The organism is Macromonas bipunctata (genome assembly GCF_002837135.1).
GTDB classification, from domain to species: Bacteria; Pseudomonadota; Gammaproteobacteria; order Burkholderiales; family Burkholderiaceae_C; genus Macromonas_A; species Macromonas_A bipunctata.
On the sequence record NZ_NWBQ01000014.1, the window covers coordinates 1 to 54063 of the forward strand.

Consider the following 54063-nt stretch of genomic DNA (forward strand, 5'->3'; position numbering starts at 1 on the left):
AGCCCAGCCTGCGGTCCACTTCGGCCAGCAGCATCACCCCGGCATCGCTGGTCATGCTGCCGCCATCGAAGCGGCCCTCGATCTTGCGGCGGCCCAGTCGGCCAAAATCAATCACGCCAACCTCATCGGCAGTTGTTTGCGGTGTACAGTTTGGTTTCGGCATTGCCCGTCCTCTCATCCAGATTCGATACCTCGATGTTCGGGCATTTCAAGGGCAATGTCGTCCTCATTTCTACGGGATACGGTGAAATATCCGGGCTAGAGCATGAACTACCCCGCCCGGTTTGAACCCGACGTGAACGGCGGTTACAGCGTCACATTCCGCGACATCCCCGAAGCCATCACGCAAGGCGATACCTTGGAAGAAGCCCGCCGCGAAGCCGTGGCCGCCCTCGTCACGGCAATGGACTTCTACTTTGAGGACAACCGCAGCGTGCCCACCCCCAGCGCCGCGCAACCCGGCGAAGAACTGGTGGCCATGCCCGTGTCGGTGGCCACCAAAGTCACGCTGCTCAACCTGATGTTGGAACAGCACAAACGCCCGGTGGACTTGGCCCGTGCCATGCACGTCAAACCGCAGGAAGTCACCCGCATCATGAACCTGCACCACGCCACCAAGATCGACACCTTGGCCAGCGCCTTTGCCGCGCTGGGCAGGCGCTTGCAAGTGCAAGTGGTTGCCACCTGACCCAGAGGCGGTTTTTTGCCAGTTCACCAGAAAGAAAATTGCGTTACAACTGGCGGCTGCGGGCCAGCGGCGGGTTGTTGGCAAAGTAGCGTTTGATGCCACGCAGCAGCGCGTCGGCCAGTTCTTCCTGGTAGGCGGGGTCGTTCAGGCGTTTTTCCTCCTCGGGGTTGCTGATGAAAGCGGTCTCGACCAGCACGCTGGGGATGTCGGGCGCCTTGAGCACCGCAAACCCGGCCTGCTCCACGCGCGGCTTGTGCAGCTTGCCCACGCGCCCCATCTCGCCCAGCATGGCGTGGCCCAGTTTCAGGCTGTCGTTGATTTGCGCCGTGGTGCTCATGTCGAACAGGATGTGCTGCAGCGCGGCGTCGGTCTCGCGCTGGCGTGCCCGGTTCACGCCGCCCACCAGGTCGGCCGCGTTCTCGCGCTTGGCCATCCATTGCGCGGTGACGCTGCTGGCGGCGCCGGGGCTGAGGGCGTACACGCTCATGCCTTGCGGTTCGGGCGAGTTGAAGGCGTCGGCGTGCAGGCTCACGAACAGGTCGGCCTGCACGCGCCGCGCTTTTTCCACCCGCGTGGGCAGCGGCACAAAGAAGTCGGCATCGCGCGTCATGTACACCTGTACCGGGTTGCCGTTGATCCTGAGCTTGCTCAGGCGCTGGCGCAGGCGCTGGGCAATCTGCAGCACCACGTGCTTTTCCTGTGTGCCACCGGGGCCGATGGCGCCGGGATCCTCGCCGCCGTGGCCGGGGTCGAGCGCCACCACGATCAGCCGGTCGGTCTGGCGCGCCGTGGGCCGGGTTTTGCTGGGCGTCGCCGCGCGGCTGGGGGGCGGTGGCGCGGGCCGCTGGGATGGCACGGGTGGCAGGCTGGCCGGTGTGATGCCGCTGGCCGCTGGCGTGCCGCCAGGGGGGTGGCGCGGCAGTTCTGGTACCGGGGGCAGTTGCCCCACCGCCGTGACCGCCTGCATGGGCGACAGCACCGCCACACTGGTGGTGGCCGCACGCGCGCTGGCCACGGCCCGGGCCGGGGCACTGCGGTCTGAGGCCTGCTGGCGTATCAGGTCGCCCAGCGGGTCGGAGGCGGGCAGCATGGGGCTGTTGGGCCCGGCGGCCAGCACGTTCTCGACGTTCTGCAGCCGCTGCACGATCAGCTCCTGCAGCGGGTCGGGCGTGGGCGCGGCGTGCAGATCCAGCACCAGGCGGTGCTGGTAGCGTGCCACCGGCGGCAGCTGGAAGATCTGCGGGTCGGTGTGCTGCTTGAGCTCCACCAGCAGCCGCACGCTGCTGTCGGGGTTCTGGGCCACGCGCAGTCGGGCCACGTTGGGGTCGCTGGCCTGCAGCTGCGCCGTGAGCGTGCGCAGGCTGGGCATGGTGTCCAGGCCTTCGATGTCCAGGGCCAGCCGGGGCGGGTCGCTGGTGAAGAAGGCGCGCGAGCGCAATGCACGGTCGGACTCAATGGTGACCCGGGTGTAGTCTTTGGACGGCCAGATGCGCACCCCCGTGATACGGGCGGCGTAAGCCAGCCGTTGTGGCCCCAGCCACAACGAGAACGCACCCGCAGGTGCTACCGATGTCAACCACTGCCGCCGGCTCAAGCCGGCGGGCGTCATGGCAGTGCGGCCTGCAACAGTTGTTGGCCGGTGGCGGTCTGGGCGCTGAGGGTGATTTGGCGTTGTTCGTTGTTCATGACCGTGAGCGTGAGGTTGATATCAGGGGTGGGCAAAACCCCTTGCGCCTGCTCGGGCCATTCAACGAGTTTCAGGCCCGGGTCTGCAAAGAGTTCCCGCAAGCCTGCATCCTCCCACTCACGTGGATCGTTGAAGCGGTAAAAATCAAGGTGAAAAATGGCCAATCCTTGCGACCATTGCGCGCTGGGCGGCGCTTGGTGCGGCTCCACCACCGCGTAGCTGGGGCTTTTGATGCGTCCGGTGACCCCCAACGCCCGCAGCAGGTGGCGCACAAATGTGGTCTTGCCCGCGCCCACGTCGCCTTGCAGCGTGATGGTGGCGTGCCCCAATGCCGGGCTGCGCGCCAGCCGCTGCGCCAGGGCCTGGGTGTCGGCCTCGGTGTGGGCGGTTTCTACAATGTGGTGCAAATGTTCGATGCTGTTCACTTTGTTTCGCAACTTCAAGCGTGGGGCCGTGCCCTGGGGTTTGCCCAGATCGGCGTGGCGGGGGTGGATTTGTCCAGCGCCGAGCCGGGCCTGCTGGCCTGGCTGGCCGAGGGCCGCCACGGCGACATGCACTACATGGCCAGCCATGGGCTCAAGCGCGCGCGTCCGGCGGAGCTGGTGCCGGGCACGCTCAGCGTCATCACGGCGCGCATGGATTATCTGCCAGCCGCCACCCCGGCGGACTGGCAGGCCGTTGAATGGCAACGCCTGCAACGCCCGCACGAGGCGGCGGTGTCGCTCTACGCCCGGGGACGGGACTACCACAAGGTGCTGCGCCAGCGCCTGCAAAAACTGGCCGACCAGATGGCCAGCGCGCTGGGGCCGTTCGGGTACCGCGTCTTTACCGACTCGGCCCCGGTGCTGGAAGCCGAACTGGCCAGCCGCAGCGGCCAGGGCTGGCGTGGCAAGCACACGCTGGTGCTCAACCGCGAGGGCGGCTCCATGTTCTTTTTGGGCGAAATTCTGGTGGACGTGGCTTTGCCCGCCACGCCCGCCACCAGTGGGCATTGTGGCCAGTGCCAAGCTTGCATCAGCGCCTGCCCGACCGGGGCCATCACCGCGCCTTACCAACTGGACGCGCGGCGCTGCATCTCGTACCTGACGATCGAGCACGCCGGGCCCATCCCCGAGGCCATGCGCCCGCTGCTGGGCAACCGCATCTACGGTTGCGACGACTGCCAGCTCATCTGCCCATGGAACAAATTTGCCCAGCGCAGCACCTTGCCCGACTTTGAAGCCCGTCCCGTCTGGCAGCGTCCCACGCTGGTGCAACTGTTGGCGTGGAGCGAGGACGAATTTTTGCGCCACACCGAAGGCAGCCCGATCCGGCGCATTGGCCACGAACGCTGGCTGCGCAACCTGGCGGTGGCGTTGGGCAACGCCTTGCGCCAGCCGTCGGCCACGGCCACCGAGCGCCAGCACTGGCAAGCCGCGTTGCAGGCGCGCGCCGAGCACCCCAGCGCGCTGGTGCGCGAGCACGTGCGCTGGGCCTTGCAAAGCGCCGATGCCGTCCCCACGTGAGGCCGTTGCGTCCGCCTGAAAAAAACCGCGTCAAAGCTGCAATCCTGCGAGCGGACGGCCCAAAAACCGTGACAAAATAGCGTCTTTTCGCGTTTCCGGCCCCTTATTGGCCCCTTATTGATTGTTATGAAAACCAAATTTCACCTTACCAAGCGCACCAATTCCCGCTTTTCGTCCGCTTCCGCCGCTGTCGGGGGCCCTGCCTCGCAGGCCATGGCGCTGGTGGATGAACGCTTTCTGGGCTGGCTCGCCACCCAGCACAGCACCCAGAACCCGCTGGCGCTGCAGCGCACCGCACTGGCCCCGGTGATGGCCCACTTGCTGCGCGCGGCGGGCTTTGAGCTGCCGCTGCAGCGCACCTACCTCTTCAGCGACACCGCCCCGACCCAGCTGCTCGACGACATGGTGCTGCGCACCGTGCCCCAGCACAGCGCCGACGGCGGCCTGGGCCTGGTGCGTGCCATGGGCCTGGAGCTGACACAGCTGGCGCAGCGCGGCGCCTGTGGCGTGGTGCTGCTGGTGAGCGACGACGAGCGCCTGATCCCCTACATCGACGAAGCGCAGTGGCGTGGCCTGAAGGTGGTGCTGGTCAGCGACGAGAACTCGCTGGACGTGCCCAAGCTGATGGGCGAAGACCCGAGCTGGGCGCGCCTGCTGCTGCAGGCCGACCGCCGCGTCGCCATCAACGACGTGGCCTGGACGGCCCTGACCGTGCCCGGTGCGGCGCTGCCGGTGGTGCGTCAGACGCCGTCCTCGTCCTACACCTTGCGCGACCGCGACCGCGACCACGAGCCGCAGCACAACCACCACCATCACCAGCGCGACGAGGAGTCGGCGTTTGACGGCGCATCCCCGCGCTACGCCAGCGCCCCGGCCAACCCCGACGAGGTGCCCGGCGACGAATGGCGCGCCCAAGTGCAACGCGCCATCCACGACTGGTGGGCCGACGAGACCCCGCACGCGCGCCTGGACTTGTACGAGGAAATGCAGCGCAGCCAGGGCGTGCCGCCCGAAACCGACCGCCACCTGCTGCTGCGTGTGCGCCGCGAGCTGCTGCGCACCCTGACGTTCCAGGAAAAGAAAGTGATGCGCGAGATGATCCGTGCCGTGGTGCTGGCGCAGCCGCCGGTGCTGGACGACGCGCCGCCGCGCCACCCGGCCCCCGAGCTGGCCACCCACGCCGCCGATACCGGCCCAGCCCACGGCACCGACCCCGCCGCCGAGGCCGCGCTGTCGCTGCCCGCAGCCGCCTAAACGCCCACGCCACCGCATGGAGGCCACCGGAGCCCGTCCGTGACCGCTGCCCCGCCCGTGGCGCCCATGCTGCGGCGCGATCTGGCGGCCTGGTGGGCCTCGCCACCCGGGCGCTACCTGTTGCAATGGGAGCAACAGCGCTTTGACGCGGCGGTGGCCAACCTGTTTGGCTACCACGCGCTGCAGCTGGGCCTGCCAGAGCTGGATGCGCTGGCCACCAACCGCATGCCGCACCGCTGGCTGGCGCTGCCCGAGCCCCTGGCCGCCCAGCCCGCACCCGATACCGCCCCACTGCCCGCTGCACTTGCCGCCTCCGCTGGGTTCGAGCGCCCCGTTGCCCTCATCACCCACGCGGCGGCGCTGCCGTTTGCGGCCCAGAGCCTGGACCTGGTGCTGCTGCCGCACACGCTCGAACTCAGCGCCGACCCGCACGCCGTGCTGCGCGAAGTGGAGCGCGTGCTGGTGCCCGAAGGCCGCGTGGTGATTGCCGGGCTCAATCCGGCCAGCCTGTGGGGCCTGCGCCAGTGCGCGGGCCAGTGGGCCGAACGCTGGGGCCTGACGCCACCCGCATCCGACCACCTGTTTGTGCCCGAGACCGGCGACTGGATTGCGCCGTGGCGCCTGCGCGACTGGCTGCGGCTGCTGGGCCTGGAGATCGAATCGACCCAGACCGGCGCCTACCGCTGGCCCGCCCACACGGCCCACTGGCTGGAGCGTGGCGCCTGGCTCGACCAGTGCGGGCCGCGCCTGTGGCGCGTGCTGGGCGCGGCGTACTTTGTGGTGGCCGTCAAGCGCGTGCGCGGCATGCACCTGCTGGGGCCGGCCTGGAAGCCACGCCGCGCGCTGGGGCCGCTGCCGGTGGCGGTGGCGCGCCACACCTCGCCCCGCACGCCTGAAGCCTCCCAGAAAACACCTTCCGAATAAACCGTTTCCTCCATGAACCACGTCACCATCTACACCGACGGCGCCTGCAAGGGCAACCCTGGCCCTGGCGGCTGGGGCGTGTGGCTCAAGTCGGGCCCCGCCGAAAAAGAACTCTGTGGCGGCGAGCCCCACACCACCAACAACCGCATGGAGCTGCTGGCCGTGATCGAGGCCCTGACCGCGCTCAAGCGCCCCTGCCACGTCAACCTGCACCTGGACAGCCAGTACGTGCGCAAGGGCATCACCGAATGGTTGAAAGGCTGGAAAGCCAAGGGCTGGAAAACCGCCAGCAACCAGCCGGTCAAAAACGTGGACTTGTGGCAGCGCCTCGATGAGCTGGTGCAGCACGGCGGCCACGACATCCGCTGGCACTGGGTCAAGGGCCACGCGGGCGATCCGGGCAACGAACGCGCCGACGCACTCGCCAACCGGGGCGTGCCGCAACGCGCGGGCGTGCAAAGCACAACGGTATAGGACATTGATGCAACGATCCACCCTGTTCAAAGGCGCTGGCGTGGTGGCGGCGCTGGCACTGGCGACCGTCCTGGCGTGGTGGCTGCAACGCGGCCCCGCCACCGGCACACCCACGGCCCAGCCCGGCGCTGCCGCTTCATCCCCGGCGGCACCTGCCGCATCGGGCCGTCCCCCTTCTGGGCCGCCCAGCGTGGAAGTGGTGCGCGTGCAACCCACCCGCTTGGTGGAAGAAGCCACCGCTGTGGGCACGTTGCGCTCGCGCCAAAGCGTGATGCTGCGCCCCGAAGTGGGGGGGCGTGTGGTGCAAATCGCGTTTGCCGATGGTGCCACGGTGCGCTGGGGCCAGTTGCTGCTGCGCTTGGACGACACCCTGCAACAGGCCGAACTGAGCCAGACGCAGGCCCAGTTGTTGGTGGCGCGTGCCAACCACCAGCGCAACCAGGAGCTGGTGGCGCAAAACTTCATTGCCCGCCGCGTGCTGGACGAAAGCCAGGCCGCCTTGCAGGTAGCCCAAGCGCAAGTGCAATTGGCCCAAGCGCGGCTGGCGCGCATGCAAGTGGTGGCCCCGTTCGATGGTGTGGTTGGCATCCGCCGTGTGCATCCGGGCGATTACGTCAAGGACGGTGCCGACCTGGTGCAACTCGAAGACACCTCCGCGTTCTGGGTCGATTTTCGGCTGCCGGAACGCCACCAGGCCCGCGTGGCCATCGGGCAGCCCGTGCAACTGACGCTGGACGCCCTGCCGGGCGTGTCCCTCAGCGCCAAGGTGCAGGCGCTCGATCCGCTGCTGGAGGCCGATGGCCGCGCCCTGCGCGTGCAGGCGGTGTTGCCCGCTGCCAAAGGCGTGGCACTCAAACCCGGCTTGTTTGCCCGTGTGACGTTGGTGTTGTCCACCGACGACGCGGCGCTGATGGTGCCTGAAGCCGCCATCGTGCCACAAGGCAGCCGCCAAACGCTGTTCACCGTGGCGGATGGCGTGGCCCGCCGGGTGGAAGTCCAGTTGGGCCTGCGCCGCAACGGCCACGTGCAGGTGTTGAGCGGCTTGCCCGCCGCCGGGGCGGCGGTGGTGGTGGCTGGGCAGCAGCGCCTGCAAAGGGGTGGCCCAGACGGCATCCCGGTGCGGGTGGTGGATTTGGCAGCTCCTGAGGCCCGCTGATGCAGTTGCCCCAAACCGCCATCCGCCGCCCGGTGTTTGCCACCGTGCTCTCGCTGCTGATTCTGCTGGTGGGCTGGGTCTCGTTTCTGGGCCTGAGCGTGCGCGAATATCCCCGCATCGATGAGCCCAACGTCAGCGTCAGCACCCGGCTGGCGGGAGCGTCCAGCGAGGTGGTGGAGTCCCAGATCACCAAACCGCTGGAGGACTCGCTGGCGGGCATCGAGGGTGTGGACATCATCACCTCGGTCAGCCGCCAAGAGTCGAGCCAGATCACGGTGCGCTTCAAGCTGGAGCGCGACCCCGATGCCGCCGCCGCCGAGGTGCGCGACAAGGTCAGCCGTGTGCGCGGGCGCTTGCCGCAAAACATCGACGAGCCGGTGATTGCCAAGGTCGAAGCTGATGCTTTTCCGGTGGTGTGGCTGGCGCTGAGTTCCGATACCCACAGCCGCTTGCAGTTGTCCGATCTGGCCAACCGCATCGCCAAACCTGTGCTGCAAACCGCCACCGGCGTGGCCGATGTGCGTGTGTACGGCGAACGCAAGTTCTCGATGCGGCTGTGGCTGGACCCCGAGCGGCTGGCCGCCTACCGCCTGACGGTGCAGGACGTGGAAGACGCGCTGCGCCGCGCCAACCTGGAAGTGCCCGCCGGTCGTATTGAGAGCCAGCAGCGCGAGTTCAACGTCACCGCCGCCACCGACGTGCAACGTCCGGCAGAGTTTGAGGCCATCGCCATTCGCCACGTCAACGGCATCACCGTGCGCGTGGGCGACGTGGCGCGGGTCGAGGAAGCGGCGCAGGACGAGCGCAGCACGGTGCGCCTCAATGGGCGCGATACGGTGTCGCTGGGCGTGATCCGCCAAGCCACCGCCAACCCGTTGGAGTTGTCGGCCTCGGTGCGTGCGCTGCTGACCAAGGTGCAAGCCGATTTGCCACCGGGCATCCGCGTGGATATTGCCAACGACACCTCGGTGTTCATCGACCGCTCGATCCGCGCCGTGTACACCACCATTGCCGAGGCCGTGGTGCTGGTGGCGCTGGTGATTTTTGTGTTCCTGCGCACGCTGCGCGCGTCCATCATCCCGCTGGTGACGATTCCGGTCAGCCTGGTGGGTACCTTTGCGCTGATGGCGCTGTTTGGCTTCAGCATCAACACGCTGACACTGCTGGCGCTGGTGCTGGCCATCGGGCTGGTGGTGGACGATGCCATCGTCGTGCTCGAGAACATCTACCGCCACATCGAGGACGGTATGACCCCGTTCGAGGCCGCCTTGCGTGGGGCCAAGGAAATCGGCTTTGCCGTGGTGGCCATGACGTTGACGCTGGCCGCCGTGTACGCACCGCTGGCCTTCACGCCGGGGCGCACCGGGCGCTTGTTTGCCGAATTTGCGCTGGCGCTGGCCGGGGCGGTGCTGGTGTCGGGTTTTGTGGCACTGACCTTGTCGCCCATGATGTGCTCGCGCCTGCTCAAGCACCAGGCGCAGTCCAGCCGGTTTGACCAAGGCATGGAGCGCGTGCTCAACGCCATCACCGCCGCCTATGGCCGTGCCTTGGCGCTGGCGTTGCGCCACCGCTGGCTGGTGGCACTGGTGATGCTGGGCAGCGCGGCGGGCAGCGTGTGGCTGTTCCAGCACACCAAGCAGGAGTTGGCCCCCATCGAAGACCGGGGCACCATTCTGGCCGTCCTCAACGGCCCCGACGGCGCCACGCTGGACTACACCCAGCGTTACGCGCAGGCCATCGAGCGCATCGGCCAGCCTTACCCCGAATTCGACCGCATCTTCAGCAACATCGGCAACCCCAGTGTGGCGCAGGGCACCGTCATCTTCCGCACCGTGCCGTGGGAGGAGCGCACCCGCACCACCCAGCAGATGGCGCGCGAGATGGCGCCCAAGATGGCCGCCTTGCCGGGCCTGACCGCTTTTCCCGTCACGCCGCCGTCGCTGGGGCAAAGCTCGCGCGAGCGGCCCATCAACTACGTCATCGTCACGTCCGACAGTTACGCCAACCTGGCCCAAGTGGTGCGCCAGTTTCAGGACAAGTTGGCCCAGCACCCCGGTTTTGTGCAGGTGGACACCGACTTGCGCCTGAACAAGCCCGAAGTGCGGCTCGAAGTCAACCGCGAACGCGCCGCCGACATGGGCGTGAGCGTGGATGCCATTGCCCGCACCGTGGAAACCATGCTGGGCGGGCGCAGCGTCACCCGCTACAAGCGCGAGGGCGAACAGTACGACGTGGTGCTGCAAACCCAAGCCGACCAGCGCAGCACGCCCGATGCGATTGAGCGCCTGTTTGTGCGGGGGCGCAATGACACCATGATCCCGCTGACCGCGTTGGTAAATTTGCGCGAAGTGGTGGTGCCGCGCGACCTGAACCATTTTGGCCAGCGCCGCAGCGCTGCCATCAGCGCCAATTTGGCCCCGGACTTCGCCTTGGGCGATGCGCTGGCGTTCATGGACGCGACCGCACGCGAAGTGTTGCCCCCCGGCTACACCACCGACCTCAACGGCCAAAGCCGCGAGTTCCGCCAGTCGTCGGGTTCGCTGGCGCTGGTGTTCGGGCTGGCGCTGCTGTTCATCTACCTGGTGCTGGCCGCACAGTTCGAGAGCTTCATCGACCCGCTGGTGATTTTGCTCAGTGTGCCGCTGTCCTTGCTGGGCGCGCTGTGGGCGCTCAAACTCAGCGGGGGCACGCTCAACGTGTTCAGCCAGATTGGCCTCATCACGCTGGTGGGGCTGATCACCAAACACGGCATCTTGATTGTGGAATTTGCCAACCAGCTGCGTGAGCAAGGGGCCAACGTGCGCGATGCGGTGCAACAAGCCGCCGAACTGCGCCTGCGCCCCATCTTGATGACCACCGGCGCGATGGTGCTGGGCGCCATGCCGCTGGCGCTGGCCACCGGCGCGGGGGCCGAGAGCCGCCAGCAAATTGGCTGGGTGATTGTGGGCGGCATGAGCGTGGGCACGCTGCTGACCATTTTTGTGGTGCCAGCGGTTTACACCGTGCTGGCGCGCCGCCGCGCCCCGGTGGCGCCGCCAGCCCCGGCTGTGCCTGCAGGCTGAACCGGGCCCTGAACCATGGTGGCATGGTGTGGGGCTTCCTCAGCCCGAATCAGGCGCCAGCGTTGCCCGCTTGCAGCCAGCCGTCCACCGCCTGCAGCAGCTGTTGCGGCGCAAACGGCTTGGTGATATAGGCCTTGAAGTCGGCCCCGCGCCCGCGTTCCACCTCGTCGGGCATGGCGTGGGCGCTGATGGCAATCACGGGCGTGGACGCCAGCTCTGCGTGCTGGCGCAGCGCCTGCAGCAGCGCGTAGCCGTCCATGTCGGGCAGGTCGATGTCGAGGAACACCAGCCCGGGCCGCTCAGCGCACGCCTGCGCCAGCCCCTGCGTGGCGGTGCTGGCCAGCAGGCAGGCTATATCGCCGCGCGTGTGTAGCAGCCGCTCCAGCAGCTTGAGGCTGACCGGGTCGTCGTCGATGCACAGCACCTTGTGGCGTTGCTGCGCGGGGGCGCTGGCCAGCGGGTCGGGTGCGTGTGCCGTGGCCGTGGCGCTGGTGTCAGGATGGGGGCCATCACCGGGGTGGCTGGGGTGCTGGGCGGCGTCGCTGGCCAGGGGCGCGGCGGGCAGCAGGCACCAGAATTCGGTCTCACCGGGCTGGCTGGCAAAGCCTATGCTGCCGCCCATGCGCTCCACCAGCCCCTTGGTGATGGACAGGCCGATGCCGGTGCCCTCCACCTGCTTGTGCGCCACCTCGTCGCGCGTGAATGGCTGGAACAGCACCGGCTGCAGCGCGGGCGCAATGCCGGGGCCGTTGTCGCGCACGCTCAGGCGCACCCACTGCGCGTCCACCGCCTAGTACGACACCCACACCGCGCCGCCGGGGCGGTGGTACTTGATGGCGTTGGAGGTCAGGTTCATCAGCACCTGCTTCAGGCGCATCTCGTCGGCCTGGCAGGCCAGGGGCTGCGCGGTGTCGATGTGCAGCGTCACGTCCTTGCGGGCGGCCAGGCTGTGCAGCCAGTCGTGGCATTCCTCCACCAGCCCGGCCAGCTCCACGCGCTGCAGCACCAGCTCCAGCTTGCCCGATTCGATGCGGCTCAAGTCCAGCACCTCGTTGATCAGCGCCAGCAGGTGGCGCCCGGCGTTGATGATCTCCTGCACGCTGTCTTGCTGGCATTCGCCCAGCGTGTTGTCCACTTCCAGCATCTGCGCAAAGCCCAGCACCGCGTGCATGGGGGTGCGGATCTCGTGGCTCATGCTGGCCAGGAAGGCGCTCTTGGCCTGGTTGGCGGCCTCGGCCTCCTGCGTGGCCTGGCGCAGCTGGGCGGTGCGCTCGGCCACCACCTGTTCCAGCTCGGCCTGGTGCCGCTGCAGCGCCGCCGTGGCCGCGCGCAGGGCCGAGATGTCGAGCCCGATGCCCAGCAGCACCGGCTGCCGGTTCCACACAAAGCTGTAGCCGTTGAACAGGTGGGGCACGGGCTGGCCGTCGCGGTTGAGGATGTCGAGCTCGATGCTTTCTTGCCCGTGGGCAAACACCTCGGCCATGCCTTGTTCCAGCCGCGCCACGTCGGCGGGTGGCACCACGTCCTGCAACCGGGTCTGGGCCAGTTCGGTGCCGCTGCGGCCCAGCAGTTGCTCAAAGTGCCGGTTCCACATCACGCAGTGGCCCTGGCGGTCCAGCACGTGGAATGCGCCCGGTATGGCGTCGATCAGTTTGCTCTGGAACGTGAGCGACTGCTCCAGCTGCGCCTGCCAGTGCGCGGCGCTGTCCTGCTGGCGCCTGAAGGCGCTGGCCGTCGCGTACCCCATGGCCGCTGCCGCCAGTACCACCACCAGCAGCGCCGCCAACGTCAGCTCCAGGCTGGGCGGGGCCATGAAGGTGTGGCCCTGCCAGTGCAGCGCGTACATGCCCAGCACCCCCAGCACGCTGGTGGCGGCCAGCGCCAGCCCCACTTTCTTGCCCAGCAGCCAGCCCCCTGCCATGGTGGCAATGGGCAGCGCCATCCACAGCAGGTTGCGCAGCCCCGACGACACGTACGCCCCCAGCCACGCCACCCCAATCAGGCCCCAGCACAGCACGTGCGCGGCGGTGCAGGGCTGGTGCCGGTGCAGCAGCCATTGCATCCACAGCGCCTGGCCCACCAGCAGCACCGTGACCGACTGCAGCTGCGCCGGGGCGCCCGCCAGCGCGTGGATGGCAAACATGGCGCCGCCCAGCACCAGCAGCGTCAGCGCAAAGAAGCGCAGCAGCGCGGTGGCCTGGGGCTCGGTCAGCACCCCTTGGCGGCAGGCGCACAGTGCGTGGTGGTGGTTCATGCGGGGTCGGCCTCAAGTGGAGGGGTGGGGATTGGTACAAAACACAGCTCCACCGCAAAGCACTGGCGGATGGCATGGATCACGTCAATGCCGCTGATGTCGGGCAGGCCCAGATCGACCAGCGCCAGGTCGAGCCGGATGGTCGGGTCGGCCAGCACCGCCAGCGCGCGCTGGCCCGTGGCGCAGTTGAACACCTCGCCGCCGATGCCCAGGCGCGCAATCGCGTTGCCCACCTGCTGCTCGAACAGCGGGTTGTCCTCCACCACCAGAATGCGGCGCGGCAGCAGGGGGGGACGAAGCGTGGGGCGTGGTCGGGGTGGGCTGCAAGGCGTTCATGGCCTGCGCAATGTACTGCAAACCCGCGCAAAAAACACCCCATGAATATGCGGCCCGTCCCATGAACATGGGGTACAACCGGTGGCGGCGCCGGACAGTCTGGTGTCAGGCTGCTGTCTGTAAAATGACCAGCGGTTTTTTCCGTTTCCCTTTTTCATACTTAAGTCATCCATGTCCCTCAACAACGTCACCCCCGGCAGCAAGGCCCCTGAAGTGTTCAACGTCATCATCGAAATCTCGATGAACAGCGACCCGGTCAAATACGAGGTGGACAAAGAGTCCGGCGCCGTGTTCGTGGACCGCTTCATGGGCACCGCCATGCACTACCCCACCAACTACGGCTACGTGCCGCAGACCCTGTCGGGCGACGGCGACCCGGTGGACGTGCTGGTGCTGACGCCGTTCTCGCTGCCGCCGGGCGTGGTGGTGCCGTGCCGCGCGCTGGGCATCCTGAACATGGAAGACGAAGGCGGCGTGGACGGCAAGGTGCTGGCCGTGCCGACCGAAAAAATCCTGCCCACCTACTCGCACATCCAGTCGATGGACGACCTCAACCCGCTCGAACTCGAGCGCATTGCCCACTTCTTCGAGCGTTACAAAGACCTGGAAAAAGGCAAGTGGGTCAAGGTGCTGGGCTGGGGCGACAAGGCCGCCGCGCAAAAGGAAATCGTGGACGGCATCGCCAACGTCGCTGGCAAGGCCTGATGCGGTCTTGATGCCCGCCTGTGGCTCCGGGGCCGCTGCGGGCCCTGGCCTCAGCCTTCGCCCAGGCAGAGGTACTTGATGTCCAGGTACTCGGCGATGCCGTGCGACGAGCCCTCGCGCCCCAGCCCGGACTGCTTGACACCGCCAAACGGCGCCACCGCCGTCGAAATGATGCCGGTGTTGACGCCCACCATGCCCGCCTGCAACGCCCTGGCCACGCGCCAGACCCGGCCCAGGTTGCCCGCGTAGAAGTACGCCGCCAGCCCGAACTCGGTGGCGTTGGCCAGCGCAATCGCCTCGGCTTCCGTTTCAAAGTGGAACAGCGGTGCCACCGGGCCAAAGATCTCCTCCTGCGCCACCCGCATCGCAGGCGTGGCATCTGCCAGCACTGTAGGCTGGTAGAACGTGCCGCCCAGCGCGTGGCGCTGGCCGCCGGTCAGCACACGCGCCCCTTGCTGCACCGCATCCGCCACCAGGGCTTGCACCTTGTGCAGCGCGGGCGGGTCGATCAGCGGCCCCAGCTGCGCCCCGGCGTCGGTGCCGGGCCCCACTTGCAACTGCTGCACCGCCGCCGTCAGCTTGGCGGCAAAGGCGTCGTACACGCTGGATTGCACCAGCAGCCGGTTGGCGCAGACGCAGGTCTGCCCGCTGTTGCGGTACTTGGAGGCGATGGCGCCTTGCACCGCCGCGTCCAGGTCGGCGTCGTCAAACACGATGAACGGCGCGTTGCCGCCCAGCTCCAGCGACATTTTCTTCAGCGTCGGCGCGCATTGCGCGGCCAGCAGGCGGCCCACTTCGGTGGAGCCGGTAAAGCTCAACTTGCGCACCAGCGGGCTGGCCGTGAGCACGCCGCCCACCGTGGCCGCATCGCCCGTGACGACGCCCAGCACCCCGGCCGGCACGCCCGCGCGGTGCGCCAGCTCCGCCATCGCCAGCGCCGACAGCGGTGTCTGCTCGGCGGGCTTGACGACGATGGTGCAGCCCGCTGCCAGCGCCGGGGCCACCTTGCGCGTGATCATGGCTGCCGGAAAATTCCACGGCGTGATGGCCGCGCACACGCCCACCGGCTCGCGCGTCACCAGCAGGTGCTTGTCCGGCCACGGCGACGGAATCACCTCGCCGTACACGCGCCGCGCCTCCTCGGCAAACCACTCGATGTAGGACGCCGCGTAGGCGATCTCGCCCCGTGCCTCGGCCAGCGGCTTGCCCTGTTCGCTGGTCATGATGAGCGCCAGATCGTCCTGGTGCGCCAGCATCAGGTCGTGCCAACGGCGCAGGATGCGGGCGCGCTCGTCGGCGGTGCGGGCCTTCCAGGGTGCGAAGGCGCGTTGCGCGGCGTCAACCGCGTCTTGCGTCTGCGCGCGGCCCAGGCTGGGCACGGTGGCGATGAGTGCGCCGGTGGCGGGGTTGCGCACCTCCAGCGTGGCGCCGTCGCTGGCGTCCAGCCATTGGCCGTCGATGTAGCACTGCGATTTCAGCAGCGTCGGGTCTTGCAAGGGCAGGGTGGTCATGGCGGTTTTCAGGGTGTAGGTATGGTGTTGGCGGCGCCGGTCTTGAAATGGCTGGCCAGTTCGGTGGCTGCGCGCACCAGCAGGGCAGTATCGAGCCCGACCGCCACGAACAGCGCGCCCGCGTCCAGGTACTGCTGCGCCAGCGCCCGGTCGGTGGCCAGTATGCCCGCAGCCTTGCCCGCTGCGCGCACGGTGGCAATGCCGTCCAAAATAGCGCGCTGCACCTCGGGGTGGCTGGGCTGGCCCCGGTGGCCCATCGACGCCGACAAGTCCGACGGGCCAAAGAACACGCCGTCCACGCCGTCGGTAGCGGCAATGGTGGCCAGGTTGGCCAGCGCACGTGGCGTCTCGGCCTGCACCAGCAGGCACATTTCGCCGTCGGCGTGTTGCAGGTAATCGGTGATCTGGTTCCAGCGCGAGGCCCGCGCCAGCGCCGCGCCCACGCCCCTAATGCCGTGCGGCGGGTAGCGCATGGCGCGCACCATCTGCGTGGCCTGCTCTGGCGTGTCGATCATCGGTACCAGCAGCGTTTGCGCGCCCACGTCCAGGTACTGCTTGATGAGAGCCACCTCGCCCTGCACCGGGCGCACCACCGGCTGCACCGGGTAGGGCGCCACTGCGCGCAGTTGCTCCAGCACCGTGCGCACATCGTTGGGCGCATGTTCGCCGTCCAGCAGCAGCCAGTCGTAGCCACAACCGGCCAGGGCTTCGGCGGCGTTGGCATCGGCCAAGCCGACCCAGAGCCCGATCTGGCGCTGGCCCGCTTGCAGCGCGGCCTTGAAGGTGTTGCGGGGCATGGGCAGCATGGCGGGCGTTCTCCGGTGTGTGGGGTGGCGGGCAAGACCATAACCATACCGCAGCTGAGATAATCCGCCCCACACCCCGCCCCCAATTTAACAGTTGACCGCCCCATGAACTTCCAGCTTTGCGTTGCACAACTCAACTTTGTTGTTGGCGACTTGACCGGCAACGCCGACAAGATCGTCCAGGCGGCGCGGCAGGCGCACGCGCAAGGGGCGCAAGTGTTGCTCACGCCCGAGCTGGCGCTGTGCGGCTACGCGGCCGAAGACCTGCTGCTGCGCCCCGCGTTCCTGGACGCCTGCGACGCCGCCCTGCAAGCGGTAGCGCGCGAGACCGCCGACCTGCACGGTCTGCACATCGTGGTCGGCCACCCGCAACGCCTGGCCAGCGCCGTACCGCGCACGCGCAGCGTGGCCGCCAGTGGCTGCCACAACGCCGCCAGCGTCCTCAGCGGGGGCCAGATCACCCACACCTACGCCAAGCGCGAGCTGCCCAACTACCAGGTGTTCGACGAGCGCCGCTACTTCAGCCCTGGCGCCCAGCCCTGCGTGTTCAGCGTCACCAACGCCGCCGGCCAAAGCCTCAAAATCGGTTTGCTGATCTGTGAGGACGCCTGGTTCGACGCCCCCGCCGCCGAGGCCCGGGCCGCAGGCGCCGACGTGCTGGCCGTCATCAACGCCTCGCCGTTCCACGTGGGCAAGGGCGACGAGCGCGAGCAGGCCATGCGCCTGCGCGTGCTGGCCACCGGCTTGCCGCTGGTGTACGCGCACCTGGTGGGCGGGCAAGACGAGATCGTGTTCGAGGGCCGCAGCTTTGCGCTGGATCGCAACGGCGCCCTGGCCGCGCGCGCGCCCAGCTTTGCCGAGGACTTGCTCACCGTTACCCTCCAATCGCCGCAAGAGGCCGCCGCCAGCCCGTCGCATTTTGGCCTCACCGGCCCCATCGCCCCCGAGCACACCACCGAGGCCGACCTCTGGCACGCCTTGGTGCTGGGCGTGCGCGACTACGTGGGCAAGAACGGCTTTCCGGGCGCGCTGCTGGGCCTCTCGGGCGGCATCGACTCCGCCCTGGTGCTGGCCATCGCCGTCGATGCCCTGGGCGCCGACAGGGTGCGCGCCGTCATGATGCCCTCGCCCTACACCGCCGACATCTCCTGGCTCGACGCGCGCGACATGGCCGCCCGCCTGGGCGTGCGCTACGACGAAATCGCCATCGCGCCGCAGTTCGAGGCCTTCCTGGGCTCGCTCAATCCGCTGTTCGAGGGCCGCCCGCTCGACACCACCGAAGAAAACCTGCAGGCCCGCATCCGGGGCACCATGCTGATGGCGCTGTCCAACAAGTTCGGCAGCGTGGTGCTCACCACCGGCAACAAGAGCGAAATGGCCACCGGCTACTGCACCCTTTACGGCGACATGGCCGGTGGCTTTGCCGTCATCAAGGACGTGGTCAAAACGATGGTGTTCAAGCTGGCGTGGTGGCGCAACGCCAACGACCCCTACGGCACCGGCAGCAACCCCATCCCCGATCGCATCATCACCCGCCCGCCCAGCGCCGAGCTGCGCCCCGACCAGACCGACCAGGACAGCCTGCCACCCTACGAGGTGCTGGACGCCATCGTCGAGCGTTACATGGAACAAGACCAGTCGCCCGCCGAGATCGTGGCCGCGGGCTACCCGCAGGCCGCCGTGGCGCAGGTGGTGCGCCTGATCCGCATCAACGAATACAAGCGCCGCCAGGCCCCGCTGGGCGTGCGCGTGACGCACCGCAGCTTTGGCAAGGACTGGCGCTACCCCATCACCAGCCAATACCGCGCCTGAACCAGCACCAGGCGGCCACGGCGGGCACGTGTTACAGTTTTGCCTCAATTTGGATCCCCATTTTTACCCCGCTACTGGAGCCCCCCGCATGAAGCAAATCACCGCCGTCATCAAACCGTTCAAACTGGAAGAGGTGCGCGAAGCCTTGGCCGAACAGGGCGTGACCGGTTTGACGGTGACCGAAGTCAAGGGCTTTGGCCGCCAGAAGGGCCACACCGAGCTCTACCGCGGCGCCGAGTACGTGGTGGACTTCCTGCCCAAGGTGCGCCTGGAAGTGGTGGTCAAGACCGAGGACGTGGACCGCTGCATCGAGGCCATCATCCGCGCCGCGCGCACCGGCAAGATCGGTGACGGCAAGATCTTCGTCACGCCCGTGGAGCGCGTCATCCGCATCCGCACCGGCGAAGAGGACGACAACGCGGTCTGAGCCGCGCGCCCTTCAGCCCAGGCGCTGCCACAACGCCGTGCCCCATACCGCGCCGCACAGCAGCAAACTCAGCAGCACGGCGGCGCTGCCGGTGTCCTTGGCGCGCTTGGACAGCGCGTGCCACTCCGGCCCGATGCGGTCGATGGCGGCCTCGATGCCGGTGTTGAGCAACTCCACCACCAGCACCAGCACCACCGCGCCCGCCAGCAGCGCGGTCTCCACCCAGCTCTGGCCCAGCCACACCGCCAGCGGCAACAGCACCAGCGCCGCCAGCGTTTCCTGCCGGAACGCAGGCTCGTGCCAGCCCACGCGCAACCCCGCCAGCGAATAGCCCAGCGCGTGCCGCAGCCGTTGCAGCCCCCGGCGCTGCTTTTGGGCCTGCGGCGGTTCGTGCGCGGCGGTATCGGGGGAGGAAGGGGAGTGGCGTGTGGGCATGTTCGTGCAGCCAAGTGTTCAGGCGCGGGCCTTCTTGGCGTCTGCCGGGGGCGGTGTCTGCACCAGCTGCGTGCCGGCCCAGGCGTCGTGCCAGAACTGCCGCTGCGGGTGCAACCAGGCCAGCGCCGCCCACAGCGCCACCCAGCCACAGCACACCGCGCCCACCGCACCGGGCGTCAGCTGCCCCCAGGCGCTGATGGCCAGCGGCGGCAGAAACCAGACCCAGCTCAGCACATAGCGCCACACCGCGCGCGCCTGCGTCAGCGGCTGGCCCTGCACGTCCACCACCCGGATGTGCCAGGTCCGCATGGCCAGCGTCTGGCCCTTGGCCCAGCACCAGCCAAAGTAGATGCCCAGCACCAGGAACAGGAATGCCTGCTGCGCCCAGCGGTTGTCCAGCGCGTGCCGGGTCTGCGTCAGCGTGCTGAACAGGTAGCCCGCCACAAACACCACGCCAAACAGCAGCATGCCCTCGTACACCCAGCACGCCATGCGGCGGCGCAGGGTGGGCGTGGGCCAGTGGGCGGCGGCGGGTGGGGTGGGGGCGGCGGTGGAGGAGGAAGTGGTCACGTCGGGACGGCAGCGGTGGAAGGACGGAGGACGGCACGCAAGGCGCCACAGGAGCGCGGCGCGGCCCGCATTGTCGCACCGCCGGCCCGCCAGATATTTACACCCGCCTTTCAAGCCGACGGCGTGGCAATGTAATAATGGAGGATTACCAGCATCACAAACTCTCAGGCAAACGGGTCAATATCGCGCGAAACGGGTTTCGCCATGGCATTGGCCTCAAGTTCCAACACCGCCTCACGAGGGCGCGTCAAGGAGCACCCAAGGTTTTTCGTTAGAGAAATTCTCAAAAGGTTCATCATGGAAATCAACAAGACCGACGCTACCGGCGCCAGCACCGACGCCAACGCCCCCGAGCTCATGGGCTCCGAAATCCTGGTGCGCGCGCTGCAGGCCGAAGGCGTCAAGCACCTCTGGGGCTACCCCGGCGGCGCGGTGCTCTACATCTACGACGCGATCTACAAGCAAGACACCATCCAGCACGTGCTGGTGCGTCACGAGCAAGCCGCCGTCCACGCCGCCGACGGCTTTGCCCGCGCCACCGGCGAGGTGGGCGTGGCCCTGGTCACTTCTGGCCCCGGCCTGACCAACGCCGTCACCGGCATCGCCACCGCGTACAGCGACAGCATCCCGATGGTCATCATCTCGGGCCAGGTCGGCACCGCCGCCATTGGCTCCGACGCGTTCCAGGAATGCGACACCGTCGGCATCACGCGTCCCATCGTCAAGCACAACTTCCTGGTCAAGGACGTGCGCGACATGGCCGACATCATGAAGAAGGCCTTCCACATCGCGCGCACCGGCCGCCCCGGCCCGGTCGTGGTGGACGTGCCCAAGGACGTCTCGTTCAACCGCACCGCCTACCACGGCTACCCCGAGTCGGTGTCCATGCGCAGTTACAACCCGGTGCGCAAGGGCCACGGCGGCCAGATCCGCAAGGCGCTGCAACTGCTGCTCAATGCCAAGCGCCCCTACATCTACACCGGCGGCGGTGTGCTGCTGGGCAACGCGGTGCCCGAGCTGCGTACCCTGGTCGATCTGCTGGGCTACCCAGTCACCAACACCCTGATGGGTCTGGGCGCCTACCCCGCCACCGACAAGAAGTTCCTCGGCATGCTGGGCATGCACGGCACCGTGGAAGCCAACTACGCCATGCAGCACTGCGACGTGCTGCTGGCCGTGGGCGCCCGCTTTGACGACCGCGTGATTGGCAACCCCAAGCATTTCGCTTCCGTCGAACGCAAGATCATCCACATCGACATCGACCCGTCCAGCATCGCCAAGCGCGTCAAGGTGGACGTGCCGATCGTGGGCGACGTCAAGGACGTACTGACCGAGCTTATCAACATGATCAAGGAAGCGCAGCAGCAGCCCGACGCCGGTGCGCTGCAAGCCTGGTGGGACACCATCGAGGGCTGGCGTTCGCGCGACTGCCTGCGCTACGACCGTGGCAACACCGAGGTCATCAAGCCGCAGGCCGTGGTCGAGACCCTGTGGCGCATGACGCAGGACGACGACTGCTACATCACGTCCGACGTCGGCCAGCACCAGATGTTCGCGGCCCAGTTTTACAAGTTCAACGAGCCGCGCCGCTGGATCAACTCCGGTGGCCTGGGCACCATGGGTGTGGGCCTGCCCTACGCCATGGGCATCAAGCTGGCCAAGCCCGACGCCGACTGCTGGTGCATCACGGGCGAGGGCTCGATCCAGATGAACATCCAGGAGCTCTCGACCTGCCAGCAGTACGGCACGCACGTCAAGATCGTGTCCCTGAACAACCGTTACCTGGGCATGGTGCGCCAGTGGCAGGAACTCATCTACCAGGGCCGCTACAGCCACAGCTACATGGACGCGCTGCCCAATTTCGTCAAGCTGGCCGAGGCCTATGGCCACGTCGGCATGCTGATCGAGCGCCCCGAGGACGTGGAACCCGCGCTGCGCGAGGCCCGCGCCATCAAGGACCGCTCCGTGTTCCTGGACTTCCGCACCGACCCGACCGAAAACGTCTGGCCGATGGTGGAAGCGGGCAAGGGCATCACCGAAATGCTGCTGGGTTCGGAAGAGCTGTAATCCCTTTTTTCAGAAGAATTCCCATGAAACACATCATTGCCGTTCTGCTGGAAAACGAACCCGGCGCCCTGTCGCGCGTGGTAGGCCTGTTCTCGGCCCGGGGCTACAACATCGAGTCCCTGACCGTGGCCCCGACCGAGGATGCGTCGCTGTCGCGCATGACGATCCAGACCAACGGTTCGGAGGACGTGATCGAGCAGATCACCAAGCACCTCAACCGCCTGATCGAGGTGGTCAAGGTGGTCGACCTGACCGAAGGCGCCTACACCGAGCGCGAGCTCATGCTCGTCAAGGTGCGCGCCGTGGGCAAGGAGCGCGACGAGATGAAGCGCATGGCCGACATCTTCCGTGGTCGCATCATCGACGTGACCGAGAAGAGCTACACCATCGAACTCACCGGCGACCAGGCCAAGAACGATGCCTTCTTGGACGCTATCGACCGCACCGCGATCCTGGAAACCGTGCGCACCGGCCCCAGCGGCATCGGGCGTGGCGAGCGCATCCTGCGCGTCTGACCTTTCTGCATTCTTCAACCCCTGATTCCTTTTTTTACGGAGCAACCCATGAAAGTTTTCTACGACAAAGACTGTGACCTGAGCCTGATCAAGGGCAAGACCGTGGCCATCATCGGCTACGGCTCGCAAGGCCACGCCCACGCCCAGAACCTGAACGACAGCGGCGTCAAGGTCGTGGTCGGTCTGCGCAAGGGCGGCGCGTCCTGGGACAAGGTCGCCAAGGCTGGCCTGACCGTGATGGAAGTCAACGACGCTGTCAAGGCCGCCGATCTGGTCATGATCCTGCTGCCCGACGAAAACATCCCCGAGGTGTACAACAACAACGTCGCCCCGAACATGAAGCAGGGCGCCACCCTGGCCTTCGCCCACGGCTTCAACGTGCACTACAACCAGGTGGTGCCGCGCGCCGACCTGGACGTGATCATGGTTGCGCCCAAGGGCCCGGGCCACACCGTGCGTTCCGAGTACCTCAAGGGCGGCGGTGTGCCGTCGCTGATCGCCGTCTACCAGGACAAGTCCGGCAAGGCCCGTGACCTGGCCCTGTCCTACGCCATGGCCAACGGCGGCGGCAAGGGTGGCATCATCGAGACCAACTTCCGCGAAGAAACCGAAACCGACCTGTTCGGCGAACAAGCCGTGCTGTGCGGTGGTGCCGTGGAGCTGGTCAAGATGGGCTTCGAGACCCTGACCGAAGCCGGCTACGCGCCGGAAATGGCCTACTTCGAGTGCCTGCACGAGCTCAAGCTGATCGTGGACTTGATGTACGAAGGCGGCATCGCCAACATGAACTACTCCATCTCCAACAACGCCGAGTACGGCGAGTACGTGACCGGCACCGAGGTCATCAACGAGAAGTCGCGCGAAGCCATGCGCGCTGCCTTGAAGCGCATCCAGACCGGTGAATACGCCAAGATGTTCATCTTGGAAGGCAAGACCAACTACCCGAGCATGACCGCCCGCCGCCGCCTCAACGCCGAGCACCCGATCGAAGTGGTGGGCGACAAGCTGCGCGCCATGATGCCCTGGATCGCCAAGAACAAGCTGGTCGACCAGACCCGCAACTGATTCTGGCACCGCTGCGCCTGCAGCTGCCCTGTGTGGCAGCGCGCGGGCTGCGTACCGGCATCATCGAAAAGCCGCTCCTTGAGCGGCTTTTTTGCGCCCGGCCGTGGCGTGGCGGGTGGCTGGCGTACACTCAGCGCCCATGATGCAACGCTTTCTGGCCCGCTGAGGCCCACGTCCATGCACGACGGTACCGACCCCTTTGACGACGCAGACACCGATGCCGAAGTGACGCCGCGCAAGCGCCACAAGGGCATCTACGTGCTGCCCAACATGATCACCCTGGCCGCGCTGTTTGGCGGTTTCTATGCCATCGTGATGTCGATGAACGACCGCTACGACCTGGCCACCGCCGCCATCTTCATTGCGATGGTGCTCGACAGCCTGGACGGCCGCGTGGCGCGCATGACCGGCACCCAGAGCGCGTTTGGCGAGCAGATGGATTCGCTGTCGGACATGGTGTCGTTCGGCGCCGCCCCGGCGCTGATCGCCTACGAATGGGGCCTGCGCGACCTGGGCCGCTGGGGCTGGATTGCCGCCTTCGTCTATTGCGCCTGCGCGGCGCTGCGGCTGGCGCGCTTCAACGTCAACACCGGCGTGGTGGACAAACGCTACTTCCAGGGCCTGCCGTCGCCGGCGGCGGCGGCGCTGGTGGCCGGCTTCATCTGGCTGGCGGGCGAGACGGGCTGGAGCGGCAGCGAGCTGATGTGGCCCACCTTTGTGCTGACGCTGTACGCGGGCCTGACCATGGTCACCAATGTGCCGTTCTACAGCTTCAAGGACTTGAGCCTGAAAAAGAGCGTGCCCTTTGCCGCCATTGTGCTGATCGCGCTGGGCATTGCCGTCATCAACATCCACCCGCCCACGGTGCTGTTTGGCCTGTTCGTAGCCTATGGTCTGTCGGGCTACGTGGTGTACGCCATCCGCAAGTCCAAGGGTCGACCCACCAGCGTCATCAGCACCTCCACCGACGAGCCCGACGAGCGCGGCCTGCACGGCGACTGAACGGGGACCGAACGCCCGCGCAAGGCGCAGGCTATGCCGACGATGCAGATTCCCGATCGAAACGCCAAAAGCTTTGTGATACATTGAAGCCCATGCACACCGCCACCGCTTTTTCCCTGCTAGCACTGTTCCGATACGGGCAGTTGGGATAGCGCGCGCGTTTTCCGTACCCACGGCCCGTATGCATCCGCAGCGGGCCGTTTGTTTTGTGGGCGGACGTTGCGGCCCTCTCTTTTAACGTCTTGTACCGCTGGCTTTGTGCCAGCCTCATGGAGTATTCAAATGAGCGACCAATTGATCATTTTTGACACCACCTTGCGCGATGGCGAGCAATCGCCCGGCGCGTCCATGACCCGCGACGAAAAGTTGCGCATTGCGCGCCAGTTGGAGCGGTTGCGCGTGGATGTGATTGAAGCCGGTTTTGCCGCCAGTTCCAACGGCGACTTTGAATCGGTCAAGTCGATTGCCGATGCCATCAAGGATTCCACCGTGTGCTCGCTCTCGCGTGCCAACGAGCGCGACATTGCGCGTTCCGCCGAGGCGCTCAAGGGGGCCAACCGTGCGCGCATCCACACCTTCATTGCCACCAGCCCGTTGCACATGGAGAAAAAGTTGCGCATGAGCCCCGAAGAAGTGCTGGAGCAGGCCAAGCGTTCGGTGCGCTACGCCCGCAACCTGGTGGGCGATATCGAATTCAGCGCCGAGGACGGCTACCGCTCAGAGCTGGACTTTCTGGCCCGCGTGGTGGAAGCGGTGATCAACGAAGGCGCCACCACCATCAACATCCCCGACACGGTGGGGTACGCCATCCCGGAGTTGTACGGCAATTTCATCAAGACCTTGCGCGAGATGGTGCCCAACTCCGACAAGGCGATCTGGTCGGTGCATTGCCACAACGACCTGGGCATGGCGGTGGCCAACTCGTTGGCAGGGGTCAAAATTGGCGGTGCGCGCCAGGTGGAATGCACCATCAACGGCTTGGGCGAGCGCGCGGGCAACTGCTCGCTGGAAGAGGTGGTGATGGCGGTCAAGACGCGCCGCGACTACTTTGGCCTGGATGTCAACATCGACACCACGCAGATCGTGCCCGCCAGCCGCATGGTCAGCCAAACCACGGGTTTTGTGGTGCAGCCCAACAAGGCGGTGGTGGGGGCCAATGCGTTTGCCCACGCTTCTGGCATCCATCAGGATGGTGTGCTCAAGGCGCGCAATACCTACGAAATCATGCGGGCCGAGGACGTGGGCTGGAGCGCCAACAAGATTGTGCTGGGCAAGTTGTCGGGCCGCAACGCGTTCAAACAACGCTTGCAGGATTTGGGCATCGTCATGGAGTCGGAGTCCGACCTCAACACCGCCTTTGCCAAGTTCAAGGAGTTGGCCGACCGCAAGGCGGAAATTTTTGACGAAGACATTCTGGCCTTGGTCAGCGACGAAAGCGTCACACCCGAAAAAGAGCAATACGGTTTGGTGTCGTTGTCGCAGCACAGCGAAACCGGCGAGCGTCCGCACGCCAAGGTGGTGTTCACGGTTGATGGCAAAGAATTCACCGGCGAGGCCGATGGCAATGGCCCGGTGGATGCGTCGCTGAAAGCGATCGAGAGCCACGTTCACAGCGGTGCCGAGTTGCTGCTGTACTCGGTCAACGCCATCACCACCGGCTCCACCGAAAGCCAAGGCGAGGTGACGGTGCGTTTGCAGCACGGTGGTCGCGTGGTCAATGGCGTGGGTGCCGACCCCGACATCGTGGTGGCATCGGCCAAGGCGTACTTGAGTGCGCTCAACAAATTGCACAGCAAAGCCGAGCGCGTGGCCGCGCAAGGTTGATAACGGGCGTGTCAGGGCTGGCACATCGTGTATCAGTGTGCCAGCATTTGCTTTCTATCTTTACAATTCGGGGCTTAAGTGGTTCTTAAGTCGCCATAGAAAGCAAAAAACATGAGTCGTTGGAAACGTTGGACGCAGCCGCTGGCCACGCTGCTGCTGGGTGTGGCGCTGGGTGTGGGTGGTCTGCCGCTGGTGCAGACGGCCTCCGCTGCACCGGCCAAATCCCGGCAGGCAGCGGCCAAGAAGGCTGTGCCCAAGAAAGCCGTGGTTCGCAAGGCCGGTGCCAAGCGCAAGCGGGTGGCGCTGGCGCCGCGGCGCGTGGCCAGTGCCGCTGCCGTGGCCACGGTGGCCACCCAGCTGGGCCTGGGCGCCGAGAGCGATCCGCTCAACCTCAGCTCCAAGGTGGCGCTGGTGCTGGACCAGAAAACCCGCGAGGTGCTGTTCAGCAAGAACGAGCGCGTGCCGCTGCCCATCGCGTCCCTGACCAAGCTGATGACCGGCCTGGTGGTGGTGGACGCCAAGTTGCCGCTGCACGAGGAAATCACCATCACCAGCGACGACATCGACACGCTCAAGAACAGCGGCTCGCGCCTGGTGGTGGGCTCGCGCCTGACGCGAGGCGAGGCGCTGCGGCTGGCGCTGATGTCGAGCGAAAACCGTGCCGCGCACGCGCTGGGGCGCACCTTCCCGGGTGGCTTGCAGCGTTTTGTGCGCCTGATGAACGAGAAGGCCAACCAGTTGGGCATGCGTCACACGCACTACGTGGAGCCGACCGGCCTGTCCAGCGACAACCGCGCCAGCGCACGCGACCTGGCGCTGCTGGTGGCCTCGGCCTACCAGCGCCCGCTGCTGCGCGACTACTCCACCTCGGTGGACTACCAGGTGGACGTGGGCCAGCGCGTGCTGCAGTACCGCAATTCCAACCGCCTGATCGACCGCGCCGACTGGGACATCGGGCTGCAAAAGACCGGCTACATCTCGGAAGCTGGGCGCTGCCTGGTGATGCAGGCCAGCGTGGCCGGGCGCCAGCTGATCATGGTGTTCCTGGATGCTTCCAGCACCGCAGCCCGCTTGGGCGATGCCGAGCGCGTGCGGCGCTGGGTCGAGACCACCTCGCACGCTGCGCGGCGCAGCACCACCCGCAACGGTTGATGGGTACCGGCCCTGGTCACGTGCCGGGCCTGTACCTGTTGCGCCGTGGCGTCAGGCCGGGCCGCCTCCGGGGTAGCCCAGCGTCCGGCTGATGCCCAGGGCGGTGGCCTGCAGCTTGGGCAGCCAGTTGTCGTCCAGCCGGTCGCTGGGTGCGGAGATCGACAGCCCGGCCACCAGTTGGCCCTGATCGTCGTAGATGCCGGCGGCCATGCAGCGCACGCCCATTTCCAGCTCCTCGTCGTCGCGCGCCACGCCCAGCTGGCGGCAGGTCTGCAGTTCGCGCTCCAGCGCGGGCAGCTGGGTGATGCTGTTGCGCGTGCGCCCCATCAGGCCGGTGCGCGCGGCGTAGGCGCGCACGCGCTGCGGGTCGTCGGCGGCCAGAAACAGCTTGCCCACCGACGTCAGGTGCAGCGGGTTGTGGCTGCCAATGGCACGCACCACTTGCATGCCGGTCAATTCGCCTTGGGCACGTTCCACGTACACGATTTCATCGCCTTGTCGGATGCTGAGGTTGACTTGCTGGCGGATCTGGCGGCACAGCTCGCGCATGGGGCCCAGGGCGGCCTCACGCACACCCAGGCGGTCCTTGACCAGGTTGCCCAGCTCCAGCAGCCGCATGCCCAGGCGGTAGTAACCGGCCTCTGGGCGTTCTACAAACCGGCCCAAGGCCAAGTCGTTGAGGATGCGGTGTGCGGTGGACGGGTGTAACCCGGTGTGTTCGCTGATGTCCTTGAGCGATACCGGCTCCGGGTGCGCCGCCAGCACCTCCAGCACGTGAAAGAGGCGTTCGATCACTTGCACGCTGGGGCGGTTGGTTGGGCTGCTGTCGGGGCGTTGGGACATGGCGGGCGGTCTCCTCGTAAACCCTGATTTTACGTGGTGAAATTCACATCAGGCTGACGTGGCAGTCGTGTCCATCGCTCCTGTTGCAGCACTTCGCAGGGCTGGTATTGGGCTTTGTAGTGCATTTTGCGGCTGGCGGCAATCCAGTAACCCAGATACACATGGGGCAGTTGCAGGGTTCGCGCTTGTTCGATTTGCCACAGCACGTTGTAGGTGCCATAGCTGGTGCGCGGGGCGGGGTCGTAAAAGGTGTAGACCGCCGACAGGCCGTCGCGCAGCACGTCGATGAGCGAGACCATCTTCAGCTCGCCGGCGGGCAGGCGGAACTCCACCAGCCGCGAATCGACCCGGCTTTGCAGCAGGAACTCGACGTACTGCTCCAGCTTGTCGTCGTCCATGCCGCCGCCGGGGTGGCGCTGGCGCTGGTAACGCTGGTACAGCGCGTAGTGCTCGGGCGCCAGCCCCAGCGGCAACACGCGCGCCTGCAACGCGCTGTGCTGGGCCCAGGCGCGGCGCTGGCTGCGGTTGGGCTGGAACTGGGCCACGGGCACGCGCAGCGGCAGGCAGGCCTGGCAGTTGTCGCAGTAGGGCCGGTAGGTGAACAAGCCGCTGCGCCTAAAGCCTTGCTGCACCAGCGTGCTGTAGGCGTCGGTGTCGATCTGGTGCGCCGGGGTGGCCACCTGCGAGCGCGCCTGCCGCCCGTCCAGGTAGCTGCAGGGGTACGACGCCGTGGCGTAGAAATGCACGCCGGTGGTGGGGGATTCGGGCAGGGGTTTCATGCGAGGGGGGGAGGGGGTGCCGCAGGCGCGGCTGCGGCCATGGACGTTGCGGGATCCAGCCAGGCTTGCCAGTGTTCGGGTTGCCAGTGCCAGCGGGGGGTGGGTTGCTCGACCAGCGGTGCCACCTGCGCCAGAAACACCGCGCGTGGCACCTCGCGCGCGCCCAGCGAGGCCAGGTGCCGCGTGTTCTGCTGGCAGTCGATCAGCGGCACGCCCCAGGCGCGGCACGCTGCCACCAGCGCCGCCAGCGCGATCTTGGAGGCGTTGCTGCGGTGGCTGAACATGGATTCACCAAACACCATGCGCCCGAGGTTGACGCAGTACAGTCCGCCCACCAGCTCGCCGTTCCACCACGTTTCTACGCTGTGAGCGTGGCCAGCGCGGTGCAGAGCGGTGTAGGCCGCTACCATCTCGGGGACGATCCAGCTGCCGTTCTGGCCCGGGCGGGGCGTGTGCGCGCAGGCGTGGATGACGCGCTCGAACGCGCTGTCGATCCGAATGTGCAGTTGCCCCCGGCGCAGCGCAGTGCGGATTTCCTTGCGCAGCGACGGCTGGAGCTTGAAGTCGTCCACCCGCAGCACCATGCGCGGGTCGGGGCTCCACCACAGGATGGGGTCGTCGTGCCCGAACCACGGGAAGATGCCGTGTGCGTAGGCCTGTACCAGCGTGGGCACATCCAGCGCGCCGCCAGCGGCCAGCAGGCCGGGCACAGGGTCGTGCTCGCCCCAGGCATGGGCCACGGGCGGGAAGGGATCGCCGGGCTCCAGCCACGGCAGGCGGCGTTGCGGGGTGGGGGTGGTCATGCGGGTTTGGATTTGACTTTGGCCGGGGACTTCTTGGCTGGCTGGGCGGCGTAATCGCAACAGTCGGCCACGGCGCATTGGCCGCACTTGGGGCTGCGCGCCTGGCAGATGTAGCGCCCATGCAGGATCAGCCAGTGGTGCGCATCCACCATGTACGCTTTGGGAATGCGTTTGAGCAGCTTGAGTTCCACTTCCAGCGGGGTTTTGCCGGGGGCCAGCCCAGTGCGGTTGCCCAGGCGGAAGATGTGGGTATCGACCGCCATCGTCGGCTCGCCAAAGGCGACGTTGAGCACCACGTTGGCGGTCTTGCGGCCCACGCCTGGCAAGGCTTGCAGTTCGTCGCGTGTGCGCGGCACTTGGCCGCCGTGGCGCTCCAGCAGCAGTTGGCAGGTGTGCAACAAGTGCTTGGCTTTGCTGCGGTACAGGCCGATGGTTTTGATATAACCCTCCAGCCCTTCCTGCCCCAGCGCCAATATGTGCGCGGGCGTGTTGGCCACCGGAAACAGCCGCCGCGTGGCCTTGTTGACGCTGACATCGGTGGCTTGCGCGCTGAGCAGGACCGCCGTCAGCAGCTCGAACACGCTCGTATACTCCAATTCGGTGTTGGGCTGGGGGTTGGCCGCTTGCAGGGTGGCAAAAAACCGCTCAATCTGTTCTTTTTTCATGCCCCGATTTTCACCTATGCATGCATCCGCCGTCCGTTTTGCCGACCGCATTGGCAACGTTGAAACCTCCGCCATTCGCGAACTGTTCAAGCTGCTGGGCAAGCCCGGCATCATCAGCTTTGCGGGTGGTTTCCCGGACGCGGCGTTGTTCGATGTGGAGGGCATCGGGCAAGCCACTCAGCAGGCACTGGCCGAAGCGCCCGGCGCGGCGTTGCAATACGGTGCCACCGAAGGCTACCAGCCTCTGCGTGAGCAACTCGCGGCCTTCATGGCCAGCAAAGGTGCCACCGATGTGACCCCGGAACAGTTGATCGTCACCACCGGCAGCCAGCAGGCGCTGGATTTGCTGGGCAAGACGTTGATCTCGCCCGGCGACAAGGTGATTGTGGAAGGCCCAACGTTCTTGGCCACCATCCAATGTTTCCGCCTCTATGGTGCTGAGTTGATCAGCGCACCGATAGACGGCGATGGTGTGCAAGTGGACCAACTGGAGCAACTGATCGCCGAACACCGGCCCAAGTTTGTGTACCTGATCCCCACGTTTGGCAACCCCAGCGGCGCGTTGTTGAGCTTAGAGCGGCGCAAACGCATTCTGGAACTGGCGGTGAAGTACCAGACGTTGGTGGTGGAGGACGATCCGTACGGTGACCTGTATTTCAACGCACCGCCACCCCCCAGCTTGCTGGCGTTGAGTGCCCAAGTGCCCGGCAGCCGCGATTGTTTGGTGCACTGTGGCAGCTTGAGCAAGGTACTCTCGCCCGGCTTGCGCGTGGGCTGGATGATCGCCCCGCCCGAGTTGCTGGCCAAGGCGGTGATGTGCAAGCAGTTCAGCGACGCGCACACCAGCACGTTTGCCCAAGCCACCGCTGCGTGCTACCTGCAAGCCGGACGCATGCCCGCCACGCTGGACCGTGTGCGCGCCGTGTACGCCGAGCGCGCTCAGGTGATGTGCGATGCCTTGCGCGCCGATCTGGGGGCGGCCATAGAGTTTGTGCAGCCGCAAGGCGGCCTGTTTGTGTGGGCCCGCTTGACGGGCGCGGGCGGCAAGGTGGCCGACGGTAACGCGCTGGCCCAGCGCGCCATTGCCCAAGGTGTGGCCTTTGTGCCGGGTGCGCCGTTTTACTGCGCTGACCCCGATCTGGCCACCCTGCGCTTGAGCTTTGCCACCGTGGGTGTGGACAAAATCCGCGAAGGCGTGGCGCGGCTGGCGGCGGCGCTGTAACGCAACAGGCGGGCAGCACGCATAATCGGGCGGATGAAAAAAACTTTCCCGCTCCACATTGAAGGCAAACACCCCGACCGCGTGCTCGACGCGCTCAAGCACGAGTTGCGCAAGTACCTCAAGCGTGAGCGCAGCCGGGCCATGCCCATAGGCTCGGACTACTGGGCCTTTGATTGCAAGATCGGTGCGTCGGCAGAAACAGCGCAGCCGGTGCATGTGGCCGAACTGTCGGGCGCGGTGGATGCGCTGGCACGCGACGGTGCCGCGCAGGTCTATGCCGAAATTCTGGCCCGCCCCGCCCGGCGCAATTACGAGCCGCGTCCGTCCGGGCCCGAAGCGTCCGACGAATAAGGCGCACCTGTGCCTGATGCGGCATCGGTTTGATGTGCAGCGGCGGCGCGCAATTTGTCCTTCTTGCTGGGACGCTTGCCCTTGATGCCACCGTTGCCCGGTGCGTTGGGGTGGTTGGGTGCCAGCGTGCGCTGTGCCGGGCTGGCGCTGCCACCGTCGGGCGCAGTCGCCGCTGCTGTGCTCTCGCTGGCTTCAAAGCCTGCCACGGTTTCCAGCGGCACGCTCAAGCCTTGGCGCTTTTCAATCAGGTGCCAGTGGGCACGGGTGTCGGGGGTGACGAGGCTGATGGCCAGTCCGCTGGCCCCCGCGCGCCCAGTGCGCCCAATGCGGTGAACGTAATCCACCGCCGAGCGCGGCAAGTCGTAGTTGATCACCACCGGCAATTGCGCAATGTCGATGCCGCGCGAGGCCAAATCGGTGGTGATGAGCACATCCCAGCGTCCAGCCTTGAACTCTTCCAACACCTGTTGGCGTGCGCCTTGGCTCAGGCCACCGTGAAACGCGGTGGCGTAGATGCCGCTGTTGTAGAGCTTGTTGGCCACATGTTCCGCGCTGTATTGGCTGGCCACAAACACCAGCACCTGTTTCCAGCCTTCGGTGCGCAACCAGTGGCGCAGCAGTGGTGTGCGCTGGGCCGTGTCCACCCCCATGGCGCGTTGTTCGATCTGCAAGGCTTCGGCAGGCGCGGTGTCGTCGATCTGCAACCGTACCGGATCGCGCAACAATGCGCTGGCCAGCGCCTGCACGGCGGGCGGGTAGGTGGCCGAAAAAAACAGGCTTTGCCGTTGTGCGGGCAGTTGTTGCAACACCTGTTGCAGTTCGTCCGCAAAACCCAAGTCCAGCAGGCGGTCGGCCTCATCGAGCACCAGATGTTGTACGTCGGTCAGACGCAGTGCGTTGTGTTGCAGCAAGTCCAGCAGTCGCCCCGGCGTGGCCACCACCACATCAGCGCCGCCGCGCAGCGCCATCATCTGCGGGTTGATGGACACGCCACCAAACACCACCGCGATCTTGAGCGCCGCTGCTGGCGGGGCCAGTCGGCGCAGCACCTCACCCACTTGGGCCGCCAGCTCGCGTGTGGGTACCAGCACCAAGGCCCGCACTGGGCGGCGGCCGCGTGCGGGTTGCGGGCGGGCTTGCAACTGTTGCAACAGGGGCAAGGCAAAGGCGGCGGTCTTGCCAGAGCCGGTTTGGGCCTGGGCCAGCACGTCGTGCCCGTGCAGAATGGCCGGGATGGCTTGCGTCTGGATGGGTGTAGGGGCCGCAAAGCCCAGCGCGGCCACGGTTTGCAGCAGCGCAGGAGATAAACCAAGGGTAAAAAAGGGCATGGCGGCAAGTGTATGACGTCCGGATGGGTGGGGCCTTTTATAATCCCCATTTCACACTCCTGCGGGCCCACAGCCCGTTTGCGACTTGACATTTTCCTCGCCACAAGTGGCGAAGATTCCCGCTTCACAGAACCCCGCCCATGCCTCAACGAGACACAGGACTTACAGCTTCTCCACGGGCTGACACCGCCAGCCCGGCGGCCAGTACGTTGCGTGCGGCGTTGATGTCCCGGTCGTGGCTGCTGCCACAGTCGGGGCATGTCCAATGCCGTACATTCAAGGGCATCTTTTGTGCCGTGTACCCGCAGTCGCTGCAACGCTTGGACGACGGGTACCAGCGGTCGATTTTCACGACTTCTCTGCCGTACCACTTGGCCTTGTATTCAAGCTGGCGCACGAATTCGGCCCAGCCAGCATCACCGATGGACTTGGCGAGCTTGCGGTTCTTCTTCATGTTGCCGACGGCCAGCGTCTCAACGGCGACCACTTGGTTTTCGTGGATCAGTCGGGTCGAGAGCTTGTGCGTGAAATCCTTGCGGATGTCGGCAATCTTGGCGTGCAGCTTGGCAACTTTGAGCCGCGCTTTGGTGCGGTTTTTAGAGCCTTTCTTCTTTTTGGCGAGTCGGCGCTGGAGTTTGGCCAGCTTCTTCTCGTGCTTACGGAAAGCGTTGGGTGTGGCAATCTTCTCGCCCGTGGAGAGGATGGCGAAGTGAGTCAGGCCCAAGTCAATGCCAATTTTTTCTGCTACTTCGGGTTTGGCGCAGACTACGTCATCGCACAGCAGGCTGACAAAGTAGCGGCCCGCTGCGTCTTTGCTGACCGTCACCGTGGTGACCTTGGCCGCTGGTGGAATTTTGCGCGACCAGCGGACATCCAACGGTGCGTCCATCTTCGCCAGTTTGAGCACCTGACCATCCCAGCGGAACGCGCTGGCGGTGTATTCCGCCGACTGGTGGCCACCTTTGCGCTTGAACTGCGGGTAACGCCCGCGTTTGGCAAAAAAGTTGCCAAACGCCGTTTGCAAGTGGCGCAGCGCCTGCTGCAACGGCACACAGGACACGTCGTTGAGCCAAGCGTACTCCGGCTGCTTTTTGAGCAACGTCAACGCGGCAGAGGTGTCGTTGTAGCCCATGCGCTCCTGCCGCTGTTCCCACGCTTCCGTGCGCAGGTGCAGCATGTGGTTGTAGACCACGCGCACACAACCGAACGTCTGGGCCAAGAGGGTTTCTTGCTCAGACGTAGGGTAAAACCGAAAGCGGTAGGCACGCTTGATGTCCATGTAGGCAATTTACACGAAAATCACCTCATTCACCCAGAAGATAGCCCAACAGAAATGGAGCGGGTTCAGGGGCTTGCAGTGCAAGCCGCGCTATCCCTCCCCGGCATGAATGTCGGGGTTTCCCGCGTAGATTGATGACCAAATTTGTGTTCGTTACCGGGGGCGTGGTGTCCTCTTTGGGCAAGGGCATCGCTTCCGCCTCGTTGGCTGCGCTGCTCGAATCGCGCGGTCTCAAAGTGACCCTGATCAAGCTTGATCCGTACCTCAATGTCGATCCCGGCACCATGAGCCCGATGCAGCACGGTGAGGTGTTCGTGACCGACGATGGTGCCGAGACCGACCTCGACCTGGGCCACTACGAGCGCTTCATCAACACCCGGATGAAGAAGGCCAACAACTTCACCACCGGGCAAATCTACAAGTCGGTGCTGGAGAAGGAGCGCCGGGGCGACTACCTGGGCAAAACCGTGCAGGTGATTCCGCACGTCACCAACGAGATCCAAGACTTCGTCAAGCGCGGCGCGGGCTACGGCACGCCCGAGGCGGTGGACGTGGCGATTGTTGAAATTGGTGGCACCGTGGGCGATATCGAATCGCTGCCGTTCCTGGAAGCCGTGCGCCAGCTCAGCCTGCGCTTGGGCCCCAACAATTCGGCCTTTGTGCACCTGACCTACGTGCCGTGGATTGCCGCTGCGGGCGAGCTTAAAACCAAGCCGACCCAGCACACGGTGCAAAAGATGCGCGAAATTGGCATCCAGCCCGACGCGCTGCTGTGCCGCGCCGACCGCGTGATCCCCGACGACGAGCGCGACAAAATCAGCCTGTTCACCAACGTGGCGCTGTGGGGCGTGATTTCCATGCCTGACGTGGACACCATCTACCAGGTGCCGCGCGTGCTGCACGAGCAAGGGCTCGATGGCTTGATCTGTGACAAGCTGCGCCTGAACACGCCGCCCGCCAACCTCAAGCGCTGGGACGATTTGGTGTTTGAGACCCGCAATCCCAAGGGGGTGGTCAAGATTGCGATGGTGGGCAAGTACGTCGATCTGTCCGACAGCTACAAGTCGGTCAACGAGGCGCTGCGCCACGCGGGCATGCGCAACCACGTCAAGTCCGACATCACCTACATCGACTCCGAAACCCTCACATCCGCCAACGTGGCCGAAAAACTGGGCCAGTTCGATGCCATTCTGGTGCCCGGTGGCTTTGGCAAGCGCGGCGTGGAAGGCAAGATTGCCGCCGCCTGTTACGCCCGCGAGCACAAGGTGCCCTACCTGGGCATCTGCTTGGGGATGCAAGTGGCGACCATCGAATTTGCGCGCCACATGGCCGGTTTGGAAGGTGCGAACTCCACCGAATTTGATCCGCAGACCCCGTATCCGGTCATCGCCCTGATCGATGAATGGCAAGATGCCGACGGCTCGATCCAGAAGCGCGATGCCAGCTCCGATCTGGGCGGCACCATGCGCTTGGGCGCCCAAAGCTCCGACGTGGCCCCCGGCACGCTGGCGCACCAGATCTACGGCGACGTGGTGACCGAGCGCCACCGCCACCGCTACGAGGCCAACACCCAGTACCTGGACCGCCTGCGCGAGGCCGGGCTGGTGATTTCCGCCCTGACGCAGCGCGAGCACCTGACCGAGATCGTCGAGCTGCCGCAAGACGTACACCCGTGGTTCGTGGGCGTGCAGTTCCACCCCGAGTTCAAGTCCACGCCGTGGGATGGGCACCCGCTGTTCAACGCCTTCGTCAAGGCCGGTCTGGCCCAGCATCAACACAAAGGTCGCAAATGAAGCTGTGTGGCTTTGAGGTCGGATTGGAGCAGCCGTTCTTTTTGATTGCAGGCACGTGCTCCATCGAGGGGCTGGAGATGTCGCTGGATGTGGCAGGCCAGCTCAAAGAGATGTGCGGTGAGTTGGGCATCCCCCTGATCTACAAGGGTTCGTTCGACAAAGCCAACCGTTCTTCTGGCACCAGCCAGCGCGGCGTGGGCCTTGATGCGGGCCTGAAGATTCTGGACGAGGTGCGCCGCCAATTGCACCTACCCATCCTGACCGATGTCCACGATGCGTCCCAGGTCAATCCCGTGGCCAGTGTGGTGGATGTGTTGCAAACGCCGGCTTTTTTGTGCCGTCAGACCGATTTCATCCGCGCCGTGGCGCAGTCGGGCAAACCGGTCAACATCAAAAAAGGCCAGTTCCTTGCGCCGTGGGACATGACCAACGTCATCGACAAGGCCCGCGCCGCCGCGCGCGAAGTGGGCTTGCCCGAAGACAACTTCTTGGCCTGTGAACGCGGCGTCAGTTTCGGCTACAACAACTTGGTGGCCGACATGACCAGTTTGGCCGAAATGCGCAAATCTGGCGCCCCGGTGGTGTTCGATGTGACCCATTCGGTGCAAAAGCCCGGCGGTCTGGGTGCCAGCAGCGGCGGTGCGCGCGACATGGTGCCGGTGCTGGCCCGTGCCGGTGTGGCCGCAGGTGTGGCTGGCCTGTTTATGGAAACCCATCCTCGCCCGGCAGATGCGTGGTCGGATGGCCCGAATGCGGTGCCGTTGCGACACATGAAACCGTTGCTGGAAACATTGTTGGATCTTGACCGCGTGACCAAGCGTCACGGTTTTCTGGAAAATGCTTTCGGCGTTTGAGTCCAAGGTTCTGTTTCGTCCTTTTTTTCATCTCCTCCCAAAGGTAAACACATGAGTGCAATCGTTGATATCGTCGGCCGTGAAGTGCTGGACAGCCGTGGCAACCCCACCGTGGAATGCGATGTGCTGCTGGAAAGCGGCGTGATGGGCCGTGCGGCGGTGCCGTCGGGCGCATCCACCGGCAGCCGCGAAGCCATTGAGCTGCGCGACGGCGACAAGAGCCGTTACTTGGGCAAAGGTGTGCTCAAGGCCGTGGAAAACATCAACACCGAAATCGCTGAAGCCGTGTTGGGCCTGGATGCTGCCGAGCAAGCCTTCCTCGACAAGACCCTGATCGACCTGGACGGCACCGAGAACAAGGGCCGCCTGGGTGCCAACGCCATGCTGGCGGTGTCGATGGCCGTGGCCCGCGCCGCCGCTGAAGAAGCTGGCCTGCCGCTGTACCGCTACTTTGGCGGCAGCACCAGCATGCAAATGCCGGTGCCAATGATGAACGTCATCAACGGCGGTGCGCACGCCAACAACAACCTGGACATCCAGGAATTCATGATCCTGCCCGTGGGCGCACCGTCGTTCCGCGAAGCCATCCGCTGGGGCGCTGAAGTGTTCCACGCGCTCAAGAAAATCATCCACGACAAGGGCATGAGCACCGCCGTGGGCGACGAAGGCGGCTTTGCGCCGTCGGTGGATGGCCACGAAGCCGCCATCCAGTTGATTCTGGAAGCCATCGACAAGGCCGGTTACACCGCTGGCGAACAAATCGCGCTGGGCCTGGACTGCGCCGCTTCCGAGTTCTGCAAGGAAGGCCCAGACGGTTCCAAGTTGTACCATTTGGAAGGCGAAGGTTTGGTGCTGACCGCCCAGCAATGGACAGACATGCTGGCCACCTGGGTCGACAAGTACCCCATCATCAGCATTGAAGACGGCATGCACGAAGGCGACTGGGACGGTTGGGCCCATTTGACCGAGCGCCTGGGCCAGAAGGTGCAGTTGGTGGGCGACGATTTGTTCGTCACCAACACCAAGATTTTGAAGGAAGGCATCCGCAAAGGCATCGCCAACTCCATCCTGATCAAGATCAACCAGATCGGCACCCTGACCGAAACGTTTGAAGCCATCGAAATGGCCAAGCGTGCGGGTTATACCGCCGTCATCAGCCACCGTTCGGGCGAAACCGAAGACAGCACGATTGCCGATATCGCCGTCGGCCTGAACGCGCTGCAAATCAAGACCGGCTCCATGAGCCGTTCCGACCGCATGGCCAAGTACAACCAGCTGCTGCGCATCGAAGAAGATCTGGGCGACGTGGCCAAGTACCCGGGCCGTGACGCTTTCTACAACCTGCGTTGAACGCCCCCGACTGACGCCGCCCCATGAACGCCCGCCTGGCCACCCTGATGCTGGTGTTGTTGCTGCTGGTGCTGCAAGGCCAGCTGTGGTTTGGGCGCGGTAATGTGGCGCAGGTGGCGCAGCTGCGCGAGGAGCTGTCGTTGCAGACCCAGGCCAATGAGCAGGCGCGCCAGCACAACGAGCAGCTGGTGAGCGAGGTGCGCGACCTGCAGGAAGGCCTGGCCATTGTGGAAGAAATGGCGCGCTACGAGTTGGGCATGGTCAAGCCCAACGAGATCTTTGTGCAACTGGCCCAGCCCGCACCTTGAACCGTGCGGTGCTGTTGCTGGGCGCACCCTGCACCCAGCCTGAACGCTGGGCGCGTCGGTGGGGTGTTGCCCACGCCAGTACCACATCGGAAGTGCTGCGCTGGTGGCAACAAGCCCGAGTTCAGCGGTTAACCCGTTATTGCGTGGAGGCCAGTGCCGCGTTCAATGTTGGCCGTGTGCTGCTGCTGGCCCCCGATCCCGGCTTGCCCTTGTCCCCCAGCGACGAAGCCGCTGACAGCGCTTTGCGGGCCGTTGTGCAAAGTCTGGGTTTGCCATTGCAGGTGTTGTACCCCAGTGGTACGCAGGGTTGGGCACCGGCCTTGCGACAGGCACTGGTGGCCGATGCTGCCCACCACAACATAGCACCGTCCAACACACCAACTTGGCACCGTATGGGGTGCGAGGATTGCAGCGACCCGGTGTGCGAACGCCGCCTGTTCCAAGATTTGTTGGCCCAGCGCGGAGCGCGTTGAGCCGGTTTCCTTCTGTCAGTGTGTGTGCGCGGGTGTGGGCGGTTGTTGGGCGGCTTGCACAAACAGTTGCGCCGCATCCACTGGGTCAAAACGGTATTGCGCGCCACAGAAGTCGCAGCCGACCTCCACTTGGCCTTGTTCCGCGATGATGGATTCGACCTCGGCCACGCCCAAGCTGTGCAGCATCTGCCCGACCCGTTCGCGTGAGCAGGAGCATGCAAACTGGGGTGTGTAGATGCCTTCGTGCGGCACAAAACGCAGCAGGTTCTCTTCCCAAAACAGCCGGTGCAGGATGGTGTCGGCATCCAGCGTCAGCAGCTCGTCGCGCGTCAGGCTGGCGGCCAGGGTGGCAATGCGGTGGTAGTCCTCGTTCTGGCCGATCTCGTCCTCGTGCGCGGTGGTGGCGGCGGTGCCCGAGAGGTTGGCCTCGCCCGTGGCAGGCAGGCGCTGGATCAGCAGCCCGGCGGCGGTGTGCTCGTTGGCCGCCAGTATCAGTTTGGTGTCGAGCTGTTCGCTTTGCAGCATGTAGTGCTCCAGCACGTCGCTCAGGCGCTCCAGCTTGTGGCGTTGGTCGTCGTACAGCGGCACCACACCTTGGTAAGGTTGCTGGCCCGGCAGGCGGTCTTTGGGGTCGAGCGTGATGGCACAACGCCCGTGGTTGTTGACGTTGACCATGTGGCTCAAGGGTGCGTCGGCGGCCACTTCGCCGGTCACGGTGGCGGTGCTGCGAAAGCTGAAATTGGGTTGCACTTCGGTTACTGCCAGCTTGACCGGGCCGTCGCCCATGATTTGCAGCACCAGCGCGCCGTTGAACTTGATGTTGCCTTGCATCAGCACGGCGGCGGCGGACATCTCACCCAGCAGCTCGGTCACGGCAGCGGGGTAGCCCCCGGCTTGGTCGCGGCGGCGCAGCATTTCCTGCCAGCTGTCGGTCAGGCGCACCAACATACCGCGCACGGGCACGCCATCGAACAAAAATTTATGCAATTCGGACACAGAGATTCCTTGAAAGAATGGCGCAGGTGGGCCTCAGTCCACTTTTTTCAAGCCCGCTTGGAAGCGTTGGGCGTTGGCGATGTAGTGTTGCGCGCTGCGGCGCAGGCCGTCGATCTGTTCGGGCGTGAGCTGGCGCACCACTTTGGCCGGGCTGCCCAAAATCATGGAGCCATCGGGGAATTCTTTGCCTTCAGTGACCAGTGAACCCGCACCGACGAGGCAATGCTTGCCAATCCTGGCCCCGTTGAGCACCACCGCCCCAATGCCGATCAGCGATTCATCGCCCACGGTACAGCCGTGCAGCACCACTTGGTGCCCCACGGTCACACGCTCGCCCACGCTGAGCGGAAAGCCAGTGTCGGAGTGCAGCACGCTGCCGTCTTGGATGTTGCTCCCCGCTCCGATGGTCATGGGTTCGTTGTCGGCACGTATCACGGTGTTGAACCACACGCTGCTGCCTTCGCCCAGCGTGACACGGCCAACGACTTGGGCGCTGTCGGCCACAAAAGCCGTGGGGTGAACTTGTGGGGTGTGTTCGTCAAGCTGGTAGATGGTCATGCCTACAATTCTACGGATGGAACTTCGTCAGCACGCATTGGCCGCCTTGTGTTGCGCCGATACCACCGAAAAAATTCAACACGTACAGCGCGTGGCGGCACAGTTGGCCGAGTTGCCGCTGGACATCGACCGCGTATTCCAGTTGGCCGACGTGCAGCCACCGCCCATGGTGTGGCCGGGGCGGCCCCAGCGTCCACATCTGATTGCGCCCGCGCAAGTGTCCACGCGCTCGCCGTTCACGCTGGAGGGGCGGGCGGCGCTGATCCACGCCATTTGCCACATCGAATTCAATGCGATCAATCTGGCGCTGGACGCGGTGTGGCGCTTTGTGGGCATGCCACGTGACTTTTACCTGAACTGGTGGCAAGTGGCGGTGGAGGAAGCCTACCACTTTGGTCTGTTGCGCGACCACCTGCGCACCATGCCGCACCCCCAGCCCGGTGCCACGTGGGACTATGGCGACTTTGATGCCCACGACGGCCTGTGGGCCATGTGCGAAAAAACCGCCCACGACATCACCGCTCGCATGGCGTTGGTGCCGCGCACGCTGGAAGCCCGTGGGCTGGATGCCACGCCCATCATCCAAGCCAAGTTGCGCAAGGTCAACACCCCCGACGCGCTGCAAGCGGTGGCGTTGCTGGACATCATTTTGCGCGACGAGGTGGGCCACGTGGCCATCGGCAACCACTGGTACCGCTGGCTGTGCGAACGCGATGGCATTGACCCCGTGGCGCACTACGGCACGCTGGCTCGTCAGTACGACGCACCGCGCCTCAAGCCCCCGTTCAACGACGCGGCTCGCCGCAAGGCGGGTTTTAGCCAGCAGGAGCTGGACTACTTGCTGGGGGCTTGAGCGACTTCGGCCAGCAGTTGCCCCAGCTTCTGGCCGTTGATTTTGGTGCGGTATTGCACCGGCACGCCTTGGCTTTGCAGTGCTTCAAAAAACCGTTTGGCGCTGTCGATTTTTTGGCGTTCTTGTTCCGGGATTTGCAGTTCGCTGTCGTAGCCTTTGGTCTCCACCACGAGGTACAGCGCCTGTGCTTGGCCGTTGTGTTGCACGCAGTAGGCAAAGTCGGGGTTGTAATTTCCCACAGGGGTGGGAATATTGACTTTGGGCAGTTTGGCAAACACCGTGATCTGGTCTTGGTTGGATTCGTCCACCGTGTCGCGTTCAATTTGGCTGTCCACCGGCATCACGGGTTCTGCGTAGAGCGACCGGGCGGCAACGCCGCTGTGTGTGATGTCGTGGCTTTCTGCACCGCACAAGCTGGCCGGCAGGGTGGCCAGCAGTGCGCCGGTGGTGTCGGTCAGTTTGGTTTTGACGTGTATCTCGCGCAATTCGTAGCTGACTTTTTGCACCATCAGCTCATGCGCGGTGTGCGATACCAGTTCGGCCAGCGTGGTCAAGGCGCGTTGTTCGTTGTGCCGTATCTGGGCAAATTTGTCGGCGGGCATCTGTTGCAAGATGTGCGCGATGGTTTGCCGCGACAGCCCGGTGCGGTGGGTCAATTCGCGCACAAATTCGGCCAAGGTGTAGGCGGTGTGTGAGCGCACCGCGTAGGGGGCCGATGTGCTTTCTTGTGCTTGTGGGGCAAACTGCACGTCGGTGGTGCGCGTGACGTGGACGGACAGGGGTGGCACATGGAACGACCGCTCAATGCGCTCCAGCACCTTGCCCACCAGCGTGGGCGTGTCCACATCGTAGTGCAGCACCGTTTGGCGGTTGAGCTGCGCCCACAGCGCCTTGAAGTGTTGGAACTGCGTGGGGTTCACCGTCAAGGTGGCGGGTGGTTTGCCCGACTTGGCTTTGACTTGGCTGGAGCCTTCGTAATAGGCATCCAAGTAGGCAATGAGGCGCTGCACGCTGACGGCGGGCAGGTTGGGCACGTGGTGCAGGGCCGCTTCCAGCACAGGGCGTTTGCTTTGGTATTCGTGCTTGGGCAGTGTCAAGGTGGCGCTGCCTTGCAGCATGTCCACACTGGCAAAGCCGTGGGCCGACAAGGTTTGCAACAGGGCTACCGTGACAAATGGGTTGTTGGAAATGCCGTTGGTCAGCAGCGTTTCTTGCGTCAGGGTGCGGCCAACTTGCTGGACGCTGTGTGCCGCAATTTCGTTTTGAATGGCGGCCACAAAATCGCCTTCGCTGGCGGGCACCACCACGGTCAGGTCGTTGATGGTGTCGAATTCGGCATCGTCGGGCGCAATGCGTTGCAACTGCTGATCGACCGCCAGCCGCAGGCCCCGGCCAATTTGTTGCAGTTTGGTGATTTTGCTGTTGCTGGGGGCCAGTTTGCACAGCGTGAACACGTTGGGGTTGTCCCAGCCTTCCTGCAACGCCCACATGGAGAAGATGAAGCGCAAATCGGTGTCGAACGACAGCAGTTTTTCTTTTTCCTGCAAGATGAGGCGAATGGCTTCTTCCTCGCCTTTTTCGCTGTGCGAGCGGGCAAAGTAGCCTTTGTGGACGCGGCTGACATCGTGCGCGGAGCGCATCAGGTAAGCGCGGTAGCCGGGGTCGAGGTCGTTGCGGGCCAGTGTGTGTGCCAGCGCGTCGCGGTAGTGCCGCTCAAACGCCTCGCGCACAGCGGCGGGTTGCTGGCCTTCGGGCAGGTATTTGGCCACCGAGTCGATAAAAAACAGGCTCAACGATTTGATGCCACGTTTGAACAGGGCTTCTTCGCGTTCAAAGTGGTTGGCCACGCTGCGCTGGATGATGATGGATTGCAGCTCGTGCGCCAAAACACCGTAGCTGCTGGCTTCGCCCAGCGGCAGGGCAAAGCCGTTGGTGAACACCAGTTCTTTGGTGCTGATGGTTTCCACCACGTGGCCGTTCAAAAAGTCCAGCCCGGTTTTTTGGCCCAGGTTGTCTTTTTTGTGCAGTGCAATGGCCCCGGTTTTGCCCGAGGGGTATTGCAACGTCACGTGGGCGGTGCGGTCGGCGGCGGTGCCGCTGACGCTGGTCAGGCACAGGGTTTGCATGCCGCTGGAGTGGGTGCCCACGGTATCGACCGTGATGCCTTTGACCAGCCGTTGTCTGAACGCGGCAAGACTGTCCAGCGTGTACAGCAGGTTGCAATAGCTGTCGTTTTTGAAGGTGGCCCCAAAGCGGATGGTCAGCAGCGGGTTGAAGCGGGCGAGGTGTTCTTGGGTTTGCTTGCCCTCGAAGCGGTGCGGCTCGTCGATGATGAGCACGGGCCGGATGGCGGCCAGTGCCTCCATGTAGCTTTTGGCGTGGCCAAACAGGTTGGCTTCTACGCCGCGCTTGTGGATGGTGTTTTTGTCGCGGTTGAACGATTGGAACGTGGCCACCAGCACCGAAATGCCCCGGTTGGCCGCGTGGATGAAGCCCGCCACGGTTTTGTCGGAATAGTTGACGACGTGGATGTGCTGGTTGTTGTATTCCTTGGCAAAAAACGCGGCGGTGGTTTGTAGGCTCTTGAGCGTGCCTTGCCGGATGGCGTTGCTGGGCACCAGCACAATGAATTTGGACAGCCCGTATTCCTGATGCAGGCGGTGTATGGTTTCGATGAAGGTGAAGGTTTTGCCCGTGCCGGTTTCCATCAACACGTCCAGGTTGAGCGCGGGCGTGGCGGTGGAGGCCACGGCCACCGGGCCGGTGTTGACCTGGTTGCGGGCGCGGATGCGTTCAATGTTGGCCTGCAAGGTTTTGTGTTCGGCGTGTGGCAGGTACACCGGGTTGGCCTGCATGTTGCCGGGGGCGGCAAAGTGGACGTTGGCCAACACATCGGCAATGCTTTGCACCGCCTGCGCTTGGTGCGCCAGACGCACGTACTGGAATTGGGCAGACATGGCGCGCTTTAACCCCGCAGGTGCAGTTGGCTGGCCGACAGGCCCAAGGTGGCCACCACGGTTTGGATGCCCAGCAGCAGGTTGTCGTTGTGTACCCAGGGGGCGTACACCGTGACGTAGTGCAGCGGCGTGCCCGCTTGCTGGCATTGGGCTTTGAGTTGGTGCAGCGTGTCGGAAAACGCGGTGGTGCAGGGCAGGGCTTGCAGCACAAGGGCGACGTTGTGCGCCAAGTAGATGTGGTCGGGCACGATGGTGCGCACGGGTGTGGTGAGCGGCAGGCCCTCGGCCACCAGCAGGTTGTAGAGCACGCGCGGCACGTGTGCGGGCTGTGGGCTGGCCACTTGGGCGGTGAAGGCGGCCAGATCGGCTTGGCTGGCGCTGCCCAGCGGTTGCGAGAGGATGAGCGCGTCGGGGTCGTCGATCAGCTCGAAGACGCGAAAGCCCGTGTCCAGCGCGGGCGCTGCATCGGTGGGCAACAGCCCGCCTTGGGCCTGTGCTTTGGCGGCTTGTTCGGCTTGCAATTTGGCCCCGGCGCGGCGCAGGCGCTCGGCGGTGATTTCGAAAATGGTGGCTTCGGGCTGGCCCAAAGTCTCGGTGACGAAGCTGTGGGCTTCTTTTTGCTTTTTGGGGTCGATGGCTTGCGGAATTTGCACCAAGATGAATTGGCGCTGGCCCCCGTCTTCGGCGTTGAGGCGCATCACCGCCTCGCCGGTGGTGCCGCTGCCGGCGAAGAAGTCAAGAATCAGGTCATCACGTGTGGTAGTGAGCTGAATCAGTTCTGACAGTACGTCGGTGTTTTTGGGAAACGGAAAGCAACCTTTTCCAACCAGTGCCTCCACTTCCAGAGTGGCCGACCTGCCGTCACGGTAAAACACCGAGGCGTAAGGTTCGCTGTCTATCTCGGCCAAGTAGCTCTTGCGTGTGGGAATGGTGGTCTCATCCGGGCCGAAATGGATCCGGGGCGGTTGCTCAGACAACGCCCAGCGGGTTTTTTCCTCGTCCCAACGCCAGCCGGTGGACGGCTTTTTGCAGGGTCGGCCCGTAACCGGGTGCAGAATGTCGTGCCGGGGCCGTGAGGCCCGGCCATCGTCCGGCCCTGCAAAATTATCAGCAAAGTACAGGCCCCGGTCGTCTGACCAGGTGTAGTGCTTGTGTGCCTTGCGCGGGTCGTTGGCGGGTAACGACTTGTACCAAGCCATCATGGCACTGCGTATGGCTTCGTGGTTGCCGGACAGTTCTGCCTTCAGTTCTGTGTATTTGGCCAGCACCGCATCGGCTCCGTCTTTGTGCCTGCGCCACACGCCATTTTCCAGCACGGTGGCTTTGTTGTTCACGTAACACAAGACGTATTCGTGAACCACGGACACCAGTTTGGAGTCGCCTTTTTTAGAGCGTTGCCACACGATGTTGGCGACAAAATTTTCTTCCCCAAACACCTCATCACACAACAATTTCAACTGCGCCTGCTCGTTATCGTCGATGGAAATGAATATCACACCATCGTCGCGCAGCAAATCTTTGGCCAGCAGCAGGCGCGGGTACATAAAGCTCAGCCAGCCGCTGTGCGTGCGGGCACCGTAAATGTTTTTGATGTAGTCGATGTTGTCGGCGTTGTAACCCAGTTGCGCCAGCACTTCGCTTTGTTTGGCGCTGAAATCGTCGCGGTAAATAAAAGCGTCGCTTTGCGTGTTGTAGGGCGGGTCGATGTAAATCAGCTTGACTTGGCCAAAATAGTTTTGCCGCAGCAGGCGCAATGCGTCCAGGTTGTCGCCCTTGATGAGCAGGTTGCCCGTTGCGTCCCAGTGTTGGCTGTGGTCGGGCAAGGGGTTGAGGATTTTTTGCACCGGCACAAACGCGCTGTGGTACGCCTCGCGCTTGCCCACCCAGCGCAGCTCGTAGCCGTCTTCTTCCACCCGGATGCCCGCCGGGTTGGCGGGGTCCAACGCCAGTTGCAGCGCCTGCGGGTTGATGCGGATGCGGCCATCGCTGTCGGTTTCCACCGCTTGCGGAAACAGCGCACGCAGTTGCTCCAACTTGGTGGCGGCGGGGCTGGGGGCGTTAAAAATGGGCTGTTGGGGCATGGCGGAAGGATGGGGGTTGAGCACAGGGTTTATTGCAGGGTGGGTCGGTACAGCAAGCCCAGCTCATCGGCCAAGGTCGCTAGGCGCTTGTCCAGTGTCCAGAGTTGCGTACGTTCACCCAGTAGCGCAGAGGTAAGCAGGTGCATGTCCACAAAGCCACAACCGCGACCGTAAAGCTGGCGGTTGTCCAACAATGCCATGACCTCTTGTCCGGTGGCTACTGGGGCGTGTTCAAGTTCTTGCAGCAACTTTACGGCTGTGTGCCGGTTGGGTGGTGTGCCGCAAGCCACTTCCAGGACCACGTAGGGATGGCAAATGACCAACCCTGTTTCCAGCAGTACCACGAGTTGGTGGTTACGCTGTTTGAAATGTCCTACCCAAACCGAAGTATCGACCAGCACGTTCACGGTTGACCCGTTTCTTCGCGGCGGCGAGGTGCCAACTCAATTTCAGGCGCTTGACCACCCAGCGCCGCCAGTCGGCGTGCGGTTTGCTGTTGAATGAACGCTTTGACACATTCTCGAATGAGTTCGGACTTTTCCAAGTTAGGTGGAGCCAGTGACATGGCTTTGTGGAAAAGTTGGTCGTCAATCGTCAAAGTGGTACGCATGGCCAAGTGGTTTGGATGTTGATTTCTGCATCATTGTGCATCAAAATCGGTGTCGGTGTGGCATCAGGCGGGATGGTGATGGCCCATGCCAGCGGCTTCGCCGAGCACGCGCGCGGCCCATTGGTTCAGGCTGGTGCCAGCGGCGTGTGCAGCTGTCAGCGCGGCGCTGTGTACTTCGGGGGAAACGCGCAACATCAGTTTGCCGCTGGCGGGTTTGAGGGGGGCAACACCCTTGCGAGCGCATTCTTCCAGGTAAAAATCCACCGCGTGGCAGAAATCTTGGCGCAGTTCAGCCACCGTTTGGCCTTCAAAGGTAATGCTGATTTGGTCGGGCAGGCCCAGCACCTTGCCCCAAAAAATGCCGTCATCGGCATCGAATTCGACACGGGCTGTCAGCCCTTTGTGCGTCAGTGTGCTGTTCATGGCTTCACTCCTACCGCCTGCAACCAGGCGCGTATTTCGTTGATCTGGTACCGTTTGGCCTCTTTGCCCGGATGCGGGCGATGGGCGTGTTTTACCAGTTTACGCGGAAAGCCTCGCCGTTCACGGCGGGGATGGACAGCGCGGACGGCGCAGCCGTCCTGTTGGCTTGAATTATCGTTCAGCAACGTAGAATGAATCCTGTGCAACGCCTCCAGTCCTTCCAATATAAACTGCGCCCCAACGGCCAGCAAGCGTATCAGATGCGCTGCTTTGCTGGTGCGTGCCGCTTCGTGTTCAACAAGGCACTGGCGTTGCAGCAGGAACGACGCGCCGCCGGTGAAAAGCGATTCACCTACGTCCAGTTGAGCAAGGAACTCACTGGCTGGAAAAAGCAACCGGAACTGCTTTGGCTTAACGACGCGCCCAGCCAGCCGTTGCAACAAGCCCTGAAAAATCTGGAACGCGCCTACACCAACTTCTTTGAGAAGCGCGCGGCCTTTCCCCGTTTCAAGAAAAAGGGCCAGTCCGAGAGCTTTCGTTACCCACAAGGATTCCAGCTCGATCAGGCCAATGGCCGTATCTTCCTGCCCAAACTGGGCTGGATGCGCTTGCGCCTGTCGCGCCCGGTACTGGGCACGGTTAAGAACGTGACTGTTCGCCTACGTGCGGGCAAGTGGTTTGTCAGCATCCAGACTGAACGCGAAGTAGAGCAGCCCATACCGCAGGCCACCAGCGCCATTGGCATCGACATGGGCATTGCGCGCTTTGCCACCTTCAGCGACGGCGACTTCCTCGAACCGCTCAACAGTTTCAAGCGCCACCAAGTGCGGCTGGCCCGCTACCAGCGGCGCATGAGCCGCAAGGTCAAATTCAGCAACAACTGGAAAAAGGAAAAAGCCAAAGTCCAAAAAATCCATACTCGGATTGCCCACTGCCGCAACGACTTCCTGCACAAAGCCACGACAGCGATCAGCCAACACCACGCGCTCGTCTGCATCGAGGACTTGCAGGTCGGCAACATGTCCAAGTCGGCAAAGGGCAGCAAAGACAAGCCCGGAAAAAACGTCAAAGCTAAGGCTGGCCTGAACCGCTCGATCATGGATCAGGGTTGGTACGAGTTTCGTCGCCAACTGACGTACAAGCTGGAGTGGTCGGGCGGGATGCTGGTGGCCGTGCCACCGCACTACACCAGCCAAACCTGCCCGTGTTGCGGGCACATCTCGCCGGACAACCGGCGCACGCAAGCTCAGTTTTTGTGCGTGCAATGTGGCTACCAAAACCACGCCGATGTGGTCGGGGCCATGAACATTTTAGAGCGCGGACTGCGCTTGTTAGCCTGTGGAGAGGATGTCAGACGCGCCAAGGTCGCAAGACCGAAGCGCGCAGCCTCGGCGAAGCAGGAACCCACCGAGGCGACCCGCATCCAGCATGATGTTGGCGCGGGCGCGGTAGGAGTCCCCGTCCTTTAGGACGGGGAGGATGTCAAACCCCCATGCAGGTGCATGGCAACGCGCGAGCCTGCGCCTTCCACCACCTCGCCACCCAAGGCCAACACCAGCGATTCCACATCCGAAAACTTGATGTTGCCTTGCGTGGGCTTGCTGAAGATCGCTTCCAGCGTTTTGCGATGCTTGCTGTTCATGCAAGCTATTGTAGTGGGTTCGCCAACGGCTGCCCCAAGTGCCGCAGCACGTCGCGCACCATCTGGGCGCGGTCTTTGGCTTCGGGCAGGGCGCGTTCGATGCGCAACTTGTCGTTGCCCGCCAGTTTGATGTCGCGGTTTTTTTGCACCAGTTCAATGATGCGCATTGGGTCGATGGGCGGGTTGGGGCGGAAGGTGATGAGGATCACGCCCGGCGTGGCATCGATTTTTTGCACACCGTAGGGTTGGCTGAGCACGCGCAGGCGGTGGACATCGAGCAGGGTTTGCGCTTGTGTGGGCAGTTTGCCAAAGCGGTCCACCAATTCTTCCAATAGACGGTCGATGTGGTCGCTGGTCTTGGCGGTGGCCAGTTTTTTGTAGAAGCTCAGGCGCAGATGCACATCGCCGCAGTAGTCGTCGGGCAACAGCGCCGGGGCGTGCAGGTTGATGTCGGTGGTGACGTTGACCGGGTTGAGCAAGTCGGGTTCGCGCCCGGCCTTGAGGCTGGCCACGGCCTCGGCCAGCATTTCGTTGTAGAGCTGGAAGCCCACTTCCAGCATGTTGCCGCTTTGGCTTTCGCCCAGCACCTCGCCCGCGCCCCGGATTTCCAGATCGTGCATGGCCAGGTAGAAGCCGCTGCCCAGTTCTTCCATTTGCTGGATGGCATCGAGCCGCTGTTGTGCCTGTTTGGTCAGGCCATCGATGTCGGGCACCAGCAAGTAGGCGTAGGCTTGGTGGTGGCTGCGGCCCACACGGCCACGCAACTGGTGCAGTTGGGCCAGCCCGAACTTGTCGGCTCGGCTCATGATGATGGTGTTGGCCGTGGGCACGTCAATGCCGGTCTCGATGATGGTGGAGCACAGCAGCAGGTTGAAGCGTTGTGCCACAAAGTCGCGCATCACGCGTTCCAGTTCGCGTTCGGGCATCTGGCCGTGTGCGATGGCAATGCGCGCTTCGGGCAGGATTTCCTCCAACTTTTGCCGCCGGTTTTCGATGGTGTCCACCTCGTTGTGCAAAAAGTACACCTGCCCGCCGCGTTTGAGTTCGCGCAGCACGGCTTCGCGGATCACGCCGTGGCCCTCGTTGCGGACAAAGGTTTTGATGGCCAAACGGCGTTGCGGGGCGGTGGCAATGACGCTCAGGTCACGCAGGCCCTCCAGCGCCATGCCCAGTGTGCGCGGGATGGGGGTGGCGGTGAGCGTGAGCACATCCACCTCGGCGCGCAAGGCCTTCATCGCCTCTTTGTGGCGCACGCCAAAGCGGTGTTCTTCGTCGATGATGAGCAGGCCCAGGTTCTTGAACTGGGTTTTCTCGCTCAACAGCTTGTGGGTGCCCACCACGATGTCGATGCTGCCGTCGGCCACACCTTTGAGGGCAGCGTTGATTTCTTTGGTGGTGCGAAAGCGGCTCATTTCGGCAATGCGCACGGGCCACTTGGCAAAGCGGTCCACCAGCGTTTGGTAGTGCTGTTCGGCCAGCAGCGTGGTGGGGGCCAAAAACGCCACTTGCTTGCCGCCGGTCACGGCCACAAAGGCGGCGCGCAGCGCGACTTCGGTTTTGCCAAAGCCCACGTCGCCGCAGACCAGCCGATCCATCGGGCGCGGGCTGACCATGTCCTGAATCACGGCGTGGATGGCGGCGTTTTGGTCGGCGGTTTCTTCAAAGCCAAAGTCGTTGGCAAAGGCTTCGTAGTCGTGCGCGTCAAAGCGGAAGGCAAAGCCCTCGCGTGCGGCGCGGCGGGCGTAGATGTTGAGCAGTTCGGCGGCGGCATCGCGCACCTGTTCGGCGGCCTTGCGCCGGGCTTTGTCCCACTGGCCGCTGCCCAGCTTGTGCAAGGGGGCTTCGTCGGCGCTCACGCCGGTGTAGCGGCTGATGAGGTGCAACTGGCTCACTGGCACGTACAGCACGGCGTTTTGGGCGTATTCCAGGTGCAGGAATTCCAGCAGCGCGGGCGTGCCATCGGGCAGTTGGTCGCCCATGTCCATGTGGATCAGCCCTCGGTAGCGGCCAATACCGTGCTGGCTGTGGACGACGGGGTCGCCCACGTTGAGCTCGCTCAGGTCTTTGATGAGGGCTTCGACATCGCTGACCTGTTCTTGCTTTTTGCGCCGGCGTGTGGTGGGGCCAGCGGCAAACAATTCGGTTTCGGTGATGAAGTCGATGCCGTGTTGCGTCCACGCAAAGCCGTTGGCCAGCGCGGCGGTGGCAATGCCCACTTTTTCGGTGCTGGTTTGGAATTCGGCCAGCGTGTCGAACGCGGGCGCGCTGACACCGCTGGCGCGCAGAAAGTCCAGCAGGCTTTCGCGGCGGCCAGCGCTTTCGGCCAGCAGCAGCACGCGGTGGTGGGTGCCGCGCAAATGGGCGTGCAGTTTGGCCAGTGGTTCGTCGGTGCCGCGTTGGGCCGCCACATCGGGCAGGGCTTGCACCCAGGCGCTGTGTTCCACGTCTTGCACGTCGGGGCGCAGCGCCAGTTGGGCGTGGGCTTTGGCGCTGGCGTAAAAGGTCTCGGCGTTGAGGAACAGGGTCTCGGGCGGCAGCGGTGGGCGTTCGGGGTCGCCACGCAGCAGACGGTAGCGTTCTTGCGTGTCTTGCCAAAAGCGTTGGAACGCGGGTTCCAAATCGCCGTGCAACACTAAGGTGGCATCGGTGCCCAGGTAGTCGAACACGGTGGCGGTTTGTTCGAAAAACAGCGGCAGGTAGTACTCAATGCCCGCTGTGGCCACGCCGCTGCCCATGTCCTTGTAGATGCGGCTTTTGGTGGGGTCGCCGTCCAGCAGTTCGCGCCAGCGCGCACGGAACAGCGCACGCGCTTCGTCGTTCATCGGGAATTCGCGCCCCGGCAACAGGCGCACCTCGGGCACGGGGTACAGGCTGCGTTGGCTGTCGGGGTCGAAAGTGCGGATGGAGTCGATCTCGTCGTCGAACAGATCGACCCGGTACGGCATGGGCGCACCCATCGGGAACAGGTCGATCAGGCTGCCGCGCACAGCGTATTCGCCGGGGCTGACGACTTGCGTCACGTGCTGGTAGCCCGCCAGCGTCAATTGGGCCTTGAAGCGGGCCTCGTCCAGCTTTTGCCCGGTCTTGAAATGGAAGGTGTATCCGGCCAGAAACGAGGGCGGGGCCAACCGGTACAGCGCGGTGGTGGCGGGCACGATGACCACATCGGCCCCATCCTCGGCCTTGCGCTGCTGGATGCGCCACAGCGTGGCCAGCCGTTCGCTGATCAAGTCTTGGTGTGGCGAAAAACTGTCGTAGGGCAGGGTTTCCCAGTCCGGGAACAAGGCACAGCGCAAGTCTGGCGCAAAAAACGGCAATTCGTCCAGCAGGCGCTGCGCGTCGTTGGCATCGGCTGTGACGATGGCCACCGGGCGGCCAGCGGTTTTCTCGCGTTGGCCGAGTTGGGCCAGCCACAGGGCATCGGCAGAACCCAAGGGGCGGGGCAGGCTGAAGCGTTTACCGGGGGTGAGTTTGGGCAAGTCCATGCGGACAGATTTTAGAATCCTGTCCAACATGTCCGCTTTTTCTTCCTCTTCTGCGCCCGCTGGGGCCGCCACCGCCCCCGACGCTGCACGCTGCTGGGCCTTGATTCCCTGCGCGGGCAGTGGCAGCCGCGCCGGTTTGTCCACCCCCAAACAATACGAGGTGTTGGCGGGCCAGCGTTTGATCGACCACACGGTGGACGCTTTTTTGCGTGCCCCCCACATCACGGGTGTGGTGGTGGTGGTGGCACCAGACGACGGGGCCTATACGCCCACGCATGAACGGGTGCAGGTGTGGCCGGTCGGGGGGGCTACGCGCGCCCACAGCGTGTTCAACGGCTTGGTGGCGTTGCAAGCAGCGGGGGCCAAGCCCGACGATTGGGTGCTGGTACACGATGCAGCCCGCTGCTTGGTGACTCCCGAACAAATCGACGCTTTGGTTCAAGCGTGCTGGCCCGATGCCGTGGGGGGCTTGCTGGCCTTGCCTTTGCCCGATACCTTGAAAGTGGCGGGGGGAGCGCCAGCACAGTCCCGTGTGGTAGACACGGTGAACCGCAGCGACAAATGGCTGGCCCAGACACCGCAAATGTTCCGTGTGGTCGATCTGCATCGGGCCTTGGCTCAAGCACAAGCGGGTGATTTTGTCGGGATTACCGACGAAGCCAGTGCCATCGAAGCCCTAGGTTTGCAACCCTTGCTGGTGCGTGGCAGTGCCCAAAATTTCAAAGTAACGTACCCTGAAGATTTTGCACTGGCCCAAGCGGTGCTGCTGCAACGGCAGGTTCAGGCTTGAGGGTGGCACTTATGGGCTACGAGCTCGTTTGCTGGTGGGCCACTGCTGGGGTGGGTAAAGCTGACTGAGAGGAGGGGTATAACGTGCAGCTTAACCGGCGCGCCGCTTGCGGCGCGTCCGGGTTGAAGCGTTGGTTAGGACGGTCAGCGTTTCTTTCATTTAAGACGCGTAGCCCTTACCGCTTTTCCGTTCCTGCTGTTGATCATCCGGCTTTGGCTTTGTTGCACAAACACCCCGGAAGCAGGTAACCTTGGGCCATGAGTGAAGCCAGCGCCACCAGTAAGACCCGCTACCAGACACGCAACTGGGCCGAGTACAACGCCGCGCTCAAGGCGCGAGGCTCGCTGACCCTGTGGCTCGACCGCGACATGCAGTGGCTGGCCGCACCC

The 54063-nt window shown here is 64.5% G+C and carries 50 protein-coding genes and 2 pseudogenes; 27 read left to right on the forward strand and 25 right to left on the reverse strand.

Annotated features, from left to right (window positions below):
• Positions 1-163: pseudogene (locus CON76_RS02040) on the reverse strand (IS1380 family transposase); the annotation flags it as partial.
• 102 nt (positions 164-265) lie between these two features.
• Between CON76_RS02040 and CON76_RS02045 the strand changes: the two are divergent.
• Positions 266-688 carry a type II toxin-antitoxin system HicB family antitoxin gene (locus CON76_RS02045; protein WP_101101595.1) on the forward strand — a complete coding sequence of 141 codons (423 nt, stop codon included), beginning with the start codon at positions 266-268 and terminating at the stop codon, positions 686-688.
• A 43-nt stretch (positions 689-731) separates the two neighbouring features.
• Here CON76_RS02045 and CON76_RS02050 read toward each other — a convergent pair whose 3' ends face one another.
• Positions 732-2297: an N-acetylmuramoyl-L-alanine amidase gene (locus CON76_RS02050; RefSeq protein WP_101101597.1), complete on the reverse strand. Its 1566-nt coding sequence runs from the start codon at positions 2295-2297 to the stop codon at positions 732-734.
• Complete coding sequence (tsaE, locus tag CON76_RS02055) at positions 2294-2782, reverse strand: tRNA (adenosine(37)-N6)-threonylcarbamoyltransferase complex ATPase subunit type 1 TsaE (RefSeq protein ID WP_240592723.1); 489 nt, start codon at positions 2780-2782, stop codon at positions 2294-2296. The genes CON76_RS02050 and tsaE overlap by 4 nt, the downstream gene beginning before the upstream one ends.
• Between tsaE and queG the strand changes: the two genes are divergently transcribed.
• From queG to CON76_RS02085, 6 genes are all read left to right on the forward strand, one after another.
• Positions 2783-3880 carry a tRNA epoxyqueuosine(34) reductase QueG gene (queG, locus tag CON76_RS02060; protein WP_101101601.1) on the forward strand — a complete coding sequence of 366 codons (1098 nt, stop codon included), beginning with the start codon at positions 2783-2785 and terminating at the stop codon, positions 3878-3880. It begins immediately after the preceding gene.
• Between the two features lie 126 nt (positions 3881-4006).
• On the forward strand, positions 4007-5134 hold the full coding sequence (locus CON76_RS02065) for an NYN domain-containing protein (protein ID WP_101101603.1): 1128 nt from the start codon (positions 4007-4009) through the stop codon (positions 5132-5134).
• Between the two features lie 66 nt (positions 5135-5200).
• Positions 5201-6058 carry a class I SAM-dependent methyltransferase gene (locus CON76_RS02070; RefSeq protein WP_420812887.1) on the forward strand — a complete coding sequence of 286 codons (858 nt, stop codon included), beginning with the start codon at positions 5201-5203 and terminating at the stop codon, positions 6056-6058.
• 12 nt (positions 6059-6070) lie between these two features.
• Entirely contained in the window at positions 6071-6532 is a 462-nt protein-coding gene (gene rnhA / locus CON76_RS02075; protein ID WP_101101605.1) for a ribonuclease HI, read from the forward strand.
• Positions 6533-6539: 7 nt separating this feature from the next.
• Positions 6540-7688, forward strand: coding sequence for an efflux RND transporter periplasmic adaptor subunit (locus CON76_RS02080; protein ID WP_101101607.1), 1149 nt, complete (start codon positions 6540-6542; stop codon positions 7686-7688).
• Complete coding sequence (locus tag CON76_RS02085; protein WP_101101609.1) at positions 7688-10750, forward strand: efflux RND transporter permease subunit; 3063 nt, start codon at positions 7688-7690, stop codon at positions 10748-10750. The genes CON76_RS02080 and CON76_RS02085 overlap by 1 nt, the downstream gene beginning before the upstream one ends.
• A gap of 49 nt (positions 10751-10799) precedes the next feature.
• Here the strand turns inward: CON76_RS02085 and CON76_RS02090 are convergent, their stop codons facing one another.
• The 3 genes from CON76_RS02090 to CON76_RS02100 are packed head-to-tail and all read right to left on the reverse strand — an operon-like array spanning position 10800 to position 13270.
• Positions 10800-11537, reverse strand: a complete 738-nt coding sequence (locus CON76_RS02090) for a hybrid sensor histidine kinase/response regulator (RefSeq protein WP_101101611.1) — start codon at positions 11535-11537, stop codon at positions 10800-10802.
• Positions 11538-11540: 3 nt separating this feature from the next.
• Complete coding sequence (locus CON76_RS02095) at positions 11541-13004, reverse strand: PAS domain-containing sensor histidine kinase (protein ID WP_101101614.1); 1464 nt, start codon at positions 13002-13004, stop codon at positions 11541-11543.
• Positions 13001-13270, reverse strand: a complete 270-nt coding sequence (locus CON76_RS02100; RefSeq protein WP_169928960.1) for a response regulator — start codon at positions 13268-13270, stop codon at positions 13001-13003. Before CON76_RS02100 ends, CON76_RS02095 begins: the two co-directional genes overlap by 4 nt.
• A gap of 241 nt (positions 13271-13511) precedes the next feature.
• Here CON76_RS02100 and ppa point away from each other — a divergent pair, with 241 nt between their 5' ends.
• Complete coding sequence (ppa, locus tag CON76_RS02105; protein WP_101101618.1) at positions 13512-14045, forward strand: inorganic diphosphatase; 534 nt, start codon at positions 13512-13514, stop codon at positions 14043-14045.
• Positions 14046-14095: 50 nt separating this feature from the next.
• Here the strand turns inward: ppa and CON76_RS02110 are convergent, their stop codons facing one another.
• Together CON76_RS02110 and hpaI are read right to left on the reverse strand one after the other, a co-directional pair.
• Positions 14096-15568, reverse strand: coding sequence for an NAD-dependent succinate-semialdehyde dehydrogenase (locus tag CON76_RS02110; protein WP_276308986.1), 1473 nt, complete (start codon positions 15566-15568; stop codon positions 14096-14098).
• A complete protein-coding gene (gene hpaI / locus CON76_RS02115; protein WP_101101622.1) occupies positions 15565-16362 on the reverse strand; it encodes a 4-hydroxy-2-oxoheptanedioate aldolase in 798 nt (265 codons plus the stop codon). The genes CON76_RS02110 and hpaI overlap by 4 nt, the downstream gene beginning before the upstream one ends.
• 105 nt (positions 16363-16467) lie before the next feature.
• On the opposite strand from hpaI, the gene CON76_RS02120 reads away from it, so the two are divergent.
• Together CON76_RS02120 and CON76_RS02125 are read left to right on the forward strand one after the other, a co-directional pair.
• A complete protein-coding gene (locus CON76_RS02120) occupies positions 16468-18174 on the forward strand; it encodes an NAD+ synthase (RefSeq protein ID WP_101101624.1) in 1707 nt (568 codons plus the stop codon).
• An 88-nt stretch (positions 18175-18262) separates the two neighbouring features.
• Positions 18263-18601: a P-II family nitrogen regulator gene (locus CON76_RS02125; protein WP_101101626.1), complete on the forward strand. Its 339-nt coding sequence runs from the start codon at positions 18263-18265 to the stop codon at positions 18599-18601.
• A gap of 12 nt (positions 18602-18613) precedes the next feature.
• On the opposite strand, the gene CON76_RS02130 is transcribed toward CON76_RS02125, so the two are convergent.
• Together CON76_RS02130 and CON76_RS02135 are read right to left on the reverse strand one after the other, a co-directional pair.
• Entirely contained in the window at positions 18614-19036 is a 423-nt protein-coding gene (locus CON76_RS02130; RefSeq protein WP_101101628.1) for a diacylglycerol kinase, read from the reverse strand.
• A gap of 18 nt (positions 19037-19054) precedes the next feature.
• The gene (locus CON76_RS02135) at positions 19055-19606 is read right to left on the reverse strand and encodes an RDD family protein (protein ID WP_101101630.1); all 552 of its coding nucleotides are present in this window, start codon (positions 19604-19606) and stop codon (positions 19055-19057) included.
• A 297-nt stretch (positions 19607-19903) separates the two neighbouring features.
• Here CON76_RS02135 and CON76_RS02145 point away from each other — a divergent pair, with 297 nt between their 5' ends.
• The 6 genes from CON76_RS02145 to CON76_RS02170 all read left to right on the forward strand — a co-directional run bounded on the left by CON76_RS02145 (position 19904) and on the right by CON76_RS02170 (position 27231).
• Positions 19904-21673 (forward strand): acetolactate synthase 3 catalytic subunit, encoded by a 1770-nt coding sequence (locus tag CON76_RS02145; protein ID WP_101101633.1) that lies wholly within the window; start codon positions 19904-19906, stop codon positions 21671-21673.
• A gap of 23 nt (positions 21674-21696) precedes the next feature.
• Complete coding sequence (gene ilvN, locus CON76_RS02150) at positions 21697-22188, forward strand: acetolactate synthase small subunit (protein WP_101101635.1); 492 nt, start codon at positions 21697-21699, stop codon at positions 22186-22188.
• A gap of 48 nt (positions 22189-22236) precedes the next feature.
• The gene (gene ilvC, locus CON76_RS02155; RefSeq protein ID WP_101101637.1) at positions 22237-23253 is read left to right on the forward strand and encodes a ketol-acid reductoisomerase; all 1017 of its coding nucleotides are present in this window, start codon (positions 22237-22239) and stop codon (positions 23251-23253) included.
• A 177-nt stretch (positions 23254-23430) separates the two neighbouring features.
• Positions 23431-24255, forward strand: a complete 825-nt coding sequence (pssA, locus tag CON76_RS02160; protein WP_101101639.1) for a CDP-diacylglycerol--serine O-phosphatidyltransferase — start codon at positions 23431-23433, stop codon at positions 24253-24255.
• 282 nt (positions 24256-24537) lie between these two features.
• Positions 24538-26079: a 2-isopropylmalate synthase gene (locus CON76_RS02165; RefSeq protein ID WP_101101641.1), complete on the forward strand. Its 1542-nt coding sequence runs from the start codon at positions 24538-24540 to the stop codon at positions 26077-26079.
• A 111-nt stretch (positions 26080-26190) separates the two neighbouring features.
• Complete coding sequence (locus tag CON76_RS02170; protein ID WP_101101643.1) at positions 26191-27231, forward strand: serine hydrolase; 1041 nt, start codon at positions 26191-26193, stop codon at positions 27229-27231.
• Between the two features lie 51 nt (positions 27232-27282).
• On the opposite strand, the gene CON76_RS02175 is transcribed toward CON76_RS02170, so the two are convergent.
• Genes CON76_RS02175 through nth form a run of 4 tightly spaced genes read right to left on the reverse strand, consistent with a single transcriptional unit; the run spans position 27283 to position 30321 of the window.
• Positions 27283-28074 carry an IclR family transcriptional regulator gene (locus CON76_RS02175; protein WP_101101645.1) on the reverse strand — a complete coding sequence of 264 codons (792 nt, stop codon included), beginning with the start codon at positions 28072-28074 and terminating at the stop codon, positions 27283-27285.
• Between the two features lie 29 nt (positions 28075-28103).
• A complete protein-coding gene (locus CON76_RS02180) occupies positions 28104-28853 on the reverse strand; it encodes an arginyltransferase (protein ID WP_101101647.1) in 750 nt (249 codons plus the stop codon).
• Positions 28850-29656, reverse strand: a complete 807-nt coding sequence (gene aat, locus CON76_RS02185; protein WP_101101649.1) for a leucyl/phenylalanyl-tRNA--protein transferase — start codon at positions 29654-29656, stop codon at positions 28850-28852. Before aat ends, CON76_RS02180 begins: the two co-directional genes overlap by 4 nt.
• On the reverse strand, positions 29653-30321 hold the full coding sequence (gene nth, locus CON76_RS02190) for an endonuclease III (RefSeq protein WP_101101651.1): 669 nt from the start codon (positions 30319-30321) through the stop codon (positions 29653-29655). The genes aat and nth overlap by 4 nt, the downstream gene beginning before the upstream one ends.
• A gap of 16 nt (positions 30322-30337) precedes the next feature.
• On the opposite strand from nth, the gene CON76_RS02195 reads away from it, so the two are divergent.
• Both CON76_RS02195 and CON76_RS02200 read left to right on the forward strand, forming a co-directional pair.
• Positions 30338-31543, forward strand: a complete 1206-nt coding sequence (locus CON76_RS02195; RefSeq protein WP_101101653.1) for an aminotransferase-like domain-containing protein — start codon at positions 30338-30340, stop codon at positions 31541-31543.
• 33 nt (positions 31544-31576) lie between these two features.
• Positions 31577-31894 carry a DUF6172 family protein gene (locus CON76_RS02200; protein ID WP_101101655.1) on the forward strand — a complete coding sequence of 106 codons (318 nt, stop codon included), beginning with the start codon at positions 31577-31579 and terminating at the stop codon, positions 31892-31894.
• Here CON76_RS02200 and CON76_RS02205 read toward each other — a convergent pair.
• Both CON76_RS02205 and tnpB read right to left on the reverse strand, forming a co-directional pair.
• A complete protein-coding gene (locus CON76_RS02205; RefSeq protein WP_101101657.1) occupies positions 31852-33222 on the reverse strand; it encodes a DEAD/DEAH box helicase in 1371 nt (456 codons plus the stop codon). The genes CON76_RS02200 and CON76_RS02205 overlap by 43 nt on opposite strands.
• A 145-nt stretch (positions 33223-33367) precedes the next feature.
• Positions 33368-34501, reverse strand: a complete 1134-nt coding sequence (gene tnpB / locus CON76_RS02210) for an IS200/IS605 family element RNA-guided endonuclease TnpB (protein WP_101101659.1) — start codon at positions 34499-34501, stop codon at positions 33368-33370.
• A 134-nt stretch (positions 34502-34635) separates the two neighbouring features.
• On the opposite strand from tnpB, the gene CON76_RS02215 reads away from it, so the two are divergent.
• Genes CON76_RS02215 through CON76_RS02235 form a run of 5 tightly spaced genes read left to right on the forward strand, consistent with a single transcriptional unit; the run spans position 34636 to position 39279 of the window.
• Positions 34636-36294, forward strand: a complete 1659-nt coding sequence (locus CON76_RS02215; protein WP_101101661.1) for a CTP synthase — start codon at positions 34636-34638, stop codon at positions 36292-36294.
• Positions 36291-37148 (forward strand): 3-deoxy-8-phosphooctulonate synthase, encoded by an 858-nt coding sequence (gene kdsA, locus CON76_RS02220; RefSeq protein ID WP_101101663.1) that lies wholly within the window; start codon positions 36291-36293, stop codon positions 37146-37148. The genes CON76_RS02215 and kdsA overlap by 4 nt, the downstream gene beginning before the upstream one ends.
• Before the next feature lie 51 nt (positions 37149-37199).
• On the forward strand, positions 37200-38498 hold the full coding sequence (eno, locus tag CON76_RS02225; protein ID WP_101101665.1) for a phosphopyruvate hydratase: 1299 nt from the start codon (positions 37200-37202) through the stop codon (positions 38496-38498).
• Between the two features lie 23 nt (positions 38499-38521).
• The gene (ftsB, locus tag CON76_RS02230; protein ID WP_101101667.1) at positions 38522-38806 is read left to right on the forward strand and encodes a cell division protein FtsB; all 285 of its coding nucleotides are present in this window, start codon (positions 38522-38524) and stop codon (positions 38804-38806) included.
• Positions 38803-39279, forward strand: coding sequence for a hypothetical protein (locus CON76_RS02235; protein WP_145995306.1), 477 nt, complete (start codon positions 38803-38805; stop codon positions 39277-39279). The genes ftsB and CON76_RS02235 overlap by 4 nt, the downstream gene beginning before the upstream one ends.
• A 15-nt stretch (positions 39280-39294) precedes the next feature.
• Here CON76_RS02235 and hslO read toward each other — a convergent pair whose 3' ends face one another.
• Positions 39295-40275, reverse strand: a complete 981-nt coding sequence (gene hslO, locus CON76_RS02240) for an Hsp33 family molecular chaperone HslO (RefSeq protein ID WP_101101671.1) — start codon at positions 40273-40275, stop codon at positions 39295-39297.
• Positions 40276-40308: 33 nt separating this feature from the next.
• Positions 40309-40833 carry a gamma carbonic anhydrase family protein gene (locus CON76_RS02245; protein ID WP_101101673.1) on the reverse strand — a complete coding sequence of 175 codons (525 nt, stop codon included), beginning with the start codon at positions 40831-40833 and terminating at the stop codon, positions 40309-40311.
• Positions 40834-40849: 16 nt separating this feature from the next.
• On the opposite strand from CON76_RS02245, the gene CON76_RS02250 reads away from it, so the two are divergent.
• Complete coding sequence (locus CON76_RS02250) at positions 40850-41686, forward strand: ferritin-like domain-containing protein (protein WP_101101675.1); 837 nt, start codon at positions 40850-40852, stop codon at positions 41684-41686.
• Here the strand turns inward: CON76_RS02250 and CON76_RS02255 are convergent.
• The 5 genes from CON76_RS02255 to CON76_RS02275 all read right to left on the reverse strand — a co-directional run bounded on the left by CON76_RS02255 (position 41668) and on the right by CON76_RS02275 (position 47757).
• Positions 41668-44643, reverse strand: coding sequence for a restriction endonuclease (locus tag CON76_RS02255; protein WP_169928961.1), 2976 nt, complete (start codon positions 44641-44643; stop codon positions 41668-41670). The genes CON76_RS02250 and CON76_RS02255 overlap by 19 nt on opposite strands.
• 8 nt (positions 44644-44651) lie before the next feature.
• Positions 44652-46724, reverse strand: coding sequence for a site-specific DNA-methyltransferase (locus CON76_RS02260; protein ID WP_101101679.1), 2073 nt, complete (start codon positions 46722-46724; stop codon positions 44652-44654).
• A gap of 29 nt (positions 46725-46753) precedes the next feature.
• Positions 46754-47131, reverse strand: a complete 378-nt coding sequence (locus tag CON76_RS02265; protein ID WP_101101681.1) for a type II toxin-antitoxin system VapC family toxin — start codon at positions 47129-47131, stop codon at positions 46754-46756.
• Positions 47128-47334: a type II toxin-antitoxin system VapB family antitoxin gene (locus CON76_RS02270; protein WP_101101692.1), complete on the reverse strand. Its 207-nt coding sequence runs from the start codon at positions 47332-47334 to the stop codon at positions 47128-47130. Before CON76_RS02270 ends, CON76_RS02265 begins: the two co-directional genes overlap by 4 nt.
• Before the next feature lie 63 nt (positions 47335-47397).
• A complete protein-coding gene (locus CON76_RS02275; RefSeq protein ID WP_101101683.1) occupies positions 47398-47757 on the reverse strand; it encodes a type II toxin-antitoxin system HicB family antitoxin in 360 nt (119 codons plus the stop codon).
• Between the two features lie 200 nt (positions 47758-47957).
• Between CON76_RS02275 and CON76_RS02285 the strand changes: the two genes are divergently transcribed.
• A complete protein-coding gene (locus tag CON76_RS02285) occupies positions 47958-49226 on the forward strand; it encodes an RNA-guided endonuclease InsQ/TnpB family protein (protein WP_101101694.1) in 1269 nt (422 codons plus the stop codon).
• Here the strand turns inward: CON76_RS02285 and CON76_RS13015 are convergent.
• Both CON76_RS13015 and mfd read right to left on the reverse strand, forming a co-directional pair.
• Entirely contained in the window at positions 49223-49399 is a 177-nt protein-coding gene (locus tag CON76_RS13015; protein WP_169928962.1) for a hypothetical protein, read from the reverse strand. The genes CON76_RS02285 and CON76_RS13015 overlap by 4 nt on opposite strands.
• A gap of 5 nt (positions 49400-49404) precedes the next feature.
• Positions 49405-52884 (reverse strand): transcription-repair coupling factor, encoded by a 3480-nt coding sequence (gene mfd, locus CON76_RS02290; RefSeq protein ID WP_101101685.1) that lies wholly within the window; start codon positions 52882-52884, stop codon positions 49405-49407.
• Between the two features lie 28 nt (positions 52885-52912).
• On the opposite strand from mfd, the gene ispD reads away from it, so the two are divergent.
• Together ispD and CON76_RS02300 are read left to right on the forward strand one after the other, a co-directional pair.
• On the forward strand, positions 52913-53674 hold the full coding sequence (ispD, locus tag CON76_RS02295) for a 2-C-methyl-D-erythritol 4-phosphate cytidylyltransferase (RefSeq protein WP_101101687.1): 762 nt from the start codon (positions 52913-52915) through the stop codon (positions 53672-53674).
• 257 nt (positions 53675-53931) lie between these two features.
• Positions 53932-54063: pseudogene (locus tag CON76_RS02300) on the forward strand (IS5/IS1182 family transposase); the annotation flags it as partial.

Coding starts and splice junctions, on each gene's coding strand:
- CON76_RS02045 (WP_101101595.1), top strand. CDS start 266: ATGAACTACCCCGCCCGGTTTGAACCCGACGTGAACGGCGGTTACAGC.
- CON76_RS02050 (WP_101101597.1), bottom strand. CDS start 2,297: ATGACGCCCGCCGGCTTGAGCCGGCGGCAGTGGTTGACATCGGTAGCA.
- queG (WP_101101601.1), top strand. CDS start 2,783: ATGTTCGATGCTGTTCACTTTGTTTCGCAACTTCAAGCGTGGGGCCGT.
- CON76_RS02065 (WP_101101603.1), top strand. CDS start 4,007: ATGAAAACCAAATTTCACCTTACCAAGCGCACCAATTCCCGCTTTTCG.
- CON76_RS02070 (WP_420812887.1), top strand. CDS start 5,201: ATGCTGCGGCGCGATCTGGCGGCCTGGTGGGCCTCGCCACCCGGGCGC.
- rnhA (WP_101101605.1), top strand. CDS start 6,071: ATGAACCACGTCACCATCTACACCGACGGCGCCTGCAAGGGCAACCCT.
- CON76_RS02080 (WP_101101607.1), top strand. CDS start 6,540: ATGCAACGATCCACCCTGTTCAAAGGCGCTGGCGTGGTGGCGGCGCTG.
- CON76_RS02085 (WP_101101609.1), top strand. CDS start 7,688: ATGCAGTTGCCCCAAACCGCCATCCGCCGCCCGGTGTTTGCCACCGTG.
- CON76_RS02095 (WP_101101614.1), bottom strand. CDS start 13,004: ATGAACCACCACCACGCACTGTGCGCCTGCCGCCAAGGGGTGCTGACC.
- ppa (WP_101101618.1), top strand. CDS start 13,512: ATGTCCCTCAACAACGTCACCCCCGGCAGCAAGGCCCCTGAAGTGTTC.
- hpaI (WP_101101622.1), bottom strand. CDS start 16,362: ATGCTGCCCATGCCCCGCAACACCTTCAAGGCCGCGCTGCAAGCGGGC.
- CON76_RS02120 (WP_101101624.1), top strand. CDS start 16,468: ATGAACTTCCAGCTTTGCGTTGCACAACTCAACTTTGTTGTTGGCGAC.
- CON76_RS02125 (WP_101101626.1), top strand. CDS start 18,263: ATGAAGCAAATCACCGCCGTCATCAAACCGTTCAAACTGGAAGAGGTG.
- CON76_RS02130 (WP_101101628.1), bottom strand. CDS start 19,036: ATGCCCACACGCCACTCCCCTTCCTCCCCCGATACCGCCGCGCACGAA.
- CON76_RS02145 (WP_101101633.1), top strand. CDS start 19,904: ATGGAAATCAACAAGACCGACGCTACCGGCGCCAGCACCGACGCCAAC.
- ilvN (WP_101101635.1), top strand. CDS start 21,697: ATGAAACACATCATTGCCGTTCTGCTGGAAAACGAACCCGGCGCCCTG.
- ilvC (WP_101101637.1), top strand. CDS start 22,237: ATGAAAGTTTTCTACGACAAAGACTGTGACCTGAGCCTGATCAAGGGC.
- pssA (WP_101101639.1), top strand. CDS start 23,431: ATGCACGACGGTACCGACCCCTTTGACGACGCAGACACCGATGCCGAA.
- CON76_RS02165 (WP_101101641.1), top strand. CDS start 24,538: ATGAGCGACCAATTGATCATTTTTGACACCACCTTGCGCGATGGCGAG.
- CON76_RS02170 (WP_101101643.1), top strand. CDS start 26,191: ATGAGTCGTTGGAAACGTTGGACGCAGCCGCTGGCCACGCTGCTGCTG.
- CON76_RS02175 (WP_101101645.1), bottom strand. CDS start 28,074: ATGTCCCAACGCCCCGACAGCAGCCCAACCAACCGCCCCAGCGTGCAA.
- CON76_RS02180 (WP_101101647.1), bottom strand. CDS start 28,853: ATGAAACCCCTGCCCGAATCCCCCACCACCGGCGTGCATTTCTACGCC.
- aat (WP_101101649.1), bottom strand. CDS start 29,656: ATGACCACCCCCACCCCGCAACGCCGCCTGCCGTGGCTGGAGCCCGGC.
- nth (WP_101101651.1), bottom strand. CDS start 30,321: ATGAAAAAAGAACAGATTGAGCGGTTTTTTGCCACCCTGCAAGCGGCC.
- CON76_RS02195 (WP_101101653.1), top strand. CDS start 30,338: ATGCATGCATCCGCCGTCCGTTTTGCCGACCGCATTGGCAACGTTGAA.
- CON76_RS02200 (WP_101101655.1), top strand. CDS start 31,577: ATGAAAAAAACTTTCCCGCTCCACATTGAAGGCAAACACCCCGACCGC.
- CON76_RS02205 (WP_101101657.1), bottom strand. CDS start 33,222: ATGCCCTTTTTTACCCTTGGTTTATCTCCTGCGCTGCTGCAAACCGTG.
- tnpB (WP_101101659.1), bottom strand. CDS start 34,501: ATGGACATCAAGCGTGCCTACCGCTTTCGGTTTTACCCTACGTCTGAG.
- CON76_RS02215 (WP_101101661.1), top strand. CDS start 34,636: ATGACCAAATTTGTGTTCGTTACCGGGGGCGTGGTGTCCTCTTTGGGC.
- kdsA (WP_101101663.1), top strand. CDS start 36,291: ATGAAGCTGTGTGGCTTTGAGGTCGGATTGGAGCAGCCGTTCTTTTTG.
- eno (WP_101101665.1), top strand. CDS start 37,200: ATGAGTGCAATCGTTGATATCGTCGGCCGTGAAGTGCTGGACAGCCGT.
- ftsB (WP_101101667.1), top strand. CDS start 38,522: ATGAACGCCCGCCTGGCCACCCTGATGCTGGTGTTGTTGCTGCTGGTG.
- CON76_RS02245 (WP_101101673.1), bottom strand. CDS start 40,833: ATGACCATCTACCAGCTTGACGAACACACCCCACAAGTTCACCCCACG.
- CON76_RS02250 (WP_101101675.1), top strand. CDS start 40,850: ATGGAACTTCGTCAGCACGCATTGGCCGCCTTGTGTTGCGCCGATACC.
- CON76_RS02255 (WP_169928961.1), bottom strand. CDS start 44,643: ATGTCTGCCCAATTCCAGTACGTGCGTCTGGCGCACCAAGCGCAGGCG.
- CON76_RS02260 (WP_101101679.1), bottom strand. CDS start 46,724: ATGCCCCAACAGCCCATTTTTAACGCCCCCAGCCCCGCCGCCACCAAG.
- CON76_RS02270 (WP_101101692.1), bottom strand. CDS start 47,334: ATGCGTACCACTTTGACGATTGACGACCAACTTTTCCACAAAGCCATG.
- CON76_RS02275 (WP_101101683.1), bottom strand. CDS start 47,757: ATGAACAGCACACTGACGCACAAAGGGCTGACAGCCCGTGTCGAATTC.
- CON76_RS13015 (WP_169928962.1), bottom strand. CDS start 49,399: ATGAACAGCAAGCATCGCAAAACGCTGGAAGCGATCTTCAGCAAGCCC.
- mfd (WP_101101685.1), bottom strand. CDS start 52,884: ATGGACTTGCCCAAACTCACCCCCGGTAAACGCTTCAGCCTGCCCCGC.
- ispD (WP_101101687.1), top strand. CDS start 52,913: ATGTCCGCTTTTTCTTCCTCTTCTGCGCCCGCTGGGGCCGCCACCGCC.